A 42457-nucleotide genomic window follows, 5' to 3' on the forward strand; every position below is an offset into this window, starting at 1 on the left:
CGGCGTCGCTTCGGCATTGACCTTGATCCCGGTCAGTTCCTCGAACTCGGCGATGTATTTTATCAGCGTGTCGCTGCGCGGGCTTTTCACCAGATTGACGTCAAGCGTCGTTCCCGCAAAGCGCTTCCAGTCGACGCCGGCGGCAAAGCTTGGGCGAACGCCCGCAAAGCCGGCGGCGGCAAGCGCCGCGGTTCCCTGAAGCAGTTGCCTCCTGGTTGGGTTGAACAGATTGCACGACATTTCTTCCTCCCGGTTGTTGTCGTTATCGATTGCATCGCGGACCGCGGTGCGGCTCAGGTTTCCTCAGATCTGCAGCGCCAGCCGGCGCGCCTTGTCGATATGCAGACTGATCGCCTCGACCGCCTTCCCTGGATCGCGGCTCTCCATGGCTTCGATCACCGCCAGGTGCTCGCGCATGACCGGCACGACGCGCCCGTCGATACGGAACCGCTCCTGGTGGATCAGGCGGATCTTCACCGAATTGACCAGATAGGCCTTGGCGATGATCTCGTTGCCCAGCGCATCGATGAACGTGTCGTGCATGGCCCAGTCGATGGTCTGCGCCTTGGCCTCCATCTCCGGCGTCGGGGTCTGCGCAAGCGCCTGGGCATGCATGTCCTCATGCTCGCGCCGCAAGCGGGCAAGCTCGGCATCGGAGGCGCTGACCGTAAACAGCGCCACCGCTTCACGCTCCATGAACAGGCGGAACTGAAAGGCCTCGCGGATCAGGCTGATATCTATATGGGCGATCTGCATGCCGCGCTGCGGAATGGTCGTCAGCAGTCCTTCCGCCTCGAGACGCGGCACGATCTCGCGAATGGCGCCGAGCGGCAGTCCGGTGAAGGCAACCAGCTCACGTTGCGACACGAACTGGCCTGGCTTGAAGTCGCGCGCCAGCAAATGCCGCGTGAAGCTGGCATAGGCCTTCTCCCTGAGGGTGGTCGGTTCGTTGCCGTCTTCCATTTCGGCGCGCTTCCCTTTGCCGGTCAGGCCGGTTCCCTGGCAAACAAGCTGTCATAGGCTGAGGCAAGCTGCTGCTGCCCTTGCAACGCGATCGGCTCCAGCGGCGGACGGACCGCCAGCCAGCGCTCGTCGCCGGTCTTACGCGCCACCATCACCTTTACCGCCGGGGTGACCGGATATTTGAGCAATTCGAGCACAAAACTCTCGACGCGAGGATCGTCGCGCCCGTCCTCGGCCATGGCGCGGATTTCGCCCGGGACGAAATTGGCCATGCCCGAGATTGCGCCTTGAGCACCCAGTCGCACCGCACGCGCCAGATGCCTTTCATCGCCGATCAGGATCACCAGATCGCCATGGGCGGCAAGCAGCGCCTCGCTGTAGCTCCAATTTCCACCGGAATCCTTGACCCCGGCGACCACGTCGGGAAAAGCAGTGCGCAACCGGCCGATCAGGCCAAGCGAAAGCTGCACCATGGTAACCGAAGGGATGTTGTAGAGCAGCACGTCACGGGCGAGGGGGGCGAGCGCGGCAAAGACGGCGGAGAACCAGCCGAAAAGGCCGTCCTCGCCGACATTCTTGAAGTAGCTCGGCGGGGCCAGCAGAATGTTTCGGGCGCCTCGCTGCAAGGCATGCTGTGCCTGTTCGGCGGCGTCTTCGGCGGCGTCGACCAGCACGCCGGCAACGAGTTGATGCGGCAGGATTCCAGCAGCCAGCATGGCCTCGGTCACCGACCGCCGCTCCGTCGTGCCCACCGATGCGCCTTCCCCTGTGGTGCCGAAAAGCGTCACGCTGCCGCAACCCTGCGCCAGGCAACTTTCGGCCTGAGCGATCATGGGGGCGGTGGCGATCTGCCCGCGGGCATCGAAAGGCGTGGCGAGAGCGGCCGAAAGGCCAAAGCGTGATGTCACCGGAAGGTCTCCGAAGCAGGTATGTATGCTGTGCTAGCACACTAACATGTTAGTCGTAAATTGGGGTGGTGCGCTTTTTTAACAGCGGAGGCCCCCCACCTTTTTTATCGAGAGGTTCACGGGTTCAAGCCATGGCGGATCGAGACCATTGGCGAAACAGCAGGATGGCCCAGTGTTCGGGCGCGGAGCGGCAGCTCCAACCTTGTCCCCATCCCAGTCGATGGCTAAACTCAGCCTTTCCCAGGGGAGGTTCTGACATGACACTTCAGCTTTCGGCGGATGCTGTCGCTCCTAAGGCGGCGGCGCCTCAAAAGTACCTCTTCGGCCCGGTCGCCGATTTCCTCATGCTGGGCGGCAGCGCGTTTCTCATCCTGCCGGTGCTGTTTCTCGTTCCGCTCGAATATGAGGGTCCGGTGGCCGCAACGATGGTGATCGTTGCCTATCTCGTGAACTATCCCCACTTCGCCCACTCCTACCAGCTTTTCTACCGCAATTTCGGGCGCAAGGTGACGGGCGACGGCTACGACAGGAGCCTGCAGCTTCGCTACATCTTCGCGGGGATTGTCGTGCCCCTCGCCATGGCCGGGTTCTTCGCCTATGGCGCGGCGGCGGCGAACACGCGCCTGCTCGGCTATGCCACCAACGCGATGTTCTTTTTCGTCGGCTGGCACTACGTCAAGCAGGGCTATGGCATGCTGATGGTGGATGCGGTGCTGAAGCGCAAATTCTTCGACGACCGCGACAAGAAGGTGCTGCTGGTCAACTCCTATGCGGTGTGGATCCTGGCATGGCTGCAGACGAATACCGCAGTCACCCAAGGCAAATATTACGGCCTGGACTATTACACCTTCGCGGCCCCTTCCTGGGTCACCAACATCGCCATGCTGGCGGCCGTTGCGTCGACGGCGGCTACGCTTTTGATGCTGGTCAATCGCTGGCGGAAGAACGGCGGCGGCCTGCCTTATAACGGTCTGGTGGCCTATGTCGCGTCGCTCTATCTCTGGATCCTGATTGCAAGGATAAACCCGCTCTGGCTGCTGATCGTGCCAGCGCTCCACTCGCTGCAGTACCTCGCCGTGGTCTGGCGCTACCAGACGAACGTCGAGCGCGACAGCTTGGACGCTGAAGGCGATCCGCAGCCGAAAATCCTGTCCTTTCTTGGACCCCTATACAGGTTTCGGCTCCTCGGCTTCATCGTCGGCGGCACGGCCCTTGGCTATCTCGGCTTCTGGCTGATCCCATCCGCGCTGACGGCCTTGATCCCGTATGACAGGCAAGTGCTGGGGTCATCGCTGTTCTTCTTCATCGTGCTGATCTTCATCAATGTGCACCATTATTTTCTGGACAATGTGATGTGGCGCCGTGGCAATCCGGAGGTATCGCGGTATCTGTTCCGCTGACTGATGCGCAGACTGTCGAGCCCGGGTTTCATCAGCTGTCGAATATGCCGTTGCCAGCGTGATCGTCAGTGCAACGGAGAGCCCTGGAATGGCGGAGTGCTTTTCCGAGAGCCGCCTGGAAAAATACCCTGCGGTGGCATCTGTACCGGCGTTGGCGCCGCCGGCGTGCCATCGATCATGAAGATGGACATTGAGGGCAGCGAAGCCGAATGCCTGGAAGCCATCCTCGAAGCTGGGCTGCAAGATGCTGTCGGCGCCATTCTGGTTGAAACGCACGACCGGGTGTCGCCAGACATAGCGCATCGGGTGGAGCGCATTCGCCAGCGCATCGCCCAGGAAACATCCGAAACATCAATCTGGAATGGATCTGACTGCGCGCCGTCGTTGCCCGGCAACCGACGGCCCCAGTTTGCTTGATCGGCTAACTTTAGGACAACCCGACCAGGGAAAGCGCCTTGCGCCGGACCCGCTTTGCCAGCAGGCGCGCGAGTTCTGTTGTCGACTGGATTGGCGGCTCGACATAAACCGGGACCTCAACAGGGACCTCGACCACCACGGTCTCTCGTTCCGGCGTCTTTGGTGCGGGCGAAAACATTGCGTGGCGTTTTTGCTGCACGTGGTCCGGGAAATGCTAGGCCGGCTTGCGCTATAGGACGTTTTCCGGCAATGGAAACGCAACATCGGGGCGTTAGCGTAGAAATGATTGATGGATTGCGTGTGGCGGTGATCATGCCCGCCTATAATGCGTCGGCTACACTGGAGAAGACCTACTTCGCCTTGCCGATGCAATTGATCGACGACGTTATTCTCACGGACGATCTCTCGAAGGACGATACTGTCGGCATTTCGCGACAGCTCGGCATTCACACAATCGAGCATTCGATCAACAAAGGCTACGGTGGCAATCAGAAGACTTGTTACGATGCGGCGCTGCAGCGCGATGCCGATATCGTCGTGATGCTTCATCCCGATTATCAATATTCGCCCAGGTTGGTGCCGGCGATTGCCTCGATGGTCGCCTCTGGCGAGTATGATTACGTCTTTGGTTCGCGCATCTTGGGCAAGGGTGCCCTGCGCGGCGGCATGCCGGTCTATGAAATGTCGGAGTTTCACACTGGCTTTCGGTGCTGGAGCCGGAAAGCGTTGACCGAGATTCCTTATCACCGGTGCTCGGACGACTTTGTGTTCGACAATGAGATGGTCTGCCAGGCCGTCTATCTCGGCCTGCGTGGTGGCGAGATGTCCTGTCCGACGAGATACTTCCCGGAGGCGTCGTCGATCAACTTTCGGCGTAGCGTCGTCTATGGCCTGGGTGTCTTGAAAACCGCGGCGAAGTTTCGCCTCAGCAAACTGGGCATTCGACAAGATCCGTTATTCGTCGGGAGCAATATCTGATGAGGCGTCGGACACGAATGGCCCTCGGTGTGGCGGGCCTTGCGATGGTTCTCGTCCCCGCGGCGCTGTCGGGCTATCTCGACGATATCTTGCGGATCGCCAAAGCGAGCGTTCAGCAGACAGGGCTGTTCGGTTTCGTTGCGCTGGTCGTGATGCAGTTTCTAGTGGCCGCCACCGGCATATTGCCGGCGTCCCTGCTCGGGATCGCAGGCGGAGCGGTTTACGGATTCGCCGGTGGATCGGCAATGGCGCTCGTCGGGACTTTGGCCGGCGGCATCGTCGGCTACTACGTAGGCCGAAAGGGTCTCCAAAACGTTCCTTTTACCAACACGAAAATTGTTGGCGGCCTCGACAAGGTCAAACAGTTCCTTGCCGCTGACGGCTGGCGATCGGTTTTTCTGATCCGCCTGTCACCGGTCGTTCCCTTTGCCGCCACAAGCATTGCGCTGGGCGCGAGTGGAATTCGCCTCGCCGACTACGTGATAGGAACCGCAGCGTCGCTTCCCGCCCTTTTTGGTTATGTCTATGTCGGTTCATTGCTCGGCAATGCGGCGTCTCTCGAATCGCCTGAGTTTCACCAGGTTTTTTTGCTGATGCTGGCTGGAGGTGTTATTGCAGGCGCGACGTTGGTCGGCAGGTTCGTCATGTACCATCACAATTCCGAAACAACCTGATGTGCTTGTTAGCAGTGGTATTCTCCACAGTCCGGTAGCTGTACTCCGCCTGCTCCGGGGTAATTTACAAGCGTTTGCGACGGTGACGTGAGATGGGTCGTTGCCTGCGAGGACCAACTGGTGTGGGACGGTGTGAAGAACAAGCCGTCGACCATGGCGTTGTAGTCTCGATTTGCGAGGACCGCGCATAGGCAAATAGCAACCGCCGCAACCCTTGTAACCAACCTCCACGAAGACGCCCAAATCGCCAGAACGATCAGAAGTGTTGCAACTGGCGCGAAGTAATACCTGAAGCCAGATCCTGATTGGAGCAGTGACTCGGCACCTCCGACGGCGAGAATCGCAGTAGCCGAAAATTGCAGCGCAACGATCGGGACGAGCAGCAGGATGGGCTGGCGGCGGGCGAGGAAAACTGCAGCTCCAAGCACGCCAAGGAACACGATGGCAGCTGCTATCAGTTCAAGCGTACCCGGTGTCAAGTTGCTGAAAAACAAGGCCGGCCAAAGGATCGCACCACCCACCTTGAGCAGGAACAGGTCTGGCAAGCTTGCAAAACCGAGGAACGTGAACGGCCGTACGGCCAAGCCGGTATTCGTTGCCGGCAACAGTGCGCAGCCGATCTGCGTCGCCAATCCAGGAATAGACCAAACCAGAGGTCGGACAAGATAAGGCTGCCGTAGCACAAAGCCGGCAGCCGCCCATATGATAAGCGCGAAAGCTGCGGGGGTTCCTGTGAACGGCAGCACTAGAAGAAGACCGATATGAACGCGATTGAGCGGCTGTTTGAACGCCAACGACCCAAAAACAAGCGCGGCATAAACAGGTCCCCAGCCTTTGATGTGCAGTGCCGTTCCGAATGTTTCCGATGCGGTGACGCAATAGAGCGCGGTCGCAACCGCCAACAGGATTCCGGTTCGCCACGATATCGATTGCGTTGTGCCGGCGACAACAAATGGAAACAGCAAAGCCACCAGAAGACCGGAGCCGGTGTCAACGACCGGCCACCACTGAAGTCCGGCCGACACCGCAACGGCTGAAGATAGGTTTGCCGCTAGATCGTAGTAATTGCTTGCCGGGTTGAACAGAGCGGCTAACGGACCGTTCGCATAGGCATAGCCGAAGTACAGAGGGCCAATTTCAGCCCAAACCCTGTAGAAGGTAAGCAACGCCGGGGCTCTTGCCGCGACCAGGATCGCAAACAGTATCCCTGCGACGATGGTACACTCGGTCTTGCCCCTGGGGGATAACGAATCGTCTGCCCGGACATAAAGGAAGCTCAACCCTGCAAAGGCGAGAAACTCAACCAAAGTAAATGCATTGAACGGTGTCGACATCTGCCCCCCGGCTGGATGGCGTGGCGCCCCACGCGGTCTGGGGCGGTGATACAGACGGGATGGCGAAGAGTAAATGGCTACTTTTGCTACCCGCTCAGCGGCGCTCCAGACAGCCCGAAGACGAATTCTGCGGAGCTAGATCAAGTCCAGGATGTTCGGGTCGCCGCGCTCTGCCCGGAAGCGGTCTGCCCATTCGAGGTTTGATGCATCCCTTTGCAGCTCAACGGTCACGTTGCCGGGGTCCAGCCTGGAGGGCGGCTTCAGGCCCATCAGCTCGGCGACCTGACTGACGGCGTGGCGAGGGTCCTCGATCATTGTCTCGTATTCGAACCGCAAGGGCTCGATACCGGTGCGCGCAAAGAACATCTCCCAGCGGGCTCGTTCACGAGCAAGGGCGTTGAGCTGGCTCTGGATCAGTCCAGCGTCGAAGACCGGCTTCTGGGCCATCGGTTGGCTCGATCGGTATTGTCCTGTCTGCAGCGCGCGTGCCCAGGAAATCGCTTGGCCAAGCAAGTCGCGTCTGGTGAGCAGAACGAAGCGAAGATTGGGAAGGGCATCGACCCAGTTCACCTCGCCCGAAATCCAGTCGTGCTGGTGGGCAAATAACTTCAAGCCGTAGATGCCGTTGGGAGTGGCGCCCATGGTAAGGATCTTCCAGACCTGGCCGGCGATATCCTTGGGGTAGTCCGGGTCATCGAAATAGCGCCGCCCGCCCCAATTGAAATATTCCAGCGGATGTCCGAGCAGGCCCGTGCCGCTCAGATGCTGGCACAAGAAATTGCTGCCGGATCGTGGCGAGGTGCAGATGCTGTAGCCACTCAATTTATCGCGGTCCAAGCCGTCGAGCCCTGTCAATGTCCGGCCCCTTTACGCGCCCGAAGGAGAAGCTTTCTGATGAACAAGGGGATCATACCGTTGTACAGCCGCTTTATCTCGTCCACAAAATTTGAAAGGTTCGAAAGCTGTTCCTCCACCCGGCTCAGCACAGCCGGGTTGTCGCCCAGCGCGGCGGCTCGCGAGACAGCCTCGTCCAGAACAAGCTGCTGGGTTCTGGCGTTCTGTTCGCCAAGCTTCTCCAAAACTCGCGAGTTCGCGTGGGACTGAGCCAGAAGCGTCGCCAATTCGGGCGCATCCGGCCAGCCGTGCAATTCTTTCACGATATGAAACCATCTTCGGCGTGGATGCGAGACCCCGATCTCTTCGATCCACACGGCGGTCGCAAGCGCGCGCTCATCGGGATCCAGCCCCCTGTCGGATCGCAGCACCTGATCATAGATGCGCAGATGTTCCTCGATAAAATACGCATCGCCGGCCGCCTTCCGAAAATAGGTGGACACCGCCGCGGCATCGTTCGCACCGAAACCGGATATCGCGCCCAGAAGATTTTCGACCGTGGTCGGCTTGGTCAAAAGCCCAACGCCCAGATTGAAGCGACGCCATGCCTCCATGTTTGCGCTGCTGAGCAATCCCGCGAAACCGCGCGCGTCGCAAACCACGACGGAACAGCCGACCGCAGCTGCCTCGATGGCCATCCGGGCGGTTGCGAACACGATGTCGTAACCAAGCAGATCCTGTTCCAGCTGCTGCGAAAACCGCCCGGTGGCTGGACCTAGCTCATCCAGCTGGATGCCACTTCTCGCACAGGCCTCACGAACCGCCGCCTGGTGCTCGAAATTCTTGGTCAGCAGCAGGCCTCGCGCGGGTCTGGCGGGGAGCGGTGGGCGCTGTTTGAAGCGATTGAGATCGACCGCGTTGTAGACAAGGCTCATCTGGTCGGCCGGTATGCCCCTCGACAGGCATTTGGCTCGGCACGCCTCGTCGACCGCAATCCAATGGCGTATCTGGGGATGCAGCATCGGCGCTTCGACTTCAAAGAAGGCGCTGTGACAGGAAAATACCGCTGGCACGTCGGGAAACCTGGCGAGCGCAGTCAGGCAGGGCGTCAGATGCTGGGCGTGAATGACATCGGGCCTTTCGACGATCTCGGCAATCCGATGGACGACATGATGCCCGCGCCGACGCATTCTATCGGCCATGTCGCCCAGAGTGGGAGCCAGCAGCATGGTCTGATGGCCGGCGTCGCGAAGCCCGTCGGCCAACAGTTCGACGACCGCTTCCGATCCGCTGTTTCGCGACAGGGAGAGATTGGTGATAAGAATTCGCAACGGGCGATTCCTTGCTTGCGCACTACATCTGATATGAGAGAGAAAGGCGCATGAGTTTCTGGCAGCGTCTTAAGTTGAAGCCGCTGACCAAACAAGCTTCGTCAGCATTGTCGCGGCCAAGGTTTGCTCCTGAATTTGTCCCCAGGCCATTCGGCTCGATCGGACCAGAAACTGGATTGGAGCCATTGTTGCCTGAAAAGTCAGGAGAAAAACTGGAAAACGTGCTGATTCTCGCTCACCCCGGGCACGAACTCAGGATCCACCATTGGCTCGAGATCGCCAAACCAAGGGTCTATCTTCTGACCGACGGATCAGGCGGCAAGGAAACATCGCGAACCCGCTATTCGCGCGATCTGGTCGAAGCTGCGGGCGCGACACGCGGCGCGGTGTTTGGGGAAATTCCGGATGGCGCCTGGTACGAAGCGCTGCTGGCCGGGAACCATGATTTCCTGATCGACGTGTTTTCGAGAGTGCGCGCCGATCTAACGACCGCAAAGAATGTCCAGATCGTATCGGATGCGGTCGACGGCTATAATCCCATACATGATCTTGCCTTTGCGTTTGGCCAGGCCCTCTGCCGAGGACTGCGAAAGACGGCACAGGTCGGCAAACAGCTTTGTTCCGCTGCGGTTCCAAATGTGGCGGGACGTGTCGAATCGGCAATTCAGCTTTCCCCGGCCGCGCGGGCGCGGAAGATAGCGGCTGTTGAAAATTATAGTCCCCTCGCCGATGAAGCGCGTCGGATACTCGAGAGGGATCCGCAATGCTTCGACAGGGAAAATCTGATGTCCCAGGATTTTGACTGGAATTCCTCCTGGACACCGGAGTGGGAGCGCATTGGTAAACAGCGCGTTGCCGATGGCCGCTACCGCCAATGCATTACATACAGGGATAATGTCCAACCCGCCGCGCGGCGCCTCATGTCTGAAAGTGCTGCGGTATTTGCGGCCGCAAACTAAGTCTCAGGCTTTCACGAAACCAGTGAGACATTGCCGCCGGCATGGCGCTCGATGCGGCCTGCAAGGTCGAGTTCCAGCAGCACCATGGAGACTTGCGCGGCGTTGAGGCCGGTGTGGCGGATGATCTCGTCCACGCCCACCGGCGTTGGGCCCAGCACCTCGATCACGCCGCTGCGTTCGTCCTCACCGGGCGGGGGAGTTGCCGAAAAATCGGGTGCCTTTTCTGGCGGCGCAATGCTTCGCGTTCGCGTGCCCGCCAATGGTGCGATCGCACCGGAAACATCGGCCGCCTCGGTGACCAGGGTGGCGCCGTCCTTGAGCAGGCCGTTGGAGCCGGCGCAGCGCGGATCGAGCGGCGAACCCGGTACGGCAAAGACCAGCCGGCCCATCTCGCCGGCCAGGCGCGCGCTGATCAGCGAGCCGGAGCGTTGCGCAGCTTCGATGACCACCAGTCCGAGGGCGGCGCCCGCGACAAGCCGGTTGCGGCGCGGAAAATCCTGCGCCCGCGGCTGCCAGCCGAACGGCATTTCCGAAATAACGGCGCCGCCACGCTCGGCAATGTCTTCGCACAAGCCGATATTTTCGGGCGGGTAGGGGACATCGAGCCCACCGGCCAGCACACCCACTGTACCAGTCGAGAGACTGCCCTGGTGTGCTGCCGTGTCGATGCCGCGCGCCAGGCCGGAAACGATGACGTAGCCGTCGCGGCCAAGATCCGCCGCCAGCATGCGCGCCATCTTGATGCCGGCGAGCGACGCGTTGCGGGCGCCGACGATGGCCACCGCCGGCAGGCGAAAGACGGCTGCCTCGACCTTCACGGCAATCAGTGGCGGCGGATTGTCCATGTTTTTCAGCATCGGCGGGTAGTCGGCCTCGCCGATGCCGACGAAGCGGGCGCCGTTTTCACTGGCTGCGTCGAGTTCCGCTTCGGCTTCCTCCACGGAAGGAATGCGCATGATCCTTTTGGCTCCGCCCGAAATCATCAGCTCGGGCAGCATCTCCAACGCCGCCTCCGCCGAACCAAAGCGGTTGATCAATTCGCGAAACGAGGCCGGGCCGACATTTTGTGTGCGGATCAGCCGCAGCCAGCTCAGCCGCTGCCGGTCGCTGAGGCGCGGCCCGGCGGCGGGCTTGCTCAACCCTTGGCTCCGATCTTGCCTTCGGTGCCGGCAAGAAGGCGCGAAATGTTGGCGCGATGTTTGAAGATGACGATCAGGCTCATCACCAGGAACAGCCCGGCGGTCTCAGGTGTGCTCCAGAAATAAAGCGCGATCGGCACGATGACCGCCGCCGTCAGCGCTGCCAGCGAGGAATAGCGAAACAGAAAAGCCATCGCCAGCCAGACGACGATAAAAATCAGCGCCACATGCCAGCCGAGCGCGATCAGCACGCCGAGATAGGTCGCCACGCCCTTGCCGCCCTTGAAACCGAGCCAGACCGGAAACAGATGGCCAAGGAAGGCGCCAAGGCCCGCCCAGAGTCCAAGGCCGGCCCACAGTCCGTAGTCGTGTCCAAAATGGCGCGCGATCATCACCGCCGCCGTACCCTTCAACGCGTCGAGCACCAGCGTCGCGGCGGCGAGGCCCTTGTTGCCGGTGCGCAGAACGTTGGTGGCGCCGATATTGCCGGAGCCGATTTTGCGCACATCGCCGAGGCCGGCCGCGCGGGTGATCAAGAGGCCGAAGGGAATCGAGCCGAGGAGATAGCCGAACAGCAATGCCAGGATAACGTTATAACTCATTGTTTGCCCCCGCATTTCCCCAGCAACATATCGGTCTGCGACGTGGCGCGATCGCTCTAGCTCGAAAACACTGTGCGGCCCGCCACCAGCGTTTGCAAGACCATGCCTTGCAGCCGCGCACCTTCGAAACAGGTGTTTTTCGAGCGCGAACGGATGCCGCTTTCACTCACGATCCAGGGTTCTTCGAGGTCGATCAGCGCAAGATCGGCCGGCGCTCCCGGCCTCAGCGTGCCGCCCGGCAGGCCGAACAGTCTTGCTGGTGCGGTGGACAGTGTTTCGACCAGCCGAAGCAGCGGCACGTCGCCATTGTGGTAGAGCCGAAGCGCTGCTCCAAGCAGCGTCTCCAGCCCGATCGCGCCGGCAGCTGCATCGGCGAAGGGAAGGCGCTTGGTGTCGACATCCTGAGGGTCGTGCGAGGAGACGATGATGTCGATCGTGCCGTCCTTGACCGCCTCGATCATGGCCAGCCGGTCTTCCTCCGCGCGCAAAGGCGGCGTCAGCCGGAAGAAGGTGCGGTATTCCCCGACATCGTTCTCGTTCAGCGACAGATTGTGGATCGCTACGCCCGCCGTGACATTGGCCTTGTCGGCTTTCGCCCGCGTCATCGCTTGCGCTGCCATCGCCGTCGAGATCTTGGCCGCGTGGTAGGCGCCGCGCGTCAGCCGTGCCAGCGCCAGGTCGCGCTCCAGCAGGATGGACTCGGCCTCGCGCGGAATGCCGGCAAGGCCGAGCCAGCTGGCATACAGGCCTTCATTCATCACGCCTGCCGAAGCGAGGTCGCCATCCTGTGTCTCATGTGCGATGACGCCACCGAAATCGCGGGCATAGGTGAGAGCCCGGCGCATCACCAGTGCGCTGGATATTGTGTGCCGCCCATCGGTGAAGGCGACCGCACCGGCCTCGCGCAACAGGCCGAATTCGGTCATCTCGCGACCGGCGAGGCCTTTGGTGATCGCCGCCGCCGGAAAGATGTTGACGCTTGCCGTGTCCCGGGCGGTGCGCAGCACGAATTCGACCAGCGCGACATTGTCGATCACCGGGTCCGTGTCGGGCATCATAACGACGGAGGTAACGCCGCCGGCCGCCGCCGCAACGCTGGCCGAAGCGATAGTCTCGCGATGTTCGCCGCCCGGTTCGCCGATGAAGACGCGCGCGTCGATCAGGCCGGGAATGATCGCCTTGCCGGCGCAGTCGACCACGGTGGCTCCCGCCGGCAGCCCCTGGTTCAGGGCAGCCTTGCCGGCGGCAACGATCTTTTTCCCGTCGACGATGACGGTGCCGATCTCGTCGATGCCGCGTGACGGGTCGACGATGCGGGCGCGCTCAAAGACCGTGGTGCTCATGCGCTCCGGCCCTCGTTGCGGCGCGGGTCGAGCAGCGCTTCCATCACCGCCATACGCACGGCGACACCCATCTCGACCTGTTCCTGGATGACGCTTTGCGGCCCGTCGGCGATTTCGGACGCAATCTCGACGCCGCGGTTCATCGGCCCGGGATGCATCACCAGCGCGCCGTCCTTGGCGGCCTTCAGCTTTTCGGCATCGAGGCCGAAATAGCGGAAATATTCGCGTACCGAAGGCACGAAGGCGCCTTCCATCCGCTCGCGCTGCAGGCGCAGCATCATCACCACGTCGGCGCCCTTGAGGCCCTCGGCCATCGAGCGCGAGACGATGACGCCCATTTTCTCGATGCCGGTGGGCAGCAGCGTCGACGGCGCCACGACCCGCACCTGCGCGCCAAGCGCGTTCAAGAGCATGATGTTGGAACGCGCGACGCGCGAATGCAGGATGTCGCCGCAGATCGCTACGATTAGTTTCGACAGCGGCCCCTTGGCGCGGCGGATGGTCAGCGCGTCGAGCAGCGCCTGCGTCGGGTGTTCATGCGCGCCGTCGCCGGCATTGACCACCGAGCAGCCGACCTTCTGCGCCAAAAGGGCGGCGGCGCCCGCAGACTGGTGGCGGATGATCAGGATGTCGGGGCGCATGGCGTTCAGAGTCATGGCCGTGTCGATCAGCGTCTCGCCCTTCTTCACCGAAGAGCTCGCCACCGACATGTTCATGACGTCGGCGCCGAGCCGTTTCCCGGCCAGTTCGAACGACGACTGCGTGCGCGTCGAGGCTTCGTAGAAGAGGTTGATCTGGGTGCGGCCGCGCAGCGTCGAGGTCTTCTTTTCGGACTGCCGCGAAATGGCGACGGCGCGATCGGCCCGGTCGAGCAGAAGCTCGATGTCACCGGGGGAAAGATCGCGGATGCCCAGAAGATGGCGGTGAGGATAAAGCGGCAGGGACGAAGCGTCGGTCATCTCAAGGCGCTGCTATAGGGGGGAGAATTCCTTGCCGCAAGCGCCAGCTTGGGATTGCGGCCTTTCTCCCCGGTATTTTCGTCGCGCGCGCCGCCTGGCTTGGGCTATATCTAGCCGATTGCTTCGGATTCGAAGCCTTGTGATGATAAGGCCTTTCTACCGTTGGAAGGCCCTTCTACTTTCAGAAGGATTGGGCGTGACCGACGACGTGACCAACCAGCCGCCGCCGCTGACGGGCGGCAACGCCTGGCGGGGCGATCCGTTGCTGATCCAGCTTGCCGAGCGTTTTTCCGATCCGGTGCGCAAGGACCTCGATGGGCTTGGCCGGTTCGTCCTGACGCAGGAGGCGCAGGAGCTGGCGCGCCTCGCCAATGTCGAGACGCCGAAGCTCCGCACGCATGACCGTCAGGGCCGGCGCATCGACCTCGTCGAATTCCATCCGGCCTATCATGCGCTGATGCGCCGCTCGGTTGCCGGCGGCCTGCATTCCTCGATCTGGGAAAACGGCGATAGCGAGATCGGCCGTCGCCATCAGGTGCGCGCCGCGCGTTTCTACCTGACCGCCGAACTCGAGACCGGGCATCTCTGCCCCATCACCATGACCAGCGCTTCGCTGGCCGCCCTGATGGCCAGCCCAAAGCTGTTTCGCGAATGGGCGCCGCGCGTGACGACGCGCAAATACGACCAGAGCCAGAAGCCGCCGGTCGACAAGGCCGGGCTGACGCTCGGCATGGGCATGACCGAAAAGCAGGGCGGCACCGACGTGCGCGCCAACACCACACGGGCCGAACGCGCCGGCAGCGGCTTTTATCGCCTCACCGGCCACAAATGGTTCATGTCGGCGCCGATGTCGGACGCTTTTCTCGTGCTTGGACAGGCGCCGGAAGGGCTTTCCTGTTTTCTCGTCCCGCGCATCCTCGGCGACGGTTCCGGCAACGGCTTCCGCTTTCAGCGGCTGAAGGACAAGCTCGGCAACCGCTCCAACGCCTCATCGGAGGTAGAGTTCGTCAACGCCATCGGCGAGATGGTCGGCGAGCCCGGCGCCGGTATAAAGACGATCATGGACATGGTCACGCTGACCCGGCTCGACTGCGCCGTCGCCTCGTCGGCAATCATGCGAGCGGGGCTGGCTGAGGCCGTGCATCACGCCCGTCACCGCCAGGTGGCCGGCTCGACGCTGATCGAACAGCCGCTGATGCAGCGCGTGCTGGCGGACATGGCGCTCGATGTCGCCGCCGCCACGGCACTCTCGTTCCGACTGGCGCGCTCCTTCGACGAGGCTGCCGGCGACCGCGGCGAGGCTGCTTTTGCCCGCGCCATGACCCCGGTGGTCAAATACTGGGTCTGCAAGATCGCGCCGCCACTGCTCTATGAGGCGATGGAGTGCCTCGGCGGCAATGGCTATGTCGAGGAAGCGCCGCTCGCCCGCTACTACCGCGAAGCCCCGGTCAATGCGATCTGGGAGGGCTCAGGCAATGTCATGGCGCTCGACGTGCTGCGCGTGCTCGGCCGCGCGCCCGGCCTGTTCGAGGAGGTGCTGGCCGGCATCGACCGCGATCTCGGCGCCGGCGGACGCGGAACCATTGGCGTGCTCAAGGCGGCCATGCAGGTCGCCGGCACCGATGAGGGGTCGGCCCGCCTGCTGACCGAACAGCTGGCGCTGTCGGCGGCAGCTGCGGAATTGCGCCGGCTGGGGGCAGGGCGGATTGCGGACGCCTTCGTCGAGACGCGGCTCGCCGGCCAGTGGCGCAACACCTATGGCATGCTCGATTCGCGCCACGATGCGCGCATGATCGTCGACACGCTCTATCCGCCGGTGAATTGAGGGCCTTCCGCCAGGCCTTGAACGAATTTTGCCTGCCTGTGGAAAGCCGTTAACCTTAACGAATGGTTTCCGTTGCAGCCGCAGGCCGCAGACCCCACTGTCTTTGTCACCAAAGCAGGAATGCCATGCGGCACATTTTGACGTCCTTTCTGGCCTTGCACTGGGCGCTGGTTTTCGCCCTGCTGGCGTTCATCTGTGTCGATGGAAACCGCGGCGTTGCGGGCGCTCTGGGCGTGCTCGGGGTCGTCGTGGAAAACACTCGTCTGGCCGATCTCGACAATGCTGCCGTCGTGGCGCCGCTGGCCATCGCCTTGCTGGTCGTGGCGGTGCTGTTTTGCTGGGTCTTCGTCGAGAGTCTGGTTAACGCCGCAGCGAGCCCGGACGGAGCCGACAGTGTGGCGCGGACCGCCTTCACTTCGGCATCCGCGGTGTTGTCGCTCATCCTGATCGGCGGCGCAGCGCGAGGCATCAACGGCCTGTTTTTGGTTGTCGCCGTGCAATTGGCGGCACTTCTGGCCTCCTATGTCGCCATGCTGGCCGAGCGGAGGTCGGTCTTCGCCGTCATGGTTTCGCGGGAGGCAGAGAGTCGCGCCACCGCCCATGCCATGGCCAAGGGTGCCGCGCACGGCTCCTTGCTGTCGCGCATTTCCGGCCGTCCGGACATTGGTCCCAGCGGTCCCAGAGGCGGCTCCAGCCGCAGGGACGGTCACTGATGCGCACGCTGTTCGCATTGTGGGCCGCGCCACTCGCTCTGTTCTGGGGCTGGTTCTTCCTGTCGCTCAACGACATCAATTTCGGCTACGTCATGCTCAGCCGGCAGCTGCATGATTTCGTGTTCCAGCTCTACGGGCAGATGCTGGGCATCGATCCGGCGATCATTCCGGGCATGGTGGCAAGGGCCTGCGTCTTTGACGGCTTCCTGCTGATGGCATTGTGGGCGTTTCGCCGCCGCCGCAACATCACGGCCTGGGTCAGGCGGCAGGCGGGGAATCCGGTTCCGTCCGATCGCGTGGGTCAAGCGACTGGAGCCGGTCCAGAACTCCCTGCAGAATAAAGGCCGCAGCCGCCGAATCGATCTTGCCGGCGCGCTTTCGGCGCGAGAAATCCATCTCGATCAGCGTCCGCTCCGCCGCCACCGTCGACAGCCGCTCGTCCCACAGCACGAAGGGCAGGTCGGTTATGCCTGCCATGTTGCGCACGAAGGCGCGCGACTTCTGGGCGCGGGGACCTTCCGAACCGTCCATGTTGATGGGGAGACCGAGTACAAACGCACCGACATTGTCCTTCTGCAGCTGGGCGAGCAGCGCTGCCGCATCCAGCGAAAACTTTTTGCGCAGGATGACCGGGCGCGGATGGGCAAAGGACAGGCCGCGGTCGGAAACGGCGACACCGATCGTCTTGTCGCCGAGGTCGAGCCCGGCCAGCGTCCTGCCGCCTTCCAGGCGTGACGGCAGATCCTCGATTGCTATGATGCCCAACGGCTTTCCCCACCAGCTTTACCGTGACCCAGTCTTAACCGTGACCCAGACTTACCGTGACCCAGACTTGCCGTAACAAAGACCGCGACACGTTCTTTTGAACCGCGAGCACACTATGTCACTTTAATTTTGCTGCCGGCGTTCTATCTTCCGGCGCAACCAAAATCGAGGAACACGATCGATGAAATTGACCTGGTACGGACATTCCGCCTTCCGCGTCGAGACATCAGGCGCGACCATCCTGATCGACCCCTATCTCGTCGGCAACCCATCATGGACGAGCGGCTGGGAGGGGCCGGCGGAAGGCGTCACCCATGTGCTTTTGACCCACGGCCACAGTGACCATGTCAGCGGCGCGGTGGAGGTGCTGAAGAAGAGCGGCGCCCAGCTGGTCGCCAATTACGAGATCTGCATGTACCTGGTCGGCAAGGGCGTCGACGGCAAGAAGATCAATCCCGGCAATCATGGCGGCACCGTCGATTGCGGTGCCTTCACCACCACCTTCGTGCAGGCACTGCATTCCTCGTCGTTTGGACTCGATGGCGGCCAGAACGTCTACCTCGGCAATCCCAACGGGCTGGTCCTGCATTTCCCGGAGGACAAGACGCTCTACCATATGGGCGACACCGACATCTTCTCCGATATGGCGCTGATCGAGGAACTGCATGAGCCGAAGATCGGCCTCGTGCCGGTCGGCGACCGCTTCACCATGGGCGGCGCGGTGGCGGCCCTGGCCTGCCGGCGCTTCTTCCACTTCGACACGGTCGTTCCCTGCCATTTCGGCACCTTCCCGATCATCGACGCGACGGCGGAGAAGTTCGTGGCCGGCCTCGAAGGGTCAGGTGTCGACGTAGCCTTGCCAGCGATCGGCCAAACGATCACACTATAGAGCGATCGTTGAAACGATCCCTTGTCGCAAAGGGGAATTAAACCATGGGTTTGAGAGAGACTCTTTGCGTTTCGATGCTGGTCGCTGCGTCGCCCGCATCCGCCGCCGAGGACTTCATCAAGGGCGTTTACCTCCAGACCCAGGAGCTTTGCGCGCAAGCCAAAAAGGACACGCTGCAGACGCTGATCGACACCGGCAATGTCATCTTGTCGGCGGACGGCCTGCAAAGCGTCGAGTATAATTGCGAGTTCGTCCAGGTCACCAAGGCGACGCGCTCGCCGAGCTGGGCGGTCACTGCCATCTGCCAGGAGCCGGGCTTTCTCTTTCCCGATATACTGTCGATCACGCAGATGAACGCGACCCAAATCGACATCGTCTCGGTGCGCCCGACCGCCGACGAAGGCGAGCAGGCCGGCAATGGCGGCAGCTATTATCTGTGCGAGGGTGTATCGCTGCCCTAGGCTGAAATGCCGCCCTGGCATGAACGGGCTCTATCCCCAAGCACGATCGATGTTGCGCGGCACGCGCCACGCCGCTATAGCGCCATCTGGTTTTCCCAAAGGCTAAAGACATGTCCGTTGATCTGCAAACTGTGAAGCGCGTCGCGCGTCTCGCCCGCATTGCGGTGAGCGAGGAGGATGCCGAGCGCATGACCGGCGAGCTGAACGCCATTCTGGGCTTTGTCGAGCAGCTGAACGAGGTTGATGTCTCCGGCGTCGAGCCGATGACATCGGTGACGCCGATGGAGATGAAGAAGCGCCAAGACATCGTCACCGACGGCAACAAGGCCGCCGATATCGTCGCCAATGCGCCGGCCACTGACGAGAATTTCTTCCTCGTGCCGAAGGTCGTGGAGTAGGCGGCCGATGGCAATCGAGATCGCGATCGAAACGCCGCTGCAGGACGATGTCCGCGCTTTGGTCGAGGAGCTCAACGCGGCTCTGCTCGAACTGACGCCGCCGGAGCATTGCTACCATCTGACGGTCGAGCAGATGGCTGGCGACGACACCACCGTCTTTATCGCCCGCGACGACGGGCAAGCCATCGGCTGCGGCGCGCTGAAGCGCCATGATGCCCGCGTCGGTGAGGTCAAGCGTATGTACACGCGGCCTTCGCATCGGGGCAGGAAGATCGGCGCCAAGATCGTCGAACATGTCGAAACGCTGGCGCGCAGCGAAGGGCTGAAGCGCCTGGTGCTTGAAACCGGCGACCGCCATCCCGCCGCCTGGACCGTCTACGAACGCGCCGGCTTCTCGCGCTGCGGGCCGGTGCTGGATTATCCCGATTCCGAGTGGTCGGTGTTTTACGAAAAGAGCCTTTGATGAGCGAACTGACCCATCTGACAATTTCGCAGGCGCGCGCCAAGCTGCGCGCCAAGGAGATTTCGGCCGTCGAAATCACCGAGGCCTATCTCGGTGCCATCGAGCGCGCCAATCCGGTGCTCAATGCCTACATCGTCGTCACCGGCGACAAGGCGCGCGATATGGCCAAAGCTTCCGACGCCAGGCTCGCCAAGGGCCATGGCGGTGCGCTGGAAGGCATCCCTCTCGGCATCAAGGACCTGTTCGGCACCGAAGGTATCCACACCCAGGCCTGCAGCCATGTGCTGGACGGCTTCAAGCCGCGCTACGAATCGACCGTCACCGCCAATCTGTGGGCAGACGGCGCCGTCATGCTGGGCAAGCTTAACATGGACGAGTTCGCCATGGGTTCGTCCAACGAGACCTCCTATTACGGCCCTGTCGTCAATCCATGGCGGCGTTCGCGCCTCGACACGGTGGTGATGCCGACCACGCATCAGGGCGATGGCGGTTTCGTTTCGGCCGGCGGCACCAAGACCGCGCGCACGCTGGACAATGCCCAACTGGTGCCGGGGGGCTCGTCGGGGGGCTCGGCTTCCGCCGTCTCGGCTTTCCTGTGCGCCGGCGCCACCGCCACCGACACCGGCGGCTCGATCCGCCAGCCAGCCGCCTTCACCGGCACCGTCGGCATCAAGCCGACCTATGGCCGCTGCTCGCGCTGGGGCATCGTCGCCTTCGCTTCGTCGCTCGATCAGGCCGGCCCGATCGCCCGGGACGTGCGCGATGCCGCGATCATGCTGAAGTCCATGGCCTCGGTCGACGCCAAGGACACCACTTCCGTCGACCGGCCGGTGCCGGATTACGAGGCGGCGATCGGCAAACCGATCAGGGGCATGAAGGTCGGCATTCCCCGGGAATACCGCGTCGACGGCATGCCGGAAGAGATCGAGGCGCTGTGGCAGAAGGGCATTGCCTGGCTCAGGGATGCCGGCGCCGAGATCGTCGACATTTCGCTGCCGCACACCAAATATGCTTTGCCGGCTTATTATATCGTAGCGCCTGCCGAAGCATCGTCCAATCTGGCGCGCTATGACGGCGTCCGCTATGGCCTGCGCGTGCCGGGCCAGGACATTGTCGACATGTACGAAAAGACCCGAGCCGCCGGGTTCGGTCGAGAGGTCAAGCGTCGCATCATGATCGGCACCTATGTGCTGTCGGCAGGCTATTACGATGCCTACTATCTGCAGGCGCAGAAGGTGCGCAATTTGATCAAGCGCGACTTCGAGACGGTTTTTGCCGACGGCGTCGACGTCATCCTGACGCCGGCGACGCCGTCGGCCGCCTTCGGCATCGCTGACGAGGACATGGCCGCCGATCCGGTGAAAATGTACCTCAACGACATTTTCACGGTGACCGTGAACATGGCCGGACTGCCGGGCATTGCCGTGCCTGCCGGCCTCGATGCCAAGGGCCTGCCGCTCGGCCTGCAGCTGATTGGCCGTCCCTTCGACGAGGAAACCCTGTTCCAGACAGCCGCCGTCATCGAGCAGGCGGCGGGAACCTTCCAGCCGGAGAAGTGGTGGTAGCATGCCGCCTCCGTCTCGCATTTCCATCGTCGAGACGGGAAACGAACTGCTGATCGCGAACCCGCCACGCATCTCGGATTTCAGGACAGTCTTTGTCCTGATCGGGGCCGCGATTGTCGCCTACACCGGCTACATGGGATTGACGGATATGTCGTCCGCAACGCTCACCAGCGGCACGCTCGGCCTGCTGTCCTTCGTGGCGGTCATTGCCCTCTTCACCTATTTCCTGGGCAAGGATTTCATCTGGCGGGTGTTCGGCAGGGAAACCCTGCGGCTGACCGACACCGCAGCCGTGCGCTCGGTGAGGGGTTCCTTGCGAAATCGGTGGTCACTGCCTTTGAAAGGGCATCTTAGGGTCGAAATCCTCGACCATACCTATCCCACGGACGAAGTGGGACTGTCGGAAGTCATCAGCTTGACCAACGCGAACGGCGTCCTTGTTTTCGGCAGGGAGTTAAGCCGCCTCGAAGCGGAAGCGGTAGCGAGTGCGGTCGAGCACTTCACCGGCCGTCACAATTTGAGCTGGAGATAGGCAGGCAATGTTCTTCTATCTCTCCAAGGTATTCTGGTTCTTCGTCCAACCACTCAACCTGGCGATCTTCCTGCTGCTTGCCGGCTTGCTCGCGGCGCTGATCGGCCGCCGGCGATTGGCGGCGACGGGCAGTGTGTTCGCCTTCCTGATTCTGGCGCTGTCGGCCTGGACGTCGCTTGGCGCCATGATGCTCAATCCGCTCGAAGAGCGCTTCCCAAAGCCGCCGCTGCCGCGGAAGGTCGACGGCATCATCGTGCTCGGCGGCGGCTTCGAGGGCGCCATCAACTTGGCGCGCGGCGGCTATGAGCTGAATTCCGGCGGCGACCGCATGGTCGAGGCGGCGATCCTTGCCCGGCGCTTTCCCGAGGCGAAAGTGGTTATCTCGGGCGGCACCGGTGAACTGTTCATCGATGGCGAGGGGGATGCGGCCACCGCGCCGCGGCTGCTCGGTGCGCTTGGCGTCGACGCCGATCGCCTGATGCTCGAGAGCAAATCCCGCAACACCTATGAGAATGCCGTCTTCACCAAGGAACTGGTAACGCCGAAATCGGGCGAAACCTGGCTGCTGGTGACCTCCGCCTTCCACATGCCGCGCGCCAAGGCGCTGTTCGACAAGGCCGGCTTTCACACGGTCCCGTGGCCGGTCGACTATCGCACCTCGGGCAAGGAAGGCTTTGGCCTGTTTCGCGACAACGCACCCGATTCGCTGCAGACCACGACCATGGCGATCCGCGAGTGGATCGGGCTCGCCGCCTATTGGCTGTCGGGCCGGATCGACCAGCTTTTCCCCGGCCCGGGCGGCTGACCGATCACGGCTTGCCTTGCGGCGGAAAAGAACTGACGCCGCACCAGCACTGCCAGTAGCAGCAGCGTCGACAGCACGAACACGATCGGGTCGACGAACCAGCCGAGATAGCCGATCGAGAAGAACACCGCGCGCAGGCCTGAATTGAAATGCTTGCCGGCCAGCATGTTCATGCGCGCCGCGCGCCACACCGCCGTTTCGCTGACCGGGTTGCGTGACGCCTCGCCGTAGGGGATCGGCACCGCGCCGATCAGGATCGTGCAGTAGTTGAAGAGACGGTAGGCCCAGCCGAACTTGAAGAAGGCGAAGGCCAGGATCAGGACCAGGCCAAAGACCTTGATCTGAAAGGCGGAGCGCGATGAGGTCGCGTTCAACGGCAGGTCGTTCAGCACGGCAAGGACCTGATCCGAGGCGCCAAGCAGCGCGAAACAGCCACCGAGCGCAATCAGCGAACTGGAGGCGAAGAAGGCGGTGCCTTGCTGCAGGCCGCTCATGATGGCGGTGTCGACGATGCGGATTTCGCGCTCGGCCATGGTGCGCATCCAGGCCTCGCGCTGCACGTTCATGGCCATCGTCAACGACACCCGGCTGACCAGTCTGCCGTCGGACGCCAGCGTATGCAGCAACCATGCAAGCAGGAAAAAAGCCAGCGCCGCCAGATCAGCCGTCGACAGATGGAAGGAATCGCCCATGCCCCCTTTTACCACAGGCAAAGCGGTCAGTTCGATGCTCCAAAGCATGTCGCCCAGAAGTGAGCTGCGGTTCTGGGACAACCACATGCATTAAAACAAGAACTTAAAGCGCGTCGCATGAACCCGTTTCAGCGCGACGCGCTTTCAGCCGGGGATGTCGCTGCCGGAGCAAACAAGGTCGGCAGGTGCAGCGCCGCAATCCGCAAAACAGCACAAACATCATGGAAAGTCCTATATGTAGGTCTTGATCCCATTCCCGGAGACGGCGCAGCGTGTTTCTTTCGGTTTTCGACTTGTTCAAGATCGGCATCGGACCGTCGAGTTCGCACACGATGGGACCGATGACGGCGGCGCGGCGGTTTCTCGACGAGATCGCCGGCGATGACTGGCCGCGCCCGGCCGGCGTCAAGGTCGATCGCATTGGCGCCAGCCTGCACGGCTCGCTCGCCTATACCGGTATCGGCCATGGCTCGGATCGCGCCGTTGTCCTCGGACTTGCTGGCCTGACACCGCAGACGGTCGATCCCGATCAGGCCGAGGGCATCGCCACGCGCATCGCCGCCGAGAAGCGGATATCGCCACGCGGCCATCCCTCCTATCGCTTCGATCCGGCGACGGATCTGGTGCTCGACCGCAAGACGCCGCTCACCGGCCACGCCAACGGCATGGCCTTCTACGCTTACGATGCCGGCGACCGGCTGCTGCTCAAGCGCATCTACTATTCCATCGGCGGCGGCTTCGTGGTGTCCGAGGAAGAGCTGCAGCGGATGAAGGTGAAGGGCTCGGTGACCACAGAAGGCAAGGAGGTGCCCTATCCCTTCAAGAATGCCGTCGAGATGCTGAAGATGGCAGGCAAAAGCGGCCTGTCTATCGCCGACATGAAGCGCATCAATGAAGAGACGCATATGTCGCGCGAGGAGCTCGACAGCGGCCTTGATGCGATCTGGGGCGCCATGAAGGGCTGCATCGACCGCGGCCTGTCGCAGGACGGCATCATGCCGGGCGGGCTGAAAGTGCGCCGTCGTGCCCGCATGCTGCACGACAAGCTGCAGGAGCAATGGCAGCAGAACAAGCCCAACCCTTTGCTGGCCAATGACTGGCTGTCGATCTACGCCATGGCGGTGAACGAAGAGAACGCCGCCGGTGGACGCGTCGTCACCGCGCCGACCAATGGCGCGGCCGGCACATTGCCGGCGGTGCTGCGTTACTGGCTGCATTTCCACCCCGAGGCCGACCAGCCGAGCATCCGCGACTTCCTGCTCACGGCGGCCGCCGTCGGCGGCATCATCAAGACCAATGCCTCGATCTCCGGCGCCGAAGTCGGCTGCCAGGGCGAGGTCGGCTCGGCCTCGGCGATGGCTGCCGCGGGTCTCTGCGCCGTCATGGGCGGCACGCCCGAGCAGGTCGAGAACGCCGCCGAAATCGCGCTCGAACATCATCTCGGCATGACTTGCGATCCGGTCGGCGGTCTGGTCCAGGTGCCTTGCATCGAGCGCAACGCGCTCGGCGCCGTCAAGGCGGTCACCGCCGCCTCTCTGGCGATCAAAGGCGACGGCGTCCATTTCGTGCCGCTCGACGCCGCGATCGAAACAATGCGCCAGACGGGCCTCGACATGAACGAGAAGTACAAGGAAACCAGCCTTGGTGGGCTCGCCGTCAATGTCGTGGAATGCTGACCGCGCAACGCCACTGGCACTGTGGAGAAGTCGGGCAGGGCCGTTGACGCAATCGCGCGCCGGACTAAACCTTAAGCGATGGCACTCAATCTCCTAAAACTGTGCGTCGGTTGCGACAGCGTCGAGGACCTCGAAGAATGGATCGCCTTCCGCCTCGATGAGCGCCGCCGCGCCGGCGAACCCGCCGAGCACTGGCACACAACCCGCATGGTGCCGACGCGCGGCGCCGAGGTCACCGATGGCGGTTCGCTTTATTGGGTGATCAAGGGCAGCGTGCAATGCCGCCAGCTGATCACTGATATCAGGCCCTTCACCGACGACGAAGGCATCGGCCGTTGCCGCCTGATGCTCGACCTCGACGTCGTGCGCACCGACTGGCAGCCGCGCCGCGCCTTCCAGGGCTGGCGTTATCTCAAACCTTCGGATGCGCCCGCAGATATCGGCAAGGGCAAGGCCGGAATGGTCGAGATGCCGCCGAAACTGAAGCGCGAGCTCGCCGATCTGGGCTTGCTGTAGAGCCAAGGGCGCGGCCGCTTCTCCCAGAGCGTCGAGCGCTGGCCCTTCATCTTGTCCAAGGCTGGACTTGCAAGGGGGCCGACAACGCCACATCTTGCTTCTTATGAGCGACAAGAAGCAGCGCGTGCCCGCAAGGGCCAGTCCTGCGCCGGTCAAGCCTCAATCCAATGCCGGCGAGATCGACGCCTTTATCCGTCAGGCCCGGACGCTTGCCGCGTCCGCGACCGGCTGCGGGCGGCTGATCCTTGCCCTCGACGCAACGATGAGCCGCCAGCCGACCTGGGATGTCGCCGCCAAGCTGCAGGGCGAGATGTTCGACGCCGTTGGCAAGGCCGGCACCCTCAGTGTCCAATTGGCCTATTTTCGCGGGTTGGGCGAGTGCCGCTCGTCGGCTTTTGTCGCCGACACCAATGCCCTGAAGCAGCTGATGACGCGGATCGACTGCCGTGCCGGCCACACCCAGATCGGCAAGGTGCTGGCGCATGCGCTGAAGGAAACGGCGGCGGCCAAGGTCAATGCGCTGGTCTATATCGGCGACGCCATGGAAGAGGATATCGACGACCTGGCGCAGAAGGCCGGCAGCCTCGGTCTGCACGGCGTTCCCGTCTTCGTCTTCCAGGAAGGCCATGATCCCGGCGCAGAAAAGGCGTTCAAGGAGATTGCGCGGCTGTCCAAAGGGGCTTGGTTCCGATTTGATCGGCGGGCTGCCGCGACCTTGGCCGGGCTGCTTTCGGCGGTTGCCCTCTATGCGACGGGTGGATTGAAGGCGCTCGAGGCAAGGGACAGGCCGGGAGATCGGCTGCTGATCGAGCATCTCAGGGGCGGCGGGAATTGATGGGCGCTATCATTGCACTTGTTGCACTGTTTCTGGTGCTGCTCGGCGCGGCGACGATCTTTGTCCGTGCCGATGCGCAAAAACTGGCAAGCGGCATGCGCACGCTCGGGCCGGTGCTTCTGGCGCTGGTTGGCCTTGCCGTGCTGGTGGTCGGGCGCGAAGGCATTGCCGGCCTCATCCTGGCCGCGGCCCTTGCCTGGTACGGTTCGATGCGAATGAAGCGGCCGTCGGTCGGGCCGGCGCCCGGCAAGCGCTCGACGGTGCGGACCGCCGCACTGGAAATGGAGCTTGATCACGATACGGGCGGGCTTGAAGGCCTGGTTCTGGCCGGCCGCCATGAAGGCAAGATGCTGGGCGCGATGGGCCTGGCCGAGCTGCAGCAGCTTTACCGCGAACTCCCCGGCGACCCGGAGAGCCGCCAGCTCCTAGAGACGTATCTTGACGGCCGTTTTCCCGTCTGGCGCAAAGACGCTGAGGCGAACGGTGGCGAAGGGCTGGGTGTTGCGCCAGGTGCGGGCGCCATGACTAAGGAGGAGGCCTACAAGATCCTTGGTCTTGAAGCGGGGGCCGCCGCGGCGGATGTCCGCAAGGCGCACCGCCGCCTGATGCAGCGCCTGCACCCCGACATCGGCGGCACGTCTTTCCTGGCGGCGCGGATCAACGAAGCCAAGGACGTCTTGCTCTCCAATCACAACTAGTCTCCTTCGACGCAGTAAATTTTCGGGAGATGGTTCCGACGCCGCCCTACTGTTGGACGGCGTAGCAGGCGATTTTCTTTTTCTTCAGGGCATTGCAGGCATTCCAGGCCGCGTCCTTCGAGCGGAAGCCGCCGAACCGGGCGCGGTAATAGGTCTCGCCATCCTTCTGGAAGGCGACGGTGAAGCCGGAAGCAGCCCCAAGAACCTTGGGCGCCTGCTTGGCGGTCTTGTCGAGGAAAGCCTGGGCTTCGGACTGCTTGGGCGACGACGCCACCTGCACCGCCCAACCAGCCGGCACCGAGGCCGTGTTGACCGGGTCGACCGCCTGTGGGGATGCAGGCGTGGGTTCGGCGTAGGCAGCCACAATCTGCGCAGTTTCGACCTTCGGCGCCGTCACGATGACGGTCTTGACCTTCCTGGTCTTGACGACGGGGGCGGGCTCTTCGACCGCGGCCACCGTCTGTTCGTCGGCAGACTGGCCTTCAGCAGACTGCTCGTCAGCGGATGTCGGATCGTCATTGGACGCTACGGCATCGTCTTCAACGATCGGCTTGCCATCCGGCGTCGGCGCGTCATGCTTGGGCAGGAAGACCTTGGCCAGCGCCTTGACCGGATTGTCGCCGCCGGCCTTGGCGACCAGTGCGCCGCCGCCGCGGGTCGATGCGCGCGGCATGTAGGCGTTGATCAGGCCGGCCATCTGGTTGTCGCGGCTGCGCCCCGAAGTGCCGCCCATGACGACGGCGACGAGGCGGCGGTTGCCATCCGAAACCGACGAGACCAGGTTGAAGCCGGAGGCGCGGGTATAGCCGGTCTTGATGCCGTCGACGCCCTTGATGCGGCCGAGCAGGCGGTTGTGGCCATTGATGCGCTGGCGGCCGTAAAGGAAGGATCGCTGCGAGAAATAGCCGTAATACTGCGGATAATGTTCCCTGAGCGCTATGCCGAGCATCGCCATGTCGTGGGCGGTTGTGAACTGGCCGGGATCGGGCAGGCCGTTGGCATTGCGAAACACTGTGCCGTCCATGCCGAGCGCGCGCGCCTTGGCGGTCATCATGCGGGCGAAATTGCTTTCGCTGCCGCCGAGCAGTTCGCCGAGCGCGGTCGCCGAATCATTGGCCGACTTGGTCACCATCGACAGGATGGCGGTCTCGACCGAAACCGCTCCGCCCGCCTTGACGCCGAGCTTGGTCGGCGGTTCGGCCGCCGCTTTGGCCGAGAACGGCACGGGCGTGTTCCTGCTGATCCGGCCCTTCGCCATGGCCTCGAAGGTCAGATAGAGCGTCATCATCTTGGTCAGCGACGCCGGGTAGCGCCGGCCGTTGGCATCGGACGAATAAAGCACCTTGCCGGTCTTGGCGTCGACGACGATCGCCGAAGACCTGGCGGCCATCGAGGACGCGGCATCCGCAACGACAAATGACATCGCCAATGCGAGGATCATGATCGTTTTGAGGGAAGATGCGGATTTTGAACCGAAGACCGACAACGCCTGACGCACTGATAGTTCCTTTGAAACTCATTGCCCTGGAGGCGGCAAAGGGATCCGACCTCACTTGTCGTCAAACTATCGCGGCCAGCGTTACCAATCCGTTTATGGTAACCGGCGCGTTCACCATTTTCCTCGGGCTTGAGCCTTTCTTTATTCGAATTTTAGCTGTTGCCGGCGCAGCGCGGCCTGATGCCGCTGAAATCTTGACTTTTGTGCAGCGCACAATATATTCTCGTGCATTGCACAACCGCGCTCAGGCAAGGGCGCTTCAAAACGCCAAGGGAAACGTCAAATGACCCAGACCTACGAGGACTTCTCGAAATACGGCAAGGAGTTTGCCGATACCGGATTGAAGAGCTTCACCTCGCTCTCCAAGGGCGCGCAGGCGATCGCCACTGAAGCTGGCGAATACACCAAGAAGAGCTTCGAAGCCGGCAGCGCCGCGGTCGAAAAGCTGTTCTCCGCCAAGTCGCTGGAAAAGGCGGTCGAGATCCAGTCCGACTTCGCCAAGCAGAGCTATGAGAGCTTCGTTGCCGAGGCGACCAAGTTCGGCGATCTCTATGCCGATCTCGCCAAGGAGGCTTACAAGCCCTTCGAATCGATTGTCGCCAAGGCCAAATAATTTCGCTCGAGAATACCAGGCACGGCCTTTCGGGCTTGCAAAACAGACCCGGTCGCGGATGCGCGGCCGGGTTTTTTCATGCCGGTTTCAATTCCGGGGCTTTGGCGGTTCACGATTTTGAAAATCGCCTCGGTTTGCCCACCTAGCCATATTGTCAGCTAACAAGAAGGGCTTAAAATCGTCCATCGAACACCTACATATCGAACTCGCCATGGGGATTCGAAAGAGGCAGGATTACGTGACTTCAGGTTTGACTGCCACAACAAGTGTGGTGCGGATGCAAAGTGACGGCGACGGCAATGAGGCCGGTCGCGGCACAGCCGTCATTACGCGCACCAAGACCAAGACCAAGAAGCCCAGCCTTTACAGGGTCCTCATCCTCAACGACGACTATACGCCCATGGAGTTCGTGGTTCACGTCCTGGAGCGTTTTTTTCAAAAGGACCGCGAAGCCGCCACACGCATCATGCTTCATGTTCACAATCATGGGGTGGGCGAGTGCGGGGTCTATACATTCGAGGTGGCCGAGACCAAAGTGTCTCAGGTCATGGATTTCGCCCGACAGAATCAGCATCCGCTGCAATGCGTGATGGAGAAGAAGTGAGGTAACATGCCGGCTTTCTCCCAAGGCCTGGAAAAGGCGCTTCACCAGGCGCTGACGCTCGCCAATGAGCGGCACCATGAATATGCAACCCTAGAACATCTGCTGCTCGCCCTCATCGACGACACCGAGGCGGCCGCCGTTATGCGCGCCTGCAACGTCGATCTCGACGAGCTGAAGCACACCGTTCTGACCTATATCGACACCGAACTCGACAATCTGGTCACCGGTTACGATGAGGATTCCAAGCCGACCGCCGGCTTCCAGCGCGTCATCCAGCGCGCCGTGATCCATGTGCAGTCATCCGGCCGCGAGGAAGTGTCCGGCGCCAACGTGCTCGTCGCCATCTTTGCCGAGCGCGAGAGCCATGCCGCTTATTTCCTGCAGGAACAGCAGATGACCCGCTACGACGCGGTCAACTACATCTCGCACGGCATCGCCAAGCGCCCCGGCGCATCGGAGACGCGCTCGCCGCGCGGCGCCGATGACGAGCAGGGCGGCCAGAACGGCGCCGAGCCGCAGGAGGAAGGCGGCAAGAAGAAGCAGCAACAGGATGCGCTGACGGCTTATTGCGTCAACCTCAACAATAAGGCCAAGGCCGGCAAGATCGATCCGCTGATCGGCCGGGAGAGCGAAATCAACCGCACCATCCAGGTGCTGTGCCGCCGCTCCAAGAACAACCCGCTCTATGTCGGCGATCCCGGCGTCGGCAAGACGGCGATTGCCGAAGGCCTGGCCAAGCGCATCGTCGAAGGCGATGTGCCCGAAGTGCTGCAGGACGCCACCATTTTCGCGCTCGACATGGGCACGCTGTTGGCCGGCACGCGCTACCGTGGCGATTTCGAAGAGCGGCTGAAGCAGGTCGTCAAGGAGCTCGAGGATTATCCGGGCGCCGTGCTGTTCATCGACGAGATCCACACCGTCATCGGCGCCGGTGCGACGTCCGGCGGCGCGATGGATGCGTCGAACCTGTTGAAGCCGGCGCTGTCTTCGGGTGCCATCCGCTGCATCGGCTCGACCACTTACAAGGAGTTCCGCCAGTTCTTCGAGAAGGACCGCGCTCTGGTGCGGCGCTTCCAGAAGATCGACGTCAACGAGCCGACCATCGAGGACGCCATCGAGATCATGAAGGGCCTCAAGCCCTATTATGAGGAATTCCACAAGGTGAAGTTCACCAACGAGGCGATCAAGGCTTCGGTGGAACTGTCGGCCCGCTACATCAACGACCGCAAGCTGCCGGACAAGGCGATCGACGTGATCGACGAGACCGGCGCCTCGCAGATGCTGGTGCCGGAAGCCAAGCGCAAGAAGACGATCGGCATCAAGGAGATCGAAGCCACGATCGCCACGATGGCCCGCATCCCGCCGAAGACGGTTTCGGCCGACGACGAGAAGGTGCTGCAAGGCCTCGACATCGAGCTGAAGCGCGTCGTCTATGGCCAGGACACCGCCATCACCGCGCTGACCTCGGCAATCAAGCTGGCGCGTGCCGGCCTGCGCGAACCGGAAAAGCCGATCGGCTCCTACCTGTTCTCAGGCCCGACCGGCGTCGGCAAGACCGAAGTCGCCAAGCAGTTGGCTGCCTCGCTCGGCGTCGAGCTGATCCGCTTCGACATGTCGGAATATATGGAACGCCACACCGTTTCGCGGCTGATCGGCGCGCCTCCCGGCTATGTCGGCTTCGACCAGGGCGGTCTGCTTACCGACGGGGTCGACCAGCATCCGCACTGCGTGCTCTTGCTGGATGAAGTCGAGAAGGCGCATCCGGACCTGTTCAACATCCTGTTGCAGGTCATGGACCACGGCAAGCTGACCGACCACAACGGCAAGCAGATCGACTTCCGCAACGTCATCCTGATCATGACCACCAATGCGGGCGCATCGGATGCGCAGCGCGCGGCGATCGGTTTCGGATCGACCAAGCGCGAAGGCGACGATGTCGAGGCCATCAACCGGTTGTTCACGCCGGAGTTCCGCAACCGTCTCGATGCGATCATCCCGTTCGGTTCGCTGCCGGTGCCGGTCATCCATCAGGTGGTGCAGAAGTTCGTCATGCAGCTCGAGGCCCAGCTCTCCGAGCGGGGCGTCACCTTCGACCTGTCGCCGGACGCGATCGCCTGGCTGGCCGACAAGGGCTATGACGAGCGCATGGGTGCGCGGCCGCTCGGCCGGGTCATCCAGGAGCACATCAAGAAGCCGTTGGCCGACGAGGTGCTGTTCGGCAAGCTCAAGAAGGGCGGCACGGTGCGCGTCACCGTCGAGAAGAAGGAAACCGGCGAAACCGGCCTGAAGCTCGAATCACTGGCCGACGAAGCCCCGGTGCAGCCGAAGCAGGAGCCGGAAGAGGCGCCGAAAGCCCGCAAGGCGGTGGCCAAGAAGCCCGTCGCCAAGAAGGCGGTGGCGCAGAAGCCTCAGCCCAAGGGCAAGGACGAGCCTGAGCCCAAGGGCAAGGATGGCGGCAAGCGCAGCCTGGTGCCGCAACTGCCGCGCAAGAGCTAAAAAGTTCGCCTATGAAAAAAGGGCCCGGTGACGGGCCCTTTTTTCATTGGCTGGCCGGTTTGCCGACACAGCGCCCCTGCTTTTCAGGTCAGATGTTGTTAGGTCAGGCGGCGACGCCCTCGGGTGCAAACTTGCCCAGGAAGTACCCGCACGCCTTCCAGATGGCGATCGAAATCAGAACGCTCGCATAGCCATCCACGGCATAATGCCAGCCAAGGACGACCGAGCCGACCATGATGATTGCGGCGAATGCCCACATCAAAAGGCCGGCCAACCGTGAGCGGCGTGTTGCATAAAGCGCGAAAAGCACCGCCATCGCCACATGCATGGACGGGAAGGCGGATATGCCGAGACTGCCTCGCGTCGCCCCGATATAGCCGCTCCACACAATGTCCTGCGCAAGGTGAAAAAAAGCTGCCGAGTGCGAAGGCGCAGCCACCGATCCAGAAAGCGAAAAGAAGGTATTGGGCATAGTCTTCCAGCACGCCGAAATCCGGCATGTTTCCGGTGCGCAGGCCGACCGCGGCTGCCAAAAGCAGGGCAGCGATGGCCATCGCGTGCAGCAGAGCGGTGTCGCCGGCAGGCGTCCGCCAAGGTGCGCAGAAAGGCCCGGCCGGCAGCTGCTTTTACCAACGGCTCTGATGTCGCAACCGAATGTTCCACGATTTTTAAAACCCAAACGCATCCCGGTACGGCACTTTATCACGGGGTGGTTTGATATTTTCCTAACCGACGTGGTGGATTGTGGCTGAGCGCATCGCCCTGAGGCGCACGCCACCTCAACCGTTCAGCGCTGCCCGGATCCTGGCCGCGTTCTCAGTCAGCAGTTCGGGCTTCTCCATCTGTCCCGTATGCGGCTTGAGCGCGATGCCTTCGAACCGCGGGATGACATGGACATGCAGGTGGTAGACGGTCTGGCCAGACGCCGGTTCGTTGAACTGCAGGATGGTGACCCCGTCAGCGCCGAAAGCCTTTTTGACCGCCAGCGCCACCTTCTGGACCGTGGTGAACAGCCGGCCGAGCGTCGCCGGATCGGCATCGAGCAGATTGCGCGACGGTGCTTTGGGCACCACCAGCGTGTGACCGGGGCCTTGCGGCATCACATCCATGAAGGCGACCACGGCATCATCCTCGTAGACGCGGTGCGACGGGATTTCGCCGCGCAGGATCTTCGCGAAGATATTGCTGGGGTCGTAAGCCTCGGTCATGGCGGCGCTCCGGGAGTATGCTCCCGGTGTAGCGAAGCTGTCCCGGACCGGCAAGATGGTCCGGCGATATCGACAGGCGAGGGCAGGGCGGATCGCTATTCCTCAAGATCCTTGCGGAACGGCGTATGCTCTTCCAGAATTTCGCCCATCCGCTCGACCTCGCGCCGCTCACGCCGGAGATAATCGGCCACAGCATTGCGCAGGCCGGGATGTGCGATGTAGTGCGCCGAATGCATGGTCACGGGACGATAGCCGCGCGCCAGCTTGTGCTCACCCTGCGCGCCGGCCTCGACCACCTTCAGCTTACGCTCGATGGCGAAGTCGATGGCCTGATGGTAGCAAACCTCGAAATGCAGGAACGGGTGGTCCTCGATGCAGCCCCAATTGCGGCCGTAGAGCGCATCGGAGCCGATGAAGTTGATGGCGCCGGCGACATAGCGGCCATTGCGCTTGGCCATTACCAACAGGATATCCTGGGACATGCGCTCGCCGATCAGCGAGAAGAACTTGCGGTTGAGATAAGGCCGGCCCCATTTGCGGCTGCCGGTGTCCATATAGAAGGCGAAGAAATCGTCCCAGGCCCCTTCGGTCAGGTCCTTGCCGGTCAGCCGGTCGATCGAGATATCGTTGGCGAGCGCCTCGCGCCGCTCCTTCTTCATCGCCTTGCGCTTGCGCGATGCCAGCGTAGCGAGGAAATCGTCATAGGTCGAAAAGCCTTCGTTGAAGAAGTGGAACTGCTGGTCGGTGCGGTGCAGGAAGCCGGCTGCTTCCAGCGTTGCAACGTCGCTTTCACTGGCGAAGGTGACATGCGCGGACGACACGCCGAGCTTTTCCGTCACCGCCTTCAGGCCCGCTGCGAGACCGGCCTTCACAATGGCGCTGTCCTCGCCTTTGCTGACCAGCAGGCGAGGGCCGGTGACCGGAGAGAACGGCACGGCGCATTGCAGTTTCGGATAGTAGTTGCCGCCGGCGCGTTCGAACGCATCGGACCAGCCGTGGTCGAAGACATATTCGCCCTGGCTGTGCGATTTGAGATAGCAGGGCACGGCGCCCAGCAATCTGCCTTGGGCATTTTCCAGTCTGAGATGATGACCTTGCCAGCCGGTACGCCGCACAGCGCAGCCGGAATCTTCAAGCGCGCTCAGAAAAGCATATGAAACGAGAGGGTTATAGCCATTTTCTGTGTCGCTGCGGGTTGTGCCGGTAAAGCCGTTCCACTCGTCGCAGGTGAAGGCATTGATGCCGGCGGCAACGCGGATGGAAAACTCCGCATTCGCCGTTTGCCCGTCACCTTCATCACCCTGATCCATGGGGCTTATTTAAGCTCTGTCGGGGCCGCTACAAGTCACGTTTCAGGCACTTCCATCAGGCGACATTGACCAGATCGGGTTCGAACCCTTCGAACGTCATCTGGTCGGCGTATTTGAAGGTGAGATCCACCGCCGGCTGGTCATGCACCGTCCAGGTGATGACAGGCATTTTAAGCCTTTCGCGCACGAAGCTGACGAACGGGTTCGGCAGATCGCCCGCGGCATAGGAGGTGAAGGCGAGGTCATGCGCCAGCATGGCGAAATGCGCCTCGATCAACTGGTTGTCCTGGCCATAGGCCGTGAGCCCGCCCGGAATTCCTGGCGCATCCCTGGGGAAATCGCGGACCAGCCAGTGGTCGAACGACATGATCGCCGCCTTGCCCTTGTAGCGCTCCAGCATCTTGCCGACGCTCGCCACCAGGCCCTCGTCGTAGCCGGGCACACCCTTCAATTCGACCACCAAAGGCACGCGGCCGTCGACCAGGTCGAGCACCTCCTGAAGTGTCGGCACATGGTCCTTGGTGCCGCCGATCCTGAGCGCCGCCAGTTCCGCTGCCGTGCGCTGCCAGACGAAGCCGTCCTGGCCGGTCAACCGACTGAGATCGCCGTCATGAATGATGACGGGGACGCGGTCGGACGACAAATGCACGTCGCATTCGATCGCATAGCCGCGCTCGGCGGCAGCAGCGAAGGCCGACAGCGTGTTTTCCCAGCGCGTCTTGTTCATGTCGTGAAAGCCGCGATGCGCCACCGGGCGGGCGGTCAGCCAGGAAAGGTCGGTCATTGTCTTGGTCCTGCTCATGCGACCTCGAAGACGGCTTCGATTTCCACTGCGGCATTAAGCGGCAGACAGGCGGTGCCGACGGCGGAGCGGGCATGCTTGCCGCGCTCGCCAAGGGCCGCGACCAGGAAATCGGAGGCGCCATTGGCGACCAGATGCTGCTCGACGAAATCCGGCACTGATGCAACAAAGACGGTGATCTTGACCAGCCGCTGGATTTTTTCGAGATCGCCAAGTGCTGCTTTTGCCTGCGCCAAGATGTTGATTGCACAGTACTTTGCGCCTTCCTTGCCGGTTGCCGTGTCGACGTCGCGGCCGAGCAGGCCGCTTGCCTGCAGCTTGCCGTCCTTGAGCGGCAACTGCCCGGCGGTGAACAAAAGATTGCCGGACCTGCAATAGGGCACATAGTTCGCGGCGGGCGCTGCGGCGGCAGGTATCGTCACGCCGAGATCGCTTAGCCGCTTTTCGATTGTTTCACTCATCGTATTTCCCTATTGCTTGGAGACGCCGCGCTGGCCGGGCCGAAATTGCTATTTTTGCCTCGCTTCCGCCACGACTTTTTTTAAGCTGGACCATCCTTACCTGCGGCCTGCCATCAGCTGCGACGATCGGAGCCCTTTATGCGCGCAACGCGCCTTGCCTTCCACGCCGTTCTCGTTCCGGTGCTGTTCTCGATGGCTCCAGCCTTTGCCGTGCCGGCGCTGCAGGCGCATCGCGCCGTCTACGATCTTACCCTCGACAAGGCGTCGGACCGATCGGGCATCACCGGCATTTCCGGCCGCATGGTCTATGAGTTCAACGGCTCGCCCTGCGAGGGCTATACGGTAAAATTCCGTTTCGTCACCCAGATCGCCACCGGCGACAACACCAGGCTGACCGACCAGCAGACGACCACGTTCGAGGACGCCGAAGGCAAGACCTTCTCGTTCGTGACCAAATCCTTCGTCGACCAGAACCTAGACAAGGAGGTCAAGGGCACCGCCACGAAAGAGACCAAGGGCCTCAAGGTCGACATCGACAAGCCCGAGAAGAACAGCCTGGAACTCGCCGCTACTCAGTTCCCGACCCAGCATCTGGTCGAACTGATCGGCAAGGCCGAGAAGGGCGAGAATTTCTACGAAACCAGCCTGTTCGACGGTTCGGAGGATGCCAACAAGGTGATGACCACCACCGTCATCGTCGGCAAGAAGGCCGAGGGCGACAAGGCCGACCCCGAAGCGCCGGCGCTGGCCAAGCTTGCAGGCGACAAATACTGGCCGGTCGACATCGCCTATTTCGACGAGACCGACAAATCGGGCGAAGAGGTGCCGGAATACCGCATCAGCTTCAAGCTGCACGAGAACGGCATCACCCGCGACCTCACAATGGACTATGGCGAGTTCTCGATGACCGGAAAGCTGGTCAACCTGTCGCTGTTCGATCAGACCAAGCCTTGCCCGGTCTCGAAATAGCAACAATGCGGCGCTGGCCACGGCAGGCTTGATGGCAGTTCCCGATGGCGGTCTATGTCGATGCGGCGATCTGGAAATGGGCCGGCCATCGCTGGTGCCACCTGATGGCCGACGATACGGACGAACTGCATCGTTTCGCCGCCGAGCTTGGCGTCAAGCGTTCGTCCTACCAGGGGCCGCCCAGGACATCGGCGCCGCACTATGACATAACCGGCTTCGAGCGCGACCGGGCGGTGCGGCTCGGCGCCATCGAATGCAGCCGCGAGGAGATCGTTGCGATCTTCAGGCGCGTACGGGTACCCAACGGAAAGGGCCGATCGTGACCCTAACGGCATTCCTGGCTTATTGCCTTGCCATCACACTTGCCGCCGCCACGCCGGGACCGGCGATGTTCACGGTGATCACCAACGGCGTGGCACGCGGCTTCCTGCGTGCGTTCGTCGCCGGAATGGGCATTGCCGCCGGCGATGCCGTGCTGGTCACCCTGGCACTGCTCGGCTGGTGGCGCTGGCCCAGACCTTCGAATGGGTGTTTCTCCTGTTGAAATACGCCGGTGCGGCCTACCTGATTTTCCTCGGCATCAAGATGTGGCGGGCCGCGGCCGCGCAATCGGCCGCGCAAGGAATCCCCCAAACCGGATTGTCGCGTTCGTTCCTGCTTGGCGCCTCCGTGGCGCTCGGCAACCCGAAGGCGATCCTGTTCCACGCCTCGATCATGCCGCTGATCCTCAACCTCGACACCATGACGTTTGCCGACGGCCTGCTGGTGGTGGCAGTCGTCGTCGGCGCCAATATTCTCACCATTGGCATCTACGCCGCGCTGGCGGGCAGGGCATCCGGCTGGCTCAGGACGCCCGAACGCATGCGGCTGATTAACCGGTTCGCCGGCAGCGCCATGATCGGCACCGGAGCGCTGATTGCCGCACGCTGAGCGATGAAGCACCTCACCGCTTGCGTTTGCAGCGCTTCCCCTCTATATGCGCGCTCATTCCACACACGGACTTTGGTGTCTGCCCGGGAGAAATCCGGCTGAAACCTCCGGTGGCGTTCGAGGACAAAGTCCAAAAATGCCTGTGTCCGTGGAGGCTAACCGGAAAAGGAACTAAGAATGGCACTGCCTGATTTCAGCATGCGCCAGCTTTTGGAAGCTGGCATTCACTTCGGCCACCAGACCCACCGCTGGAACCCGAAGATGGCGCCTTACATCTACGGCGCCCGCAACAACATCCACATCATCGACCTGTCGCAGACGGTGCCTTTGCTGCACCAGGCTCTGAAGCAGGTTTCCGACACCGTTGCCAAGGGCGGCCGCGTGCTGTTCGTCGGCACCAAGCGCCAAGCGTCCGACATCGTCGCCGACGCCGCACAGCGTTCGGCCCAATACTATGTCAACTCGCGTTGGCTCGGCGGCATGCTGACCAACTGGAAGACGATCTCGAATTCGATCCAGCGCCTGCGCAAGCTCGACGAGATGCTGGCCGGCGAAGCCCAGGGCCTGACCAAGAAGGAACGCCTGAACCTCGACCGCGAGCGCGAGAAGCTCGACAAGGCGCTCGGCGGTATCAAGGACATGGGCTCGACGCCCGACCTGATGTTCGTCATCGACACCAACAAGGAAGCGATCGCCATTCTCGAGGCCAAGCGCCTCGGCATTCCGGTCGTTGCCATCATCGATTCGAACTGCGATCCGGACAAGATCGACTTCCCGATCCCCGGTAATGACGACGCGGCGCGCGCCATCCAGCTCTATTGCGACCTGATCGCCAAGGCTGCCATCGACGGCATCGCCCGCCAGCAGGGCGCGCTCGGCGTCGACATCGGCGCCTCGGTCGAAGCTCCGGTCGAACCGGCGCTTGATCCGGCTCCGGCCCCGGCTGCGGACGCTCCGGAAGCTTGACAATCGAAGGCCGGTTGCGGCCTTCATCATTCTCATATTTGGCACGCTAGACGGACGCATCACCGAGTACCGGTGGTGCGTCGGTGCATTTAAAACAAAGAGGCGACAATGAGCATTTCGGCTGCACAGGTCAAAGAACTCCGCGACTTGACCGGCGCGGGCATGATGGACTGCAAGGCGGCGTTGACCGAGACCAACGGCAACATCGAAGAGGCCGTCGACTGGCTGCGCAAGAAGGGCATTTCCAAGGCCGACAAGAAGGCTGGCCGTACTGCCGCCGAAGGCCTGATCGGCGTCGACTCCGGCGTCCGCGAGGCCGCCATCGTCGAGGTTAACTCCGAGACCGATTTCGTGGCCCGCAACGAGCAGTTCCAGGAGATCGTTCGCAATGTCGCCAAGGTCGCGCTTGCTTATGGCACGACGGAGGCTGTCTCTGCCGCAAAGTATCCGGGTTCGGACAAGTCGGTCACTGACACCATCAAGGACGCCGTTGGCACCATTGGCGAGAACATGAGCTTCCGCCGTTCGGCCAAGCTCACCGTCCCGCACGGTGCTGTCGCAACCTACGTCCACAATGCGGTTGCCGATGGTCTTGGCAAGCTCGGCGTTCTGGTCGCGATCGAGACCACGGGCAATGAGCATGCCGCCAACGCCTTTGGCCGCCAGGTCGCCATGCATGTCGCCGCCACCAACCCGCTGGCGTTGACCGCCGAGCAGATCGATCCGGCAGCGGTCGAGCGCGAGAAGGCGATCTTCGCCGACCAGGCGCGCCAGTCCGGCAAGCCGGAAGCGATCATCGAAAAGATGGTCGAAGGCCGCCTGCGCAAGTTCTACGAGGAAGTCGTGCTCCTCAAGCAGGCCTTCGTGCTCAATCCCGACATCACTGTCGAGCAGGCGCTGAAGGATGCCGAGAAGGACATCGGCGCTCCGGCCAAGATCTCCGCCTATCTGCGCTTTGCGCTGGGCGAAGGCATCGAAAAGGAAGAGACCGATTTCGCGGCGGAAGTCGCGGCGGCGGTGAAGAAGTAGTTTTAAAAATAGCCCCGAAAAGGGCTTCTCAGCTCAGGCAACTCGGCCGGGTGTCCGCAAGGATGCTCGGCCGATTTCTTGTGCGGTGTCGATGAAGGCCCTGAGCTTTGGCGCCGTCGACGCCCTGCGCGGGAAGTAAAGGAAGAGGCCGGGCTCCTCGATCGCCGTTTGCGGCAGGATCTGAACGAGGCGGCCGGCGGCCAATTCCGCGCGCACCAGCGGCTCGAACACATAGGTCAGCCCGACGCCGGCAAGCGCAAGGTCGATCGCGGCCAGCGAATCGGTGACGATGACCGTACCCTTCGTCTCGGCCACGACATCCTTGCCGTCCTCGGTCAGGTCCCAGCGATAGAGTGCGCCGGAGCGCACAAGCCGGTAGCCGATGCAATTGTGGTCCGAAAGATCCGCCACACCGCGCGGACGGCCATGCCGGCCGACATAGGCGGGGGAGGCGACGATCACGGCGTTGAATGGCGGCGTCAGCCGGACCGTGACCATGTCCTGTGCGATCATCTCGCCCAGCCGGATGCCGGCATCAAAACCCTCGCCGACAATGTCCACCAGCCCCTGGTCGGTGAGCAATTCGATGGTCACATCAGGATAGCGTTCAGCCATCGCGGCGGCCACAGGAGTGACGGCAAGTGGAACGGCGATGTTGGGAACGTTCAACCTGAGCAAGCCGGAGGGCCGGCCCTTGATGGCTCGGATGCGGTCCATCCGGTCGGCGATATCCTGGAGGGCAGGGGCTGCCGTGTCCACCAGCGCCTTGCCGGCTTCCGTCAGCGAGACGCTGCGCGTGGTGCGCGCAAACAGCGGCTGGCCGATCCGCTCCTCCACGAGGCGCACCGCATGGCTAACGGCGGATGGGGACATGCCCAGTTCGGCCGCAGCTAGCGCAAAGCCGCCGCGTCGGGCAACGGCGACGATGACAGGCAAATGACTGAGCAGATCCCGGTCCATTCATGCATGATATCGCATAGTCCTTGCGAACACTTCAATCTTCTCGATGCCGACAGGCTGACCCATATTGCCATCACCGATGCACAAAGGAGAAGAGAGATGGATGCCTTGAAACACGCTACCTTCGCCGCAGGCCTTGCCCTAGCGCCGGTCGATGCCGGCGGCGCCGAGCCGTCCGGTTGGCGCGCGCTCGCCGACGAACGCGCCGTCATCCGCATCGCCGATGCCATCGACCGTGCCGTCGATGCGCAGGACTGGAAGCTTGCCCGCTCCTATTTCGCCGACCGTGTCACCGTCGACTTCAGCAGCCTGTCAGGACAGCCTGCCGCCACCATCCCCTCCGACAATCTGATCGGTACCTGGGCCGGCAACCTCAGGGGCAGCAAGACCAGCCTGCATCTGCGCACCAATCACCAGGTGATCTTTGAGGCGGACGCGGCGACCGTCTCTTCGAACGGCTATGCCTGGAACCGGATGGAAGGCAATGGCGACCCGCTGTGGGAAGTCTGGGGCACCTACGAGCACCATCTGGTTCGCTCCGGGACCGGCTGGAAAGTCGACGGCTTCGTTTTCCGCGCCACGCATGAGCGCGGCAATCCCTGGGTCAAGATGACGCCTGGCCAGTGAGCCGGCGTCAAGAAATCAGGATAGGAAAAACACCATGACCATGAGCTATTACACACTGGGCAACAGCGGCCTGCGCGTCAGCCGGCTGGCACTGGGCACCATGACCTTTGGCACCGAATGGGGCTGGGGCGCGGACAGGGAAACCGCGCGCGCCATGGCCGACGCCTATGTCGAGGCCGGCGGCAATTTCTTCGACACCGCCGACCTCTACACCGGCGGCACAGCCGAAACCTGGCTCGGCGAATTCATCGCCGAGCGAGGCTTGCGCGACAGAGCGGTGATCGCCACGAAATTCACCTTCAACGCGGAGCCCGGCAATCCGAACGCCGGTGGCAATGGCCGCAAGAACATCTTGCGCGCCGTGGACGCCTCGCTGAAGCGGTTGGGCACTGACTATATCGACCTCTACCTCCTCCATGTCTGGGACGGGCTGACGCCGGCCGAGGAGGTCATGCGCACGATGGATGATCTCGTGCGTGCGGGCAAAATTCGCCATGTCGGCCTGTCCGATGTGCCGGCCTGGTATGCTGCCCGCGCGCAGACGATCGCCGAGTGGCGCGGCTACGAGCCGGTGTCGGCCCTGCAGCTTGAATATTCGCTGGCGGAGCGTTCGATCGAAAATGAGTTCGTGCCCTTCGGCACCCGCCATGGCGCAGGAATCATGGTGTGGAGCCCGCTGGCCAGCGGGCTGCTCAGCGGCAAGTACCGGCCGACGCAGGAAGGCCATGCCGGCCGGCTCGACGGCTTTCGCAACACCACTCATCCGGGGTTCCAGAAGTTCACCGAGCGCAACTGGGCGATCGTGGCGGAGCTCGAAAAAGTTGCCACCGAACTCGGACGCAGCATGGCGCAGGTCGCGCTCAACTGGGTGGCAACGCAACCGGGCATCGCCACCGTGATTCTTGGCGCCACCAAGCTGGCGCAGTTGCAGGAAAATCTGGCGGCGTTGGATTTCACTTTACCCGCCGAGCTTCGCGCGCGGCTGGATACGGTCAGGAAGACACCGCCGCCATTCCCGTACGCCTATTTCGGTTCCGACATACAAGCCCGGGTTACCGGCGGCGCCGTGACCGGCGACAAGCCGTTGGGTTATGCGCCGCCGCTGCTGGTCGAGGGCGACGCCGTCAGCATCACCAGCAACTGACGGGCCGCGACGGGAAGGCGGAATTGGGCGAGGGGCGGCGCGGGGCCAAGCGCGGCCCGGCGGGTTTAGCGACACCGCCTCGCCCCACCGCCCGCCCCCCCCCGGGGGGGACCTGCCCCAGCTCGGCCCCACCAAAAATAAACGGGCCACCAATGTAGCGTTAAAA

Annotated in this window: 50 protein-coding genes (1 of these 50 running past the window's edge); 31 read left to right on the forward strand and 19 right to left on the reverse strand. The window is 62.4% G+C overall.

Going from position 1 to position 42457, the window contains the following annotated elements:
• The 3 genes from NKJ80_RS20940 to NKJ80_RS20950 all read right to left on the reverse strand — a co-directional run.
• Nucleotides 1–240 carry the beginning of an ABC transporter substrate-binding protein gene (locus NKJ80_RS20940; RefSeq protein WP_352498238.1) on the reverse strand. It extends 1098 nt beyond the left edge of the window, so 240 of the gene's 1338 nt are visible here — the first part of the coding sequence; its start codon is at nucleotides 238–240; the stop codon falls past the left edge of the window.
• 63 nt (nucleotides 241–303) lie between these two features.
• Entirely contained in the window at nucleotides 304–963 is a 660-nt protein-coding gene (locus tag NKJ80_RS20945) for a GntR family transcriptional regulator (protein WP_023706209.1), read from the reverse strand.
• A gap of 23 nt (nucleotides 964–986) precedes the next feature.
• Nucleotides 987–1871 carry a dihydrodipicolinate synthase family protein gene (locus NKJ80_RS20950; RefSeq protein WP_352498239.1) on the reverse strand — a complete coding sequence of 295 codons (885 nt, stop codon included), beginning with the start codon at nucleotides 1869–1871 and terminating at the stop codon, nucleotides 987–989.
• Nucleotides 1872–2128: 257 nt separating this feature from the next.
• On the opposite strand from NKJ80_RS20950, the gene NKJ80_RS20955 reads away from it, so the two are divergent.
• From NKJ80_RS20955 to NKJ80_RS20970, 4 genes are all read left to right on the forward strand, one after another.
• Nucleotides 2129–3271, forward strand: a complete 1143-nt coding sequence (locus tag NKJ80_RS20955) for a hypothetical protein (protein WP_352498240.1) — start codon at nucleotides 2129–2131, stop codon at nucleotides 3269–3271.
• 177 nt (nucleotides 3272–3448) lie between these two features.
• Nucleotides 3449–3688: a hypothetical protein gene (locus tag NKJ80_RS20960; RefSeq protein ID WP_023696527.1), complete on the forward strand. Its 240-nt coding sequence runs from the start codon at nucleotides 3449–3451 to the stop codon at nucleotides 3686–3688.
• A gap of 249 nt (nucleotides 3689–3937) precedes the next feature.
• Nucleotides 3938–4666, forward strand: a complete 729-nt coding sequence (locus NKJ80_RS20965; RefSeq protein ID WP_352498241.1) for a glycosyltransferase family 2 protein — start codon at nucleotides 3938–3940, stop codon at nucleotides 4664–4666.
• A 17-nt stretch (nucleotides 4667–4683) separates the two neighbouring features.
• On the forward strand, nucleotides 4684–5340 hold the full coding sequence (locus tag NKJ80_RS20970) for a TVP38/TMEM64 family protein (RefSeq protein ID WP_023688606.1): 657 nt from the start codon (nucleotides 4684–4686) through the stop codon (nucleotides 5338–5340).
• A gap of 8 nt (nucleotides 5341–5348) precedes the next feature.
• Here NKJ80_RS20970 and NKJ80_RS20975 read toward each other — a convergent pair whose 3' ends face one another.
• The 3 genes from NKJ80_RS20975 to NKJ80_RS20985 form a co-directional block, all read right to left on the reverse strand.
• Entirely contained in the window at nucleotides 5349–6674 is a 1326-nt protein-coding gene (locus NKJ80_RS20975) for a hypothetical protein (protein ID WP_023688605.1), read from the reverse strand.
• A gap of 135 nt (nucleotides 6675–6809) precedes the next feature.
• Nucleotides 6810–7529: a Stf0 family sulfotransferase gene (locus NKJ80_RS20980; protein WP_081839806.1), complete on the reverse strand. Its 720-nt coding sequence runs from the start codon at nucleotides 7527–7529 to the stop codon at nucleotides 6810–6812.
• Nucleotides 7526–8839, reverse strand: a complete 1314-nt coding sequence (locus NKJ80_RS20985) for a glycosyltransferase (protein ID WP_352498242.1) — start codon at nucleotides 8837–8839, stop codon at nucleotides 7526–7528. Before NKJ80_RS20985 ends, NKJ80_RS20980 begins: the two co-directional genes overlap by 4 nt.
• A 50-nt stretch (nucleotides 8840–8889) precedes the next feature.
• Between NKJ80_RS20985 and NKJ80_RS20990 the strand changes: the two genes are divergently transcribed.
• Nucleotides 8890–9798: a hypothetical protein gene (locus NKJ80_RS20990; RefSeq protein ID WP_245263851.1), complete on the forward strand. Its 909-nt coding sequence runs from the start codon at nucleotides 8890–8892 to the stop codon at nucleotides 9796–9798.
• An 11-nt stretch (nucleotides 9799–9809) separates the two neighbouring features.
• Here NKJ80_RS20990 and dprA read toward each other — a convergent pair whose 3' ends face one another.
• Genes dprA through NKJ80_RS21010 form a run of 4 tightly spaced genes read right to left on the reverse strand, consistent with a single transcriptional unit; the run spans nucleotide 9810 to nucleotide 13841 of the window.
• Nucleotides 9810–10937 (reverse strand): DNA-processing protein DprA, encoded by a 1128-nt coding sequence (gene dprA / locus NKJ80_RS20995; protein ID WP_352498243.1) that lies wholly within the window; start codon nucleotides 10935–10937, stop codon nucleotides 9810–9812.
• Entirely contained in the window at nucleotides 10934–11539 is a 606-nt protein-coding gene (gene plsY / locus NKJ80_RS21000; protein WP_023696534.1) for a glycerol-3-phosphate 1-O-acyltransferase PlsY, read from the reverse strand. Before plsY ends, dprA begins: the two co-directional genes overlap by 4 nt.
• A gap of 56 nt (nucleotides 11540–11595) precedes the next feature.
• The gene (locus NKJ80_RS21005; RefSeq protein ID WP_352498244.1) at nucleotides 11596–12882 is read right to left on the reverse strand and encodes a dihydroorotase; all 1287 of its coding nucleotides are present in this window, start codon (nucleotides 12880–12882) and stop codon (nucleotides 11596–11598) included.
• Nucleotides 12879–13841, reverse strand: a complete 963-nt coding sequence (locus NKJ80_RS21010; protein WP_023696535.1) for an aspartate carbamoyltransferase catalytic subunit — start codon at nucleotides 13839–13841, stop codon at nucleotides 12879–12881. The genes NKJ80_RS21005 and NKJ80_RS21010 overlap by 4 nt, the downstream gene beginning before the upstream one ends.
• 142 nt (nucleotides 13842–13983) lie before the next feature.
• Here NKJ80_RS21010 and NKJ80_RS21015 point away from each other — a divergent pair, with 142 nt between their 5' ends.
• From NKJ80_RS21015 to NKJ80_RS21025, 3 genes are all read left to right on the forward strand, one after another.
• Nucleotides 13984–15666 (forward strand): DNA alkylation response protein, encoded by a 1683-nt coding sequence (locus tag NKJ80_RS21015; protein ID WP_502902214.1) that lies wholly within the window; start codon nucleotides 13984–13986, stop codon nucleotides 15664–15666.
• 125 nt (nucleotides 15667–15791) lie between these two features.
• On the forward strand, nucleotides 15792–16379 hold the full coding sequence (locus NKJ80_RS21020; RefSeq protein WP_352498245.1) for a hypothetical protein: 588 nt from the start codon (nucleotides 15792–15794) through the stop codon (nucleotides 16377–16379).
• On the forward strand, nucleotides 16379–16720 hold the full coding sequence (locus tag NKJ80_RS21025; protein WP_023693426.1) for a DUF6105 family protein: 342 nt from the start codon (nucleotides 16379–16381) through the stop codon (nucleotides 16718–16720). The genes NKJ80_RS21020 and NKJ80_RS21025 overlap by 1 nt, the downstream gene beginning before the upstream one ends.
• On the opposite strand, the gene ruvX is transcribed toward NKJ80_RS21025, so the two are convergent.
• The gene (gene ruvX, locus NKJ80_RS21030; protein ID WP_023726663.1) at nucleotides 16638–17144 is read right to left on the reverse strand and encodes a Holliday junction resolvase RuvX; all 507 of its coding nucleotides are present in this window, start codon (nucleotides 17142–17144) and stop codon (nucleotides 16638–16640) included. The two genes, NKJ80_RS21025 and ruvX, sit on opposite strands and share 83 nt — an antisense overlap.
• A gap of 181 nt (nucleotides 17145–17325) precedes the next feature.
• Between ruvX and NKJ80_RS21035 the strand changes: the two genes are divergently transcribed.
• From NKJ80_RS21035 to NKJ80_RS21065, 7 genes are all read left to right on the forward strand, one after another.
• Nucleotides 17326–18033: a metal-dependent hydrolase gene (locus tag NKJ80_RS21035; protein ID WP_023684673.1), complete on the forward strand. Its 708-nt coding sequence runs from the start codon at nucleotides 17326–17328 to the stop codon at nucleotides 18031–18033.
• Between the two features lie 44 nt (nucleotides 18034–18077).
• Nucleotides 18078–18494 (forward strand): hypothetical protein, encoded by a 417-nt coding sequence (locus NKJ80_RS21040; protein ID WP_023670998.1) that lies wholly within the window; start codon nucleotides 18078–18080, stop codon nucleotides 18492–18494.
• A 110-nt stretch (nucleotides 18495–18604) separates the two neighbouring features.
• Complete coding sequence (gene gatC / locus NKJ80_RS21045) at nucleotides 18605–18892, forward strand: Asp-tRNA(Asn)/Glu-tRNA(Gln) amidotransferase subunit GatC (RefSeq protein WP_023670999.1); 288 nt, start codon at nucleotides 18605–18607, stop codon at nucleotides 18890–18892.
• A gap of 7 nt (nucleotides 18893–18899) precedes the next feature.
• A complete protein-coding gene (locus NKJ80_RS21050) occupies nucleotides 18900–19355 on the forward strand; it encodes a GNAT family N-acetyltransferase (RefSeq protein ID WP_023671000.1) in 456 nt (151 codons plus the stop codon).
• Nucleotides 19355–20920: an amidase gene (locus NKJ80_RS21055; RefSeq protein ID WP_023671001.1), complete on the forward strand. Its 1566-nt coding sequence runs from the start codon at nucleotides 19355–19357 to the stop codon at nucleotides 20918–20920. The genes NKJ80_RS21050 and NKJ80_RS21055 overlap by 1 nt, the downstream gene beginning before the upstream one ends.
• Before the next feature lies 1 nt (nucleotide 20921).
• Nucleotides 20922–21452, forward strand: a complete 531-nt coding sequence (locus NKJ80_RS21060) for a hypothetical protein (protein WP_352498246.1) — start codon at nucleotides 20922–20924, stop codon at nucleotides 21450–21452.
• A 7-nt stretch (nucleotides 21453–21459) separates the two neighbouring features.
• The gene (locus NKJ80_RS21065) at nucleotides 21460–22257 is read left to right on the forward strand and encodes a YdcF family protein (protein WP_352498247.1); all 798 of its coding nucleotides are present in this window, start codon (nucleotides 21460–21462) and stop codon (nucleotides 22255–22257) included.
• Here the strand turns inward: NKJ80_RS21065 and NKJ80_RS21070 are convergent.
• Nucleotides 22206–22949 carry a DUF599 domain-containing protein gene (locus NKJ80_RS21070; protein ID WP_023671004.1) on the reverse strand — a complete coding sequence of 248 codons (744 nt, stop codon included), beginning with the start codon at nucleotides 22947–22949 and terminating at the stop codon, nucleotides 22206–22208. The two genes, NKJ80_RS21065 and NKJ80_RS21070, sit on opposite strands and share 52 nt — an antisense overlap.
• A 272-nt stretch (nucleotides 22950–23221) precedes the next feature.
• Between NKJ80_RS21070 and NKJ80_RS21075 the strand changes: the two genes are divergently transcribed.
• The 4 genes from NKJ80_RS21075 (at nucleotide 23222) to NKJ80_RS21090 (ending at nucleotide 26674) form a co-directional block, all read left to right on the forward strand.
• Nucleotides 23222–24625: an L-serine ammonia-lyase gene (locus NKJ80_RS21075; RefSeq protein WP_352498248.1), complete on the forward strand. Its 1404-nt coding sequence runs from the start codon at nucleotides 23222–23224 to the stop codon at nucleotides 24623–24625.
• Nucleotides 24626–24703: 78 nt separating this feature from the next.
• Nucleotides 24704–25141, forward strand: coding sequence for a DUF1489 family protein (locus NKJ80_RS21080; RefSeq protein WP_023671006.1), 438 nt, complete (start codon nucleotides 24704–24706; stop codon nucleotides 25139–25141).
• A 103-nt stretch (nucleotides 25142–25244) separates the two neighbouring features.
• Entirely contained in the window at nucleotides 25245–25976 is a 732-nt protein-coding gene (locus NKJ80_RS21085; RefSeq protein WP_352498249.1) for a VWA domain-containing protein, read from the forward strand.
• Nucleotides 25976–26674 carry a DnaJ domain-containing protein gene (locus NKJ80_RS21090; RefSeq protein ID WP_023700739.1) on the forward strand — a complete coding sequence of 233 codons (699 nt, stop codon included), beginning with the start codon at nucleotides 25976–25978 and terminating at the stop codon, nucleotides 26672–26674. The genes NKJ80_RS21085 and NKJ80_RS21090 overlap by 1 nt, the downstream gene beginning before the upstream one ends.
• 46 nt (nucleotides 26675–26720) lie before the next feature.
• Here NKJ80_RS21090 and NKJ80_RS21095 read toward each other — a convergent pair whose 3' ends face one another.
• Nucleotides 26721–28115 carry an SPOR domain-containing protein gene (locus NKJ80_RS21095; RefSeq protein WP_502902215.1) on the reverse strand — a complete coding sequence of 465 codons (1395 nt, stop codon included), beginning with the start codon at nucleotides 28113–28115 and terminating at the stop codon, nucleotides 26721–26723.
• 68 nt (nucleotides 28116–28183) lie between these two features.
• On the opposite strand from NKJ80_RS21095, the gene NKJ80_RS21100 reads away from it, so the two are divergent.
• The 4 genes from NKJ80_RS21100 (at nucleotide 28184) to clpA (ending at nucleotide 31885) form a co-directional block, all read left to right on the forward strand.
• Nucleotides 28184–28459, forward strand: a complete 276-nt coding sequence (locus NKJ80_RS21100) for a hypothetical protein (protein ID WP_023726657.1) — start codon at nucleotides 28184–28186, stop codon at nucleotides 28457–28459.
• Nucleotides 28456–28785: a phasin family protein gene (locus NKJ80_RS21105; protein ID WP_023671011.1), complete on the forward strand. Its 330-nt coding sequence runs from the start codon at nucleotides 28456–28458 to the stop codon at nucleotides 28783–28785. Before NKJ80_RS21100 ends, NKJ80_RS21105 begins: the two co-directional genes overlap by 4 nt.
• A 277-nt stretch (nucleotides 28786–29062) precedes the next feature.
• Nucleotides 29063–29389: an ATP-dependent Clp protease adapter ClpS gene (clpS, locus tag NKJ80_RS21110; RefSeq protein WP_023671012.1), complete on the forward strand. Its 327-nt coding sequence runs from the start codon at nucleotides 29063–29065 to the stop codon at nucleotides 29387–29389.
• Between the two features lie 6 nt (nucleotides 29390–29395).
• Entirely contained in the window at nucleotides 29396–31885 is a 2490-nt protein-coding gene (gene clpA, locus NKJ80_RS21115) for an ATP-dependent Clp protease ATP-binding subunit ClpA (protein WP_023700736.1), read from the forward strand.
• A 103-nt stretch (nucleotides 31886–31988) separates the two neighbouring features.
• On the opposite strand, the gene NKJ80_RS21120 is transcribed toward clpA, so the two are convergent.
• From NKJ80_RS21120 to NKJ80_RS21140, 5 genes are all read right to left on the reverse strand, one after another.
• A complete protein-coding gene (locus tag NKJ80_RS21120) occupies nucleotides 31989–32564 on the reverse strand; it encodes a phosphatase PAP2 family protein (protein WP_352498251.1) in 576 nt (191 codons plus the stop codon).
• A 100-nt stretch (nucleotides 32565–32664) separates the two neighbouring features.
• Nucleotides 32665–33093 (reverse strand): HIT family protein, encoded by a 429-nt coding sequence (locus NKJ80_RS21125; protein ID WP_023754875.1) that lies wholly within the window; start codon nucleotides 33091–33093, stop codon nucleotides 32665–32667.
• Between the two features lie 95 nt (nucleotides 33094–33188).
• A complete protein-coding gene (locus tag NKJ80_RS21130) occupies nucleotides 33189–34403 on the reverse strand; it encodes a GNAT family N-acetyltransferase (protein WP_023696547.1) in 1215 nt (404 codons plus the stop codon).
• A 55-nt stretch (nucleotides 34404–34458) separates the two neighbouring features.
• Nucleotides 34459–35187, reverse strand: a complete 729-nt coding sequence (locus NKJ80_RS21135; RefSeq protein ID WP_023706226.1) for a glycerophosphodiester phosphodiesterase — start codon at nucleotides 35185–35187, stop codon at nucleotides 34459–34461.
• A 14-nt stretch (nucleotides 35188–35201) separates the two neighbouring features.
• Nucleotides 35202–35666, reverse strand: coding sequence for a RidA family protein (locus NKJ80_RS21140; RefSeq protein ID WP_023693441.1), 465 nt, complete (start codon nucleotides 35664–35666; stop codon nucleotides 35202–35204).
• A 138-nt stretch (nucleotides 35667–35804) separates the two neighbouring features.
• Between NKJ80_RS21140 and NKJ80_RS21145 the strand changes: the two genes are divergently transcribed.
• From NKJ80_RS21145 to tsf, 6 genes are all read left to right on the forward strand, one after another.
• A complete protein-coding gene (locus NKJ80_RS21145; RefSeq protein ID WP_023671019.1) occupies nucleotides 35805–36635 on the forward strand; it encodes a cell envelope integrity EipB family protein in 831 nt (276 codons plus the stop codon).
• A 44-nt stretch (nucleotides 36636–36679) separates the two neighbouring features.
• A complete protein-coding gene (locus NKJ80_RS21150) occupies nucleotides 36680–36958 on the forward strand; it encodes a DUF4031 domain-containing protein (RefSeq protein WP_023671020.1) in 279 nt (92 codons plus the stop codon).
• The gene (locus NKJ80_RS21155; RefSeq protein ID WP_352498252.1) at nucleotides 36955–37179 is read left to right on the forward strand and encodes a LysE family transporter; all 225 of its coding nucleotides are present in this window, start codon (nucleotides 36955–36957) and stop codon (nucleotides 37177–37179) included. The genes NKJ80_RS21150 and NKJ80_RS21155 overlap by 4 nt, the downstream gene beginning before the upstream one ends.
• On the forward strand, nucleotides 37137–37565 hold the full coding sequence (locus NKJ80_RS21160) for a LysE family translocator (protein ID WP_352498253.1): 429 nt from the start codon (nucleotides 37137–37139) through the stop codon (nucleotides 37563–37565). The genes NKJ80_RS21155 and NKJ80_RS21160 overlap by 43 nt, the downstream gene beginning before the upstream one ends.
• Before the next feature lie 177 nt (nucleotides 37566–37742).
• Nucleotides 37743–38531, forward strand: coding sequence for a 30S ribosomal protein S2 (rpsB, locus tag NKJ80_RS21165; protein WP_023671022.1), 789 nt, complete (start codon nucleotides 37743–37745; stop codon nucleotides 38529–38531).
• Between the two features lie 108 nt (nucleotides 38532–38639).
• Nucleotides 38640–39560: a translation elongation factor Ts gene (tsf, locus tag NKJ80_RS21170; protein ID WP_023684688.1), complete on the forward strand. Its 921-nt coding sequence runs from the start codon at nucleotides 38640–38642 to the stop codon at nucleotides 39558–39560.
• 33 nt (nucleotides 39561–39593) lie between these two features.
• Here the strand turns inward: tsf and NKJ80_RS21175 are convergent, their stop codons facing one another.
• Nucleotides 39594–40520, reverse strand: a complete 927-nt coding sequence (locus NKJ80_RS21175; protein WP_023684689.1) for a LysR family transcriptional regulator — start codon at nucleotides 40518–40520, stop codon at nucleotides 39594–39596.
• Nucleotides 40521–40619: 99 nt separating this feature from the next.
• Here NKJ80_RS21175 and NKJ80_RS21180 point away from each other — a divergent pair, with 99 nt between their 5' ends.
• Complete coding sequence (locus NKJ80_RS21180) at nucleotides 40620–41147, forward strand: nuclear transport factor 2 family protein (RefSeq protein ID WP_023671025.1); 528 nt, start codon at nucleotides 40620–40622, stop codon at nucleotides 41145–41147.
• Between the two features lie 34 nt (nucleotides 41148–41181).
• Nucleotides 41182–42291 (forward strand): aldo/keto reductase, encoded by a 1110-nt coding sequence (locus NKJ80_RS21185; RefSeq protein WP_352498254.1) that lies wholly within the window; start codon nucleotides 41182–41184, stop codon nucleotides 42289–42291.
• Nucleotides 42292–42457: the final 166 nt, after the last annotated feature.

The sequence above is a fragment of the Mesorhizobium sp. M0030 genome, assembly GCF_040323695.1.
GTDB lineage: Bacteria > Pseudomonadota > Alphaproteobacteria > Rhizobiales > Rhizobiaceae > Mesorhizobium.

Bases quoted from the DNA above. Each gene is read 5' to 3' on its own strand.
- NKJ80_RS21055 (WP_023671001.1), top strand. From the start codon at position 19,355: ATGAGCGAACTGACCCATCTGACAATTTCGCAGGCGCGCGCCAAGCTG.
- NKJ80_RS21130 (WP_023696547.1), bottom strand. From the start codon at position 34,403: ATGGATCAGGGTGATGAAGGTGACGGGCAAACGGCGAATGCGGAGTTT.
- NKJ80_RS21050 (WP_023671000.1), top strand. From the start codon at position 18,900: ATGGCAATCGAGATCGCGATCGAAACGCCGCTGCAGGACGATGTCCGC.
- NKJ80_RS21135 (WP_023706226.1), bottom strand. From the start codon at position 35,187: ATGACCGACCTTTCCTGGCTGACCGCCCGCCCGGTGGCGCATCGCGGC.
- NKJ80_RS20960 (WP_023696527.1), top strand. From the start codon at position 3,449: ATGAAGATGGACATTGAGGGCAGCGAAGCCGAATGCCTGGAAGCCATC.
- clpA (WP_023700736.1), top strand. From the start codon at position 29,396: ATGCCGGCTTTCTCCCAAGGCCTGGAAAAGGCGCTTCACCAGGCGCTG.
- NKJ80_RS21140 (WP_023693441.1), bottom strand. From the start codon at position 35,666: ATGAGTGAAACAATCGAAAAGCGGCTAAGCGATCTCGGCGTGACGATA.
- NKJ80_RS21025 (WP_023693426.1), top strand. From the start codon at position 16,379: ATGCGCACGCTGTTCGCATTGTGGGCCGCGCCACTCGCTCTGTTCTGG.
- NKJ80_RS21105 (WP_023671011.1), top strand. From the start codon at position 28,456: ATGACCCAGACCTACGAGGACTTCTCGAAATACGGCAAGGAGTTTGCC.
- NKJ80_RS21125 (WP_023754875.1), bottom strand. From the start codon at position 33,093: ATGACCGAGGCTTACGACCCCAGCAATATCTTCGCGAAGATCCTGCGC.
- NKJ80_RS21020 (WP_352498245.1), top strand. From the start codon at position 15,792: ATGCGGCACATTTTGACGTCCTTTCTGGCCTTGCACTGGGCGCTGGTT.
- NKJ80_RS20965 (WP_352498241.1), top strand. From the start codon at position 3,938: ATGGAAACGCAACATCGGGGCGTTAGCGTAGAAATGATTGATGGATTG.
- NKJ80_RS21010 (WP_023696535.1), bottom strand. From the start codon at position 13,841: ATGACCGACGCTTCGTCCCTGCCGCTTTATCCTCACCGCCATCTTCTG.
- NKJ80_RS20970 (WP_023688606.1), top strand. From the start codon at position 4,684: ATGGCCCTCGGTGTGGCGGGCCTTGCGATGGTTCTCGTCCCCGCGGCG.
- NKJ80_RS20975 (WP_023688605.1), bottom strand. From the start codon at position 6,674: ATGTCGACACCGTTCAATGCATTTACTTTGGTTGAGTTTCTCGCCTTT.
- NKJ80_RS21095 (WP_502902215.1), bottom strand. From the start codon at position 28,115: ATGATCCTCGCATTGGCGATGTCATTTGTCGTTGCGGATGCCGCGTCC.
- NKJ80_RS21040 (WP_023670998.1), top strand. From the start codon at position 18,078: ATGGGTTTGAGAGAGACTCTTTGCGTTTCGATGCTGGTCGCTGCGTCG.
- NKJ80_RS21185 (WP_352498254.1), top strand. From the start codon at position 41,182: ATGACCATGAGCTATTACACACTGGGCAACAGCGGCCTGCGCGTCAGC.
- NKJ80_RS21085 (WP_352498249.1), top strand. From the start codon at position 25,245: ATGAGCGACAAGAAGCAGCGCGTGCCCGCAAGGGCCAGTCCTGCGCCG.
- NKJ80_RS21175 (WP_023684689.1), bottom strand. From the start codon at position 40,520: ATGGACCGGGATCTGCTCAGTCATTTGCCTGTCATCGTCGCCGTTGCC.
- NKJ80_RS20990 (WP_245263851.1), top strand. From the start codon at position 8,890: ATGAGTTTCTGGCAGCGTCTTAAGTTGAAGCCGCTGACCAAACAAGCT.
- clpS (WP_023671012.1), top strand. From the start codon at position 29,063: ATGCAAAGTGACGGCGACGGCAATGAGGCCGGTCGCGGCACAGCCGTC.
- gatC (WP_023670999.1), top strand. From the start codon at position 18,605: ATGTCCGTTGATCTGCAAACTGTGAAGCGCGTCGCGCGTCTCGCCCGC.
- NKJ80_RS21005 (WP_352498244.1), bottom strand. From the start codon at position 12,882: ATGAGCACCACGGTCTTTGAGCGCGCCCGCATCGTCGACCCGTCACGC.
- NKJ80_RS21060 (WP_352498246.1), top strand. From the start codon at position 20,922: ATGCCGCCTCCGTCTCGCATTTCCATCGTCGAGACGGGAAACGAACTG.
- NKJ80_RS21150 (WP_023671020.1), top strand. From the start codon at position 36,680: ATGGCGGTCTATGTCGATGCGGCGATCTGGAAATGGGCCGGCCATCGC.
- NKJ80_RS21180 (WP_023671025.1), top strand. From the start codon at position 40,620: ATGGATGCCTTGAAACACGCTACCTTCGCCGCAGGCCTTGCCCTAGCG.
- NKJ80_RS21035 (WP_023684673.1), top strand. From the start codon at position 17,326: ATGAAATTGACCTGGTACGGACATTCCGCCTTCCGCGTCGAGACATCA.
- NKJ80_RS20955 (WP_352498240.1), top strand. From the start codon at position 2,129: ATGACACTTCAGCTTTCGGCGGATGCTGTCGCTCCTAAGGCGGCGGCG.
- NKJ80_RS21065 (WP_352498247.1), top strand. From the start codon at position 21,460: ATGTTCTTCTATCTCTCCAAGGTATTCTGGTTCTTCGTCCAACCACTC.
- rpsB (WP_023671022.1), top strand. From the start codon at position 37,743: ATGGCACTGCCTGATTTCAGCATGCGCCAGCTTTTGGAAGCTGGCATT.
- NKJ80_RS21015 (WP_502902214.1), top strand. From the start codon at position 13,984: ATGATAAGGCCTTTCTACCGTTGGAAGGCCCTTCTACTTTCAGAAGGA.
- NKJ80_RS21090 (WP_023700739.1), top strand. From the start codon at position 25,976: ATGGGCGCTATCATTGCACTTGTTGCACTGTTTCTGGTGCTGCTCGGC.
- NKJ80_RS21080 (WP_023671006.1), top strand. From the start codon at position 24,704: ATGGCACTCAATCTCCTAAAACTGTGCGTCGGTTGCGACAGCGTCGAG.
- NKJ80_RS21145 (WP_023671019.1), top strand. From the start codon at position 35,805: ATGCGCGCAACGCGCCTTGCCTTCCACGCCGTTCTCGTTCCGGTGCTG.
- plsY (WP_023696534.1), bottom strand. From the start codon at position 11,539: ATGAGTTATAACGTTATCCTGGCATTGCTGTTCGGCTATCTCCTCGGC.
- NKJ80_RS20945 (WP_023706209.1), bottom strand. From the start codon at position 963: ATGGAAGACGGCAACGAACCGACCACCCTCAGGGAGAAGGCCTATGCC.
- tsf (WP_023684688.1), top strand. From the start codon at position 38,640: ATGAGCATTTCGGCTGCACAGGTCAAAGAACTCCGCGACTTGACCGGC.
- NKJ80_RS21070 (WP_023671004.1), bottom strand. From the start codon at position 22,949: ATGGGCGATTCCTTCCATCTGTCGACGGCTGATCTGGCGGCGCTGGCT.